The 55,652-nt window shown below is 70.7% G+C and carries 55 protein-coding genes and 3 pseudogenes (2 of these 58 running past the window's edge); 22 read left to right on the forward strand and 36 right to left on the reverse strand.

The window, feature by feature from the left end; all coding sequences use genetic code 11:
* From CNQ36_RS00860 to CNQ36_RS00910, 11 genes and pseudogenes are all read right to left on the reverse strand, one after another.
* Positions 1–738 carry the 5' portion of an acyl-CoA dehydrogenase family protein gene (locus tag CNQ36_RS00860; RefSeq protein ID WP_004936592.1) on the reverse strand. It extends 315 nt beyond the left edge of the window, so only the first 738 of its 1,053 coding nucleotides appear in the window; the start codon lies at positions 736–738; its stop codon lies off the left edge, out of view.
* Entirely contained in the window at positions 735–1,520 is a 786-nt protein-coding gene (locus CNQ36_RS00865) for an enoyl-CoA hydratase-related protein (protein WP_121544510.1), read from the reverse strand. Before CNQ36_RS00865 ends, CNQ36_RS00860 begins: the two co-directional genes overlap by 4 nt.
* Positions 1,517–2,386, reverse strand: coding sequence for a 3-hydroxyacyl-CoA dehydrogenase family protein (locus tag CNQ36_RS00870; protein WP_121544511.1), 870 nt, complete (start codon positions 2,384–2,386; stop codon positions 1,517–1,519). Before CNQ36_RS00870 ends, CNQ36_RS00865 begins: the two co-directional genes overlap by 4 nt.
* A 12-nt stretch (positions 2,387–2,398) precedes the next feature.
* Positions 2,399–3,277, reverse strand: a complete 879-nt coding sequence (locus tag CNQ36_RS00875) for a 3-hydroxyacyl-CoA dehydrogenase family protein (protein ID WP_121544512.1) — start codon at positions 3,275–3,277, stop codon at positions 2,399–2,401.
* Between the two features lie 29 nt (positions 3,278–3,306).
* A complete protein-coding gene (locus CNQ36_RS00880; RefSeq protein ID WP_121544513.1) occupies positions 3,307–4,059 on the reverse strand; it encodes an SDR family NAD(P)-dependent oxidoreductase in 753 nt (250 codons plus the stop codon).
* On the reverse strand, positions 4,056–5,279 hold the full coding sequence (locus CNQ36_RS00885) for an acyl-CoA dehydrogenase family protein (RefSeq protein ID WP_121544514.1): 1,224 nt from the start codon (positions 5,277–5,279) through the stop codon (positions 4,056–4,058). Before CNQ36_RS00885 ends, CNQ36_RS00880 begins: the two co-directional genes overlap by 4 nt.
* Positions 5,276–6,088: an enoyl-CoA hydratase/isomerase family protein gene (locus CNQ36_RS00890; protein WP_228312883.1), complete on the reverse strand. Its 813-nt coding sequence runs from the start codon at positions 6,086–6,088 to the stop codon at positions 5,276–5,278. The genes CNQ36_RS00885 and CNQ36_RS00890 overlap by 4 nt, the downstream gene beginning before the upstream one ends.
* Complete coding sequence (locus tag CNQ36_RS00895) at positions 6,085–7,314, reverse strand: CaiB/BaiF CoA transferase family protein (RefSeq protein WP_121544515.1); 1,230 nt, start codon at positions 7,312–7,314, stop codon at positions 6,085–6,087. Before CNQ36_RS00895 ends, CNQ36_RS00890 begins: the two co-directional genes overlap by 4 nt.
* A gap of 106 nt (positions 7,315–7,420) precedes the next feature.
* Positions 7,421–8,779, reverse strand: coding sequence for an MFS transporter (locus CNQ36_RS00900; RefSeq protein WP_228312884.1), 1,359 nt, complete (start codon positions 8,777–8,779; stop codon positions 7,421–7,423).
* 211 nt (positions 8,780–8,990) lie between these two features.
* Positions 8,991–9,233: pseudogene (locus CNQ36_RS35145) on the reverse strand (alpha/beta hydrolase); the annotation flags it as partial.
* A gap of 137 nt (positions 9,234–9,370) precedes the next feature.
* Positions 9,371–10,750, reverse strand: a complete 1,380-nt coding sequence (locus CNQ36_RS00910) for a serine/threonine-protein kinase (protein WP_121544517.1) — start codon at positions 10,748–10,750, stop codon at positions 9,371–9,373.
* A gap of 293 nt (positions 10,751–11,043) precedes the next feature.
* On the opposite strand from CNQ36_RS00910, the gene CNQ36_RS00915 reads away from it, so the two are divergent.
* Entirely contained in the window at positions 11,044–11,613 is a 570-nt protein-coding gene (locus CNQ36_RS00915; protein WP_121544518.1) for a DUF6328 family protein, read from the forward strand.
* A 105-nt stretch (positions 11,614–11,718) separates the two neighbouring features.
* Complete coding sequence (locus CNQ36_RS00920; protein WP_121544519.1) at positions 11,719–13,383, forward strand: RecQ family ATP-dependent DNA helicase; 1,665 nt, start codon at positions 11,719–11,721, stop codon at positions 13,381–13,383.
* A 297-nt stretch (positions 13,384–13,680) separates the two neighbouring features.
* On the opposite strand, the gene CNQ36_RS00925 is transcribed toward CNQ36_RS00920, so the two are convergent.
* The 3 genes from CNQ36_RS00925 to CNQ36_RS00935 all read right to left on the reverse strand — a co-directional run bounded on the left by CNQ36_RS00925 (position 13,681) and on the right by CNQ36_RS00935 (position 15,671).
* Positions 13,681–14,373, reverse strand: coding sequence for a S1 family peptidase (locus tag CNQ36_RS00925; protein ID WP_228312885.1), 693 nt, complete (start codon positions 14,371–14,373; stop codon positions 13,681–13,683).
* Positions 14,374–14,561: 188 nt separating this feature from the next.
* The gene (locus CNQ36_RS00930) at positions 14,562–15,218 is read right to left on the reverse strand and encodes a hypothetical protein (RefSeq protein WP_163013170.1); all 657 of its coding nucleotides are present in this window, start codon (positions 15,216–15,218) and stop codon (positions 14,562–14,564) included.
* 171 nt (positions 15,219–15,389) lie between these two features.
* The gene (locus CNQ36_RS00935; RefSeq protein ID WP_121544522.1) at positions 15,390–15,671 is read right to left on the reverse strand and encodes a hypothetical protein; all 282 of its coding nucleotides are present in this window, start codon (positions 15,669–15,671) and stop codon (positions 15,390–15,392) included.
* Positions 15,672–15,936: 265 nt separating this feature from the next.
* Here CNQ36_RS00935 and CNQ36_RS00940 point away from each other — a divergent pair, with 265 nt between their 5' ends.
* On the forward strand, positions 15,937–16,734 hold the full coding sequence (locus tag CNQ36_RS00940) for a helix-turn-helix domain-containing protein (RefSeq protein ID WP_121544523.1): 798 nt from the start codon (positions 15,937–15,939) through the stop codon (positions 16,732–16,734).
* 17 nt (positions 16,735–16,751) lie between these two features.
* On the opposite strand, the gene CNQ36_RS00945 is transcribed toward CNQ36_RS00940, so the two are convergent.
* On the reverse strand, positions 16,752–18,185 hold the full coding sequence (locus CNQ36_RS00945; protein ID WP_121544524.1) for an MFS transporter: 1,434 nt from the start codon (positions 18,183–18,185) through the stop codon (positions 16,752–16,754).
* A 102-nt stretch (positions 18,186–18,287) separates the two neighbouring features.
* Here CNQ36_RS00945 and CNQ36_RS00950 point away from each other — a divergent pair, with 102 nt between their 5' ends.
* Positions 18,288–19,145 carry a helix-turn-helix domain-containing protein gene (locus tag CNQ36_RS00950; RefSeq protein WP_121544525.1) on the forward strand — a complete coding sequence of 286 codons (858 nt, stop codon included), beginning with the start codon at positions 18,288–18,290 and terminating at the stop codon, positions 19,143–19,145.
* Positions 19,146–19,192: 47 nt separating this feature from the next.
* Here CNQ36_RS00950 and CNQ36_RS00955 read toward each other — a convergent pair whose 3' ends face one another.
* The 4 genes and pseudogenes from CNQ36_RS00955 to CNQ36_RS00970 all read right to left on the reverse strand — a co-directional run.
* Positions 19,193–19,759 (reverse strand): dihydrofolate reductase family protein, encoded by a 567-nt coding sequence (locus CNQ36_RS00955; protein WP_121544526.1) that lies wholly within the window; start codon positions 19,757–19,759, stop codon positions 19,193–19,195.
* A gap of 200 nt (positions 19,760–19,959) precedes the next feature.
* Complete coding sequence (locus tag CNQ36_RS00960) at positions 19,960–20,493, reverse strand: DinB family protein (protein ID WP_004936543.1); 534 nt, start codon at positions 20,491–20,493, stop codon at positions 19,960–19,962.
* A gap of 101 nt (positions 20,494–20,594) precedes the next feature.
* The gene (locus tag CNQ36_RS34545; protein ID WP_163013171.1) at positions 20,595–21,215 is read right to left on the reverse strand and encodes a hypothetical protein; all 621 of its coding nucleotides are present in this window, start codon (positions 21,213–21,215) and stop codon (positions 20,595–20,597) included.
* Positions 21,216–21,421: 206 nt separating this feature from the next.
* A pseudogene (locus CNQ36_RS00970) lies at positions 21,422–21,557 on the reverse strand (IS5/IS1182 family transposase); the annotation flags it as partial.
* A 306-nt stretch (positions 21,558–21,863) separates the two neighbouring features.
* On the opposite strand from CNQ36_RS00970, the gene CNQ36_RS34550 reads away from it, so the two are divergent.
* Entirely contained in the window at positions 21,864–22,565 is a 702-nt protein-coding gene (locus tag CNQ36_RS34550) for a hypothetical protein (protein ID WP_163013172.1), read from the forward strand.
* Positions 22,566–22,644: 79 nt separating this feature from the next.
* Positions 22,645–23,265, forward strand: a complete 621-nt coding sequence (locus CNQ36_RS35785; RefSeq protein ID WP_398489808.1) for a DUF6461 domain-containing protein — start codon at positions 22,645–22,647, stop codon at positions 23,263–23,265.
* A gap of 167 nt (positions 23,266–23,432) precedes the next feature.
* Here the strand turns inward: CNQ36_RS35785 and CNQ36_RS00980 are convergent, their stop codons facing one another.
* Positions 23,433–24,113, reverse strand: coding sequence for a TetR/AcrR family transcriptional regulator (locus tag CNQ36_RS00980; protein WP_030578230.1), 681 nt, complete (start codon positions 24,111–24,113; stop codon positions 23,433–23,435).
* A 108-nt stretch (positions 24,114–24,221) separates the two neighbouring features.
* Between CNQ36_RS00980 and CNQ36_RS00985 the strand changes: the two genes are divergently transcribed.
* On the forward strand, positions 24,222–25,187 hold the full coding sequence (locus tag CNQ36_RS00985; RefSeq protein WP_121544528.1) for an NAD(P)-dependent alcohol dehydrogenase: 966 nt from the start codon (positions 24,222–24,224) through the stop codon (positions 25,185–25,187).
* Positions 25,188–25,208: 21 nt separating this feature from the next.
* On the opposite strand, the gene CNQ36_RS35790 is transcribed toward CNQ36_RS00985, so the two are convergent.
* From CNQ36_RS35790 to CNQ36_RS01000, 4 genes are all read right to left on the reverse strand, one after another.
* Positions 25,209–25,499, reverse strand: coding sequence for a transposase (locus CNQ36_RS35790; RefSeq protein WP_398489806.1), 291 nt, complete (start codon positions 25,497–25,499; stop codon positions 25,209–25,211).
* Between the two features lie 157 nt (positions 25,500–25,656).
* The gene (locus CNQ36_RS35150) at positions 25,657–25,827 is read right to left on the reverse strand and encodes a hypothetical protein (protein ID WP_228313161.1); all 171 of its coding nucleotides are present in this window, start codon (positions 25,825–25,827) and stop codon (positions 25,657–25,659) included.
* 14 nt (positions 25,828–25,841) lie between these two features.
* A protein-coding gene (locus CNQ36_RS00995) for an IS5 family transposase (protein WP_206278392.1) occupies positions 25,842–26,752 on the reverse strand; the annotation gives its coding sequence in 2 pieces (ribosomal slippage) (positions 25,842–26,404 and positions 26,404–26,752; 912 coding nt in all).
* A 22-nt stretch (positions 26,753–26,774) separates the two neighbouring features.
* Positions 26,775–27,668 carry a LysR family transcriptional regulator gene (locus tag CNQ36_RS01000; protein ID WP_228312886.1) on the reverse strand — a complete coding sequence of 298 codons (894 nt, stop codon included), beginning with the start codon at positions 27,666–27,668 and terminating at the stop codon, positions 26,775–26,777.
* A gap of 251 nt (positions 27,669–27,919) precedes the next feature.
* Here CNQ36_RS01000 and CNQ36_RS01005 point away from each other — a divergent pair, with 251 nt between their 5' ends.
* Positions 27,920–29,182 carry an MFS transporter gene (locus CNQ36_RS01005; RefSeq protein ID WP_121544531.1) on the forward strand — a complete coding sequence of 421 codons (1,263 nt, stop codon included), beginning with the start codon at positions 27,920–27,922 and terminating at the stop codon, positions 29,180–29,182.
* 102 nt (positions 29,183–29,284) lie between these two features.
* Here the strand turns inward: CNQ36_RS01005 and CNQ36_RS01010 are convergent, their stop codons facing one another.
* The 3 genes from CNQ36_RS01010 to CNQ36_RS01020 all read right to left on the reverse strand — a co-directional run bounded on the left by CNQ36_RS01010 (position 29,285) and on the right by CNQ36_RS01020 (position 31,377).
* On the reverse strand, positions 29,285–30,121 hold the full coding sequence (locus CNQ36_RS01010) for a cytochrome c biogenesis CcdA family protein (protein ID WP_121544532.1): 837 nt from the start codon (positions 30,119–30,121) through the stop codon (positions 29,285–29,287).
* The gene (locus tag CNQ36_RS01015) at positions 30,118–30,894 is read right to left on the reverse strand and encodes a DsbA family protein (RefSeq protein ID WP_121544533.1); all 777 of its coding nucleotides are present in this window, start codon (positions 30,892–30,894) and stop codon (positions 30,118–30,120) included. The genes CNQ36_RS01010 and CNQ36_RS01015 overlap by 4 nt, the downstream gene beginning before the upstream one ends.
* Before the next feature lie 75 nt (positions 30,895–30,969).
* Positions 30,970–31,377: a hypothetical protein gene (locus tag CNQ36_RS01020; protein WP_121548313.1), complete on the reverse strand. Its 408-nt coding sequence runs from the start codon at positions 31,375–31,377 to the stop codon at positions 30,970–30,972.
* Positions 31,378–32,239: 862 nt separating this feature from the next.
* Between CNQ36_RS01020 and CNQ36_RS01030 the strand changes: the two genes are divergently transcribed.
* On the forward strand, positions 32,240–32,797 hold the full coding sequence (locus tag CNQ36_RS01030; RefSeq protein WP_004936531.1) for a dihydrofolate reductase family protein: 558 nt from the start codon (positions 32,240–32,242) through the stop codon (positions 32,795–32,797).
* A 504-nt stretch (positions 32,798–33,301) separates the two neighbouring features.
* Here CNQ36_RS01030 and CNQ36_RS01035 read toward each other — a convergent pair.
* A complete protein-coding gene (locus CNQ36_RS01035; protein ID WP_121544535.1) occupies positions 33,302–33,817 on the reverse strand; it encodes a hypothetical protein in 516 nt (171 codons plus the stop codon).
* A gap of 362 nt (positions 33,818–34,179) precedes the next feature.
* Between CNQ36_RS01035 and CNQ36_RS01040 the strand changes: the two genes are divergently transcribed.
* From CNQ36_RS01040 to CNQ36_RS01055, 3 genes are all read left to right on the forward strand, one after another.
* Entirely contained in the window at positions 34,180–34,665 is a 486-nt protein-coding gene (locus tag CNQ36_RS01040; protein WP_228312887.1) for a lysozyme family protein, read from the forward strand.
* A 262-nt stretch (positions 34,666–34,927) separates the two neighbouring features.
* Positions 34,928–36,106 carry a Cmx/CmrA family chloramphenicol efflux MFS transporter gene (locus tag CNQ36_RS01045; protein WP_121544537.1) on the forward strand — a complete coding sequence of 393 codons (1,179 nt, stop codon included), beginning with the start codon at positions 34,928–34,930 and terminating at the stop codon, positions 36,104–36,106.
* A gap of 444 nt (positions 36,107–36,550) precedes the next feature.
* Positions 36,551–37,423, forward strand: coding sequence for an SGNH/GDSL hydrolase family protein (locus tag CNQ36_RS01055; protein WP_121544538.1), 873 nt, complete (start codon positions 36,551–36,553; stop codon positions 37,421–37,423).
* Positions 37,424–37,511: 88 nt separating this feature from the next.
* On the opposite strand, the gene CNQ36_RS01060 is transcribed toward CNQ36_RS01055, so the two are convergent.
* The 5 genes from CNQ36_RS01060 to CNQ36_RS01080 form a co-directional block, all read right to left on the reverse strand.
* Complete coding sequence (locus tag CNQ36_RS01060; protein WP_121544539.1) at positions 37,512–38,165, reverse strand: hypothetical protein; 654 nt, start codon at positions 38,163–38,165, stop codon at positions 37,512–37,514.
* Between the two features lie 75 nt (positions 38,166–38,240).
* Positions 38,241–39,998, reverse strand: a complete 1,758-nt coding sequence (locus CNQ36_RS01065) for an immunity 49 family protein (protein ID WP_206278394.1) — start codon at positions 39,996–39,998, stop codon at positions 38,241–38,243.
* A 50-nt stretch (positions 39,999–40,048) separates the two neighbouring features.
* On the reverse strand, positions 40,049–40,708 hold the full coding sequence (locus CNQ36_RS01070; protein ID WP_121544541.1) for a hypothetical protein: 660 nt from the start codon (positions 40,706–40,708) through the stop codon (positions 40,049–40,051).
* Positions 40,709–40,754: 46 nt separating this feature from the next.
* Positions 40,755–41,642, reverse strand: a complete 888-nt coding sequence (locus CNQ36_RS01075) for a septum formation family protein (RefSeq protein ID WP_121544542.1) — start codon at positions 41,640–41,642, stop codon at positions 40,755–40,757.
* Positions 41,643–41,848: 206 nt separating this feature from the next.
* Positions 41,849–42,466, reverse strand: a complete 618-nt coding sequence (locus CNQ36_RS01080) for a dirigent protein (protein ID WP_228312888.1) — start codon at positions 42,464–42,466, stop codon at positions 41,849–41,851.
* A 514-nt stretch (positions 42,467–42,980) separates the two neighbouring features.
* Between CNQ36_RS01080 and CNQ36_RS01085 the strand changes: the two genes are divergently transcribed.
* Both CNQ36_RS01085 and infA read left to right on the forward strand, forming a co-directional pair.
* Positions 42,981–43,772, forward strand: coding sequence for a GNAT family N-acetyltransferase (locus tag CNQ36_RS01085; RefSeq protein WP_121544544.1), 792 nt, complete (start codon positions 42,981–42,983; stop codon positions 43,770–43,772).
* Positions 43,769–43,993, forward strand: a complete 225-nt coding sequence (gene infA, locus CNQ36_RS01090; protein ID WP_004936508.1) for a translation initiation factor IF-1 — start codon at positions 43,769–43,771, stop codon at positions 43,991–43,993. The genes CNQ36_RS01085 and infA overlap by 4 nt, the downstream gene beginning before the upstream one ends.
* 158 nt (positions 43,994–44,151) lie before the next feature.
* Here the strand turns inward: infA and CNQ36_RS01095 are convergent, their stop codons facing one another.
* Both CNQ36_RS01095 and CNQ36_RS01100 read right to left on the reverse strand, forming a co-directional pair.
* A complete protein-coding gene (locus tag CNQ36_RS01095) occupies positions 44,152–45,180 on the reverse strand; it encodes an MBL fold metallo-hydrolase (protein WP_121548314.1) in 1,029 nt (342 codons plus the stop codon).
* A gap of 95 nt (positions 45,181–45,275) precedes the next feature.
* Positions 45,276–46,214: a serine hydrolase gene (locus CNQ36_RS01100; protein ID WP_121544545.1), complete on the reverse strand. Its 939-nt coding sequence runs from the start codon at positions 46,212–46,214 to the stop codon at positions 45,276–45,278.
* A gap of 109 nt (positions 46,215–46,323) precedes the next feature.
* Here CNQ36_RS01100 and CNQ36_RS01105 point away from each other — a divergent pair, with 109 nt between their 5' ends.
* Positions 46,324–47,289 (forward strand): LysR family transcriptional regulator, encoded by a 966-nt coding sequence (locus CNQ36_RS01105; protein ID WP_121544546.1) that lies wholly within the window; start codon positions 46,324–46,326, stop codon positions 47,287–47,289.
* Between the two features lie 45 nt (positions 47,290–47,334).
* Here the strand turns inward: CNQ36_RS01105 and CNQ36_RS01110 are convergent, their stop codons facing one another.
* A complete protein-coding gene (locus tag CNQ36_RS01110) occupies positions 47,335–48,729 on the reverse strand; it encodes a Mucin-2 (protein WP_121544547.1) in 1,395 nt (464 codons plus the stop codon).
* A 180-nt stretch (positions 48,730–48,909) separates the two neighbouring features.
* Here CNQ36_RS01110 and nadE point away from each other — a divergent pair, with 180 nt between their 5' ends.
* From nadE to CNQ36_RS01145, 7 genes and pseudogenes are all read left to right on the forward strand, one after another.
* Entirely contained in the window at positions 48,910–49,740 is an 831-nt protein-coding gene (gene nadE, locus CNQ36_RS01115) for an ammonia-dependent NAD(+) synthetase (protein ID WP_004936495.1), read from the forward strand.
* Positions 49,741–49,977: 237 nt separating this feature from the next.
* Positions 49,978–50,516: pseudogene (locus CNQ36_RS01120) on the forward strand (AraC family transcriptional regulator N-terminal domain-containing protein); the annotation flags it as partial.
* 209 nt (positions 50,517–50,725) lie between these two features.
* The gene (locus CNQ36_RS01125) at positions 50,726–52,045 is read left to right on the forward strand and encodes a DUF5933 domain-containing protein (RefSeq protein ID WP_228312889.1); all 1,320 of its coding nucleotides are present in this window, start codon (positions 50,726–50,728) and stop codon (positions 52,043–52,045) included.
* Positions 52,046–52,127: 82 nt separating this feature from the next.
* Complete coding sequence (locus CNQ36_RS01130; protein ID WP_121544548.1) at positions 52,128–52,757, forward strand: class I SAM-dependent methyltransferase; 630 nt, start codon at positions 52,128–52,130, stop codon at positions 52,755–52,757.
* A 198-nt stretch (positions 52,758–52,955) separates the two neighbouring features.
* Positions 52,956–53,708, forward strand: coding sequence for a (5-formylfuran-3-yl)methyl phosphate synthase (locus CNQ36_RS01135; RefSeq protein WP_004936483.1), 753 nt, complete (start codon positions 52,956–52,958; stop codon positions 53,706–53,708).
* 8 nt (positions 53,709–53,716) lie between these two features.
* Positions 53,717–55,126 carry an aldehyde dehydrogenase family protein gene (locus CNQ36_RS01140; protein ID WP_121544549.1) on the forward strand — a complete coding sequence of 470 codons (1,410 nt, stop codon included), beginning with the start codon at positions 53,717–53,719 and terminating at the stop codon, positions 55,124–55,126.
* Positions 55,123–55,652, forward strand: partial view of an NAD(P)-dependent alcohol dehydrogenase gene (locus CNQ36_RS01145; RefSeq protein ID WP_121544550.1) — the beginning only. 571 nt of this gene lie beyond the right edge of the window; 530 of the gene's 1,101 nt are visible here — the first part of the coding sequence; the start codon lies at positions 55,123–55,125; its stop codon lies beyond the right edge, outside the window. Before CNQ36_RS01140 ends, CNQ36_RS01145 begins: the two co-directional genes overlap by 4 nt.

A 55,652-nucleotide genomic window follows, 5' to 3' on the forward strand; every position in this document is an offset into this window, starting at 1 on the left:
GAGGGCGGTCAGCGCGTCGCCGAACTGCTGGCGGCCGGCGGAGTAGGCGGCGGCCGTGTCGGCGGCGGCGGCTGCCGTGCCGGCGGCAACGGCGGCGGCCCCGAGCCGGAGCCGGACCTGTGCCGCCGGGACGTCGACGCCGGTCAGTTCGGTGACCTCGGCGACGCCCGCCTCGACGTCGGCGGACCGGGTGAGGGCCCCGCCGAGGCCGGTCCGGCGCAGCGGACGGTAGGTGAGCGCGGCAGGGTCGATGAGGAGCGCCCTGTCCTCGTCGGCGAGGACGAGGAGGTGCGGTGCCTCGGCGGCCGCGTCGATCCGGTCGACCGAGCCGCTCAGGGTGGTGCCTGACCGGGTGAGCCGGACGTGGGCGGAGCCGGCGTCGACGACCGCGACTGCCGCGGTCCCGGCGTGCACCCGGCCGACGAGGTCGGCGCAGCGCTCGTCGCTCGCGAGCACGTCGATGGCGGCGTGTGCCTGGGCGCAGGCCCAGCCGAGCGCCGGCCAGGTGCGGCCGAGCCGTTCGAGCGCGATCACGGTGGTGGTGCGGTCGGCGCCGCCGCCGCCGTGCTCCTCGGCGGTCCCCAGGGTCCAGACGCCGAGTTCGACGAGTTCGGCGGTCAGTCGTGCGACGGCTTCCGGCTCGTCGGTGAGGACGAGGTCGTGATCGGCGGCGAAGGCGTCCAGCATGGCCATCAGGTCACGCTGGTCGCTGTCGAGTGCGGGGCCGTGCCAGCTCATGCCCAGAAGCTTTCGGACTTGGGCTCGCGGCGCTCGCCGAACGCGGCGCCGACCTCGTGCGCCTCCCGGGTCTGCAGGTACAGCGAGAGCTGCTGGTCGTGGGCCATGCGGGCCTGTCCTGACACCCCGTTGTGGCGGGCCGAGAACGCCCCCTTCATCGCGCCGATGGCCAGCGGGCTGCGGGTGGTGATCTCCCTGGCCACCTCGACGGCGCGGGGCAGGGCCTCACCGGGGGCGACGACCTCGTTGACCAGGCCCATGTCGAGGGCCTGGGCGGCGGTGTACTTCCGGTTGAGGTACCACATCTCCTTGGCGCGCTTGCGGCCGATGGTGTCCTCCAGGTACCAGGAGCCGTAGCCGGCGTCGAAGCTGCCGACCATGGGGCCGACCTGCCGGAAGACGGCGTTCTCGGAGGCGATGGTCAGGTCGCACACGGTGTGCAGCACGTTGCCTCCGCCGACCGCGAAACCGTTGACGGCTGCGATGATCGGCTTGGGGATGGTGTCGAGCGCCTGGTAGACGTCGATGACCGGCAGCACCTGGGACTGGTCGAGGGAGGTGACCGGGTCGTGTTCGCCGCCGATGCAGAAGAACTTGTCGCCGGTGCCGGTGAGCACGGCTGCGCGCAGGTCGCGGTCCAGCCGGAACCGCTGCAGCGCGTCGACGAGTTCCAGGCAGGTCTGGTGGCGGAACTTGTTGCCGGCCTCGGGCCGGTTGATGGTGAGGGTGAGGACCGCGTCGGTGCGGTCGATGAGGATGTCGTCGTACGTCGGTGCGTTCATCGGGTGTTCTTCTCTCCGGTGCGGAATCCCTGACCGTTCTTGGCGCCGAGCCGCCCGGCGGCGACCATCCGGCGCAGCAGAGGGGGCGGGGCGTAGCGGCTGTCGAGCGTCGCGGCGTAGGCGCTCTCGGTGGCGTGGAGGTGGACGTCGAGGCCGATCATGTCGAGCATCTCGAAGGGCCCGGACTGGTAGCCGAGGCCGAGCTTGAGGGCCACGTCGATGTCCTCGGCGGTGGCCAGGCCGTCGTCGTACTCCTGGATGACGTCGTTGAGGTAGGGCAGCAGCAGCGCGTTGAGGAGGAAGCCGGGGCGGTCCTTGACGACGACCGGTTCCTTGCCGTCGAGGGAGGAGACCAGCGCCACCAGTCGCTCGACCAGCCGGGGGTCGGTCTGCAGTGCGCGGACCACCTCGACGGTGCGCATGACCGGTGCGGGGTTGAAGAAGTGGAGGCCGGCGACCCGCTCCGGGTGCGGCAGGGCCGCGGCCAGGTCGGTGACCGACAGGGCGGAGGTGTTGGTCAGGACGGGCGTCTGCTCGCCCACGACGGCGGCGGCCTCGGCCAGCAGCGCCTTCTTCACCTCGGCGTTCTCCGTCACCGACTCGACCACGACGTCGACGCCGGCCAGGTCGGCCATGCTCGTGGTGCCGGTGATGTGCGCCAGCGTGGCCTGCTTGGCGTCCTCGGTGATCTTGCCGCGGGCGATGCCGCCGTCAAGGAAATCGGCCACCGCGGCGAGGCCGGCGTCGACCCGGGACACGTCCGTCTCCAGGGCGACGACGTCTCGACCGGAGGCCGCGAACACCTGCGCGATGCCGGCGCCCATCGTGCCGAGGCCGAGCACCCCGACCCTCGGGAAGTCGTTCATCGTCTGTCTCCTTCAGGACCCGAAGAGGCGGGTGTCGTCGTAGGTGTAGAAGCCGCGGCCGGTCTTGCGGCCGAGGTCGCCCGCGGCGACCATCCGCTCGACCATCGGCGGCGGGAAGAAGCGCGGATCACGCAGCTGCTCGTAGAGGCGTGTCGCGACCTGCTGGTGAATGTCCATGCCGACGATGTCCAGCAGCCGGAAGGGGCCCATGGGATGTCCGAGTCCGCCGAGCACGGCGGCGTCGATCGACTCCTTGGTGCCGAGGCCCGCCTCGAGGGCGCGGATGCAGGAGTTCTCCCACGGGATCAGGAACCGGTTGACGATGAAACCGGGCCGGTCCTGGGTGGCGACGCCGGTCTTGCCGAGGGAATCGAGGAATGCGACGGTCGCCTTGTGCGCCCAGTCGGCGGTGTGGCGGCCGTCGGCGACCTCGACCAGCTTCATCAGCGGTGCGGGGTTGCAGTAGTGGGTGCCGACGACCCGCTCCGGCCTGCGCGATCCGGACGCGATGCCGGTGACCGACAGCGTCGAGGTGTTGGTGTGGAACAGCGTCCGTTCGGAGACGATCTCGTCCAGCCTGCCGAAGGTGTCCTTCTTCAGCTGGAGGTCCTCGAAGACCGCCTCGACCACGACGTCGCAGGGCGCGAGATCGGTGAGGGTGGTGCTGCCGGTCAGGGCGTCCTTGGCCGCCTGGGCGGTGGTCGCGTCGAGTTTGCCGAGCTTGACGCTCTTGTCGAAGAAGCCGTGCACGGTGTCGATGCCGCGCTTGAGGTTGCCCTCGTCGACGTCGTAGAGGATCGTCCGGTGCCCGGCGCGCGCCATCACGGTGGCGATGCCCGAGCCCATGGTGCCTGCGCCGAGGACGGCGACGGTCTTGCTCACCTTGCTCACTGGTTCTCCCTGAAGTGGCCGTGGCGGTCTCAGCGGACGCTCTGGCCGCCGTCGATGACGATGACCTCGCCGGTCATGAAGTCCGAGGCGCTGCCGGCGAGGAGCAGCAGCCAGGGCTCGAGCTCCTCCGGCCGGCCCATGCGGCGAGCGGGGATGGCTCGCGTGACCTTGGCCAGGGCGTCGGTGTCGGCGCGCAGCGCGCTGTTGAGCGGCGTGGCGAAGTAGCCGGGTGCGATCGCGTTGACCTGGATGCCGTGCCGCGCCCACTCGACGGCCATGGAGCGGGTGAAGGCGATGACGCCGGCTTTGGAAGCGGAGTAGGCCGCGTGGGCGGCGACGCCCTGGAGGGCGAAGTTGGAGGCGATGTTGACGACCTTGCCGGAGCCCTGCGCGACCATGTGGCGGCCGGCTGCCCGGGTGGCGAGGTAGGTGCCGCGGAGGTTGGTCGCGACCACCCGGTCCCATTCCTCGGCCGACTGGTCCAGGAGGGGGGTGGAGGCGACGATGCCGGAGTTGTTGACCAGGATGTCGACCCGGCCGTAGGTCTCGACGGTCGCCTCGACCATCCGCTCCACCGCCGCCTCGTCGGTGATGTCGGTCGGGCAGGCGAGCGCCCGGCCGCCGGCGGCCTTGGCCTCGTCGACGAACGCGTCCAGCTCCGTGCCGGTGCGGGCGGCGACGGTGACCGCGGCTCCGGCCGCGACCAGGGCCGAGGCCATCGACCGGCCGAGCCCCCGCCCGGCTCCGGTGACGATCGCGACCTTGCCGTGCAGGTCCGTCATGTCAGCTCTCCCATCGCCCGGGTGATCTCGCGGCCGATGAGCAGCCGTTGGATCTCGTTGGTGCCGTCGTAGATCTGGGTGACCTTGGCGTCGCGCAGGCAGCGCTCGACGCCGAGGGGTGCGAGGTCGCCGTAGGGGCCGAGAATGCGGGTGGCCTCCACCGCCGCGGTGAAGCCCAGGTCGGTGCAGGCCTGCTTCATCATCCCGATCTGTCCGGTCGGAATGTCGGTGGCGGTGTCGACCTGGCGGGCGACCGCGTGCAGCAGCAGCCGTCCCTGCAGGATCCGGCCGCGCAGCTCGGCGAGGGCGAAGGTGTGCTCGTCGGGCAGCCGGGCGCCGTGCAGCCGGGTCAGGGCGGCCAGGGTCCGCGCGTAGGCGGCGCGGGCCAGGCCGACGCCCTGGGCGGCGGCGCTGATCCGCGACTTGACGACGGAGTTCATCACCACGCGCCAGCCCTGGCCCTCCTCGCCCAGGAGGTGGCCGGCCGGGATGTGCACGTCGTCGAAGAACAGCTCGGCGGTGCTGGAGCCGTGCATGCCCATCTTCTCGAACGGGCGGCCGCTGCTGACGCCGTCCCAGCCGCCGTCCACGACGAACGCGCTGATGCCGCGGCGTCCGAGGCTCTTGTCGACGGTGGCGAAGCAGATGATCACTCCGGCCCGGTCGCCGGTGGTGATGAAGGTCTTCGCCCCGTTGAGCAGGTAACCGTCCCCGGTCGGCCGGGCCGTGGTCCGCAGGGAGGCGACGTCGCTGCCGGCGTTGGGCTCGGTGATGCCGAGCGAGCCGTAGACCGAGCCGTCGAGCAGACCGGGGATGTACCGCCGCGCCAGTTCGTCGCTGCCCGCGAGGAGGATCGGGTACGCGGCGTGCATCTGGGTCATGAACACGAGCGACGTCGCCGCGCAGCCGGCGGTGACCTCCTCCATCGCCACGGCGTACGCGACGTTGCTGTCGTCCGTGCCGCCGAGGTGCGTGGGGAAGACCAGACCCATCAAACCGGCCCGGGCCAGGGCCTGCACACTGTCGTGGGCGAAGGCGTGGGTGGCGTCGAGTTCGGCCGCGCGGGGAGCCACCTCTCGGGAGACGACCTCGCGGGTGAGGGCCCGGACCTCGCGTTCCCGGTCGGTCAGGGCGGCGTCGGCGGCCGGCTCGTCCAGCAGGCCGTGCAGGGCGAGGTAAGCCTTGGGGTCGGTATCGAGGGCGAGCGGTTCCACGCTCATGTCGACTCCTCGGGGGCGTTCGTCGGGGCGGCGAAGACGGCGGGGCGTCGCTCCAGGAAGGCACTGATGCCCTCCTCGGACTCCGCTCCGCCGACGGCGAGTGCGGCCAGTGCGGTCTCGTGCTGGAGCCCGGCGTCGAGGGGCGCGTCACGGCCGGCTTCGAGCGCGGTGAGGATCGAGCGCACGGCCAGCGGACCTTGCGCGGCGATCCTCTCGGCGAGCGTCGTGACGGTCTCCGCGAGGTCGTCCGGCGCGACCGGCGGCACCGGGGTGAGCCCGAGCCGGTGGGCGCGGTCCGCGTCGAGCCTGGCGCCGGTGAGCATCAGGTACGCCGCGGTCGGGGACCCCACCGCCCGGGGCAGCCGCTGAGTGCCCCCGTACCCCGGGATGAGGCCGAGGCCGGACTCGGGCAGGCCGAGCGAGGCGCGGGTGGAGAGCACGGAGAAGGTCGACGCCAGGACGAGTTCGAATCCGCCGCCGAGGGCCACGCCGTTGACGGCGGCGATGACCGGGACGGCGGCGCGCTCGATGTCGCGCAGTACCCGCTGGCCCGAGCGCATCTTCTCGTGGGCGCGGTCCGGACCCATGCCGACGAGTTCCTTGAGGTCCGCACCGGCGCAGAAAGCTTTCTGCCCGGTGCCGGTGACGACCACCGCGCGGACCGCCGGATCCGCCTCCGCCTCGAGCACGGCGGCGCGCAGCGCGGCGAGCACCTCGGTGTTGAGCGCGTTGTGGGCCTCGGGCCGGTTGATGGTCAGGGTGGTGACCGCACCGGCGCGGTCCACGAGCAGCACGTCGGAACTGCTCACGAGGCCACCGCCGGGGTGCCCACACCGATCGTGCCCGCGCTGGCGAGGTCGGTGATCTCCTGGTCGGAGTAGCCGAGTTCGCCCAGGACGTCGCGGGTGTCCGCGCCGAGTTCGGGGAACCGCTCGTTGCGCGGCACGGTCTGCGAGGCGAGCCGGAACGGACTGCGCACGCTCACCAGTTCGTCCTGGGAGCCGGGGACCGGAAGCAGGCTCCCGCGGGCGACCACCTGCGGGTCCTTCACCACCTCGGACAGCGACTGGACGAGGGAGGCCGGCACCTGGACGTCGCCGAGGACGCGGAGCCATTCGGCCGCCGGGCGGGTCGCGAGGCGCCGGGCGACGACCCCGGTGATCCGCGGGCGGTGCTCGCGGCGGTCGGCGTTGTCGGCGAGGGCCGGGTCCGCTCCGAGCTCGGGAAGGCCGACGGCGTCGCAGAACCGCTGCCACATCGCGTTGTTGCCGATGGCCACGACGATGGGGCGGTCGGCCGTCTCGAAGGGCTGGTAGACGGCGAGCACCGAGTCGGTGCCGCCGCTGGGCGCGGGTTCCGCCTCACCGGCGCAGTAGGCCGCGATCCGGGGCGCCATCAGCGCGAGGTCGGTGTCGAGGAGGGACACGTCGATGGTCTCGCCCTCACCACTGCGGCGCTGCCGTACCAGGGCGGCGTTGATCGCGATCGCCGCGGCCATGCCGGTCACCACGTCGGAGAGCGCGGTCGAGACGCGCTGGGGGCTGCGGCCCCGCTCACCGGTCACGGACATCAGACCGGACCGCGCCTGGGCCACGAGGTCGTAGCCGGGCAGGCCGCTGTCGGGCCCGTCGAGGCCGAAACCCGACATCGCGCAGTAGACCAGCCGCGGGTTGCGTGCCCGCAGGGTCTCGCTGTCTATGCCCAGGCGGGTGAGCTTGCTGGGGTTCATGTTCTGGAGGAAGACGTCCGCGGTGTCGAGCAGCCGCGACAGCACCTCACGGCCGGTGTCGGCGCGCAGGTTGACCGCCAGGGACCGCTTGTTGCGGTTGGCCGAGGAGAACCAGGCCGAGGCGCCGTCCACGAACGGCGGCCCCCAGCTTCTGGTGTCGTCACCATGACCCGGCCGCTCCACCTTGACCACGGTGGCTCCGAGGTCAGCGAGGTACATCGCAGCTGTGGGACCGGCGTACGAGGTCGTCATGTCGACCACGCGCACACCGTCCAGGGGGCCCTGGGGGGCCGGTGTCAAAGTCATAGCCTTCACCGCTTCATAATGTCGAACATTTTAAGGGTGGTCAATAGTGGACCTTTTGAGGCCGTGGGCCGCCCGAGCGCCAGCACCGGGCGACCCACGGGGTCCTTCAGAGAGCGGCGGAGATACGTTCCGGGCCGGCCGCGGACCCGTCCGTGGACCGCTCCGCCGGGTCGTCCGACCACGCGATCTCGTCGTCGCGGGATTCCCGTGAGACCGCGACGGCCACGAACGTCAGCACGCCACCGACCACGATGTAGAGCGAGAGGGGCCAGGCGGCGCCGAAGCTGTCGAAGAGCGCAGCGGAGATGAAGGGCACCGGGGCGCTGAACAGCAGCCCGCCGAGCGTGTACGCGATCCCCGAGCCGCTGTAGCGCAGCTGGGTGGGGAACAGCTCGGGAAGGAAGGCGGAGATCGGCGCGTAGGTCAGCGCGTGGCAGATGGGCAGTGCCAGCAGCATGGCGGCGATGATCGCCACCGGGTGGTGCGTGTCGACCAGCCAGAAGAACGGGAAGGCCATGACGGCCGTGGCGACGCAGCCCACCATCAGGACCGGGCGCCGCCCATAGGTGTCACAGAACCTCGCCGTCAGCGGGATCGTCGCCATCTGCACCAGCGAGGCCAGACACACCGCGGCGAGCACGACGTTCCTGCTGACGCCGTCACTGGCTCCGTAGGTCAGCGCGAAGACGGTCGCCATGTAGAAGGGGATGTTCGCGGCCGCCATGGCCAGCGCGCCGATGACCACACGACCACCGGCCTTGCGCATGACGACACCGGCCGGGAAGCGCTCCTGCTGCCCCTTCTCCTTGACCGCCTCGAATGCCGGCGAGTCCTCGATCTTGAGCCGGATGTAGAGACCGAGGGCCACCAGCACCGCGCTCACCAGGAACGGAACGCGCCAGCCCCAGGACTCGAGTTGCGCCGCGGGAAGCTGCTGCACGATCCAGAACATGCCGGTGGCGAGAACCAGGCCGAGCGGCACCCCCACCTGCGGCCAGCTGCCGTAGAACGCCCGCTTGTTCTTGGGTGCGTGCTCCACGGCCATCAGTACCGCACCACTCCACTCGCCCCCGAGCGCCAGGCCCTGGATGAAGCGGCAGACCACCAGGAGGATCGGCGCCAGGATGCCGACTTGCGCGTGCGTGGGCAGCAGGCCGACCGCGACGGTGCTCAGGCCCATCATCATGAGGCTGGTGATCAGCATCCGCTTCCGGCTCACCCGGTCACCGAAGTGACCGAAGATCAGCGCACCGAGCGGGCGTGCCACGAACGCGACACCGAAGGTCGCGAAAGCGGCCAGGGTGCCGATCAGCGGGTCGAGGTCGGGGAAGAAGAGCTCGCCGAAGACCAGCGCAGACGCGGTACCGAAGATGAAGAAGTCGAAGAACTCGATTGCCGTGCCGATGAGGCTGGCACCAGCGACCCGCACGATCGAGACCTGCGGGCTGTCGGAGGAAGAGGCCACGATGTCCTCCAGGACGGGGTGGTCCGCGCTGCTGGCGACACCGGGCGGTGTAGCGCGAGTCACAATGTGCGACACCCGGAAACTACCGACGCTAGACAGGATGCGCAAGGTCCAACATTTAACAGATCGCGTTCTGGACCGAGCCCTGTCCTCGACAACGGCGGCTTGACCGGGACCGCCTACCGGCCGCTGCCCGCCAGGGGGCGCGGACTCACTTCAGGTGCCGGTCCAGGAACCGGAAGCCGACCACGGGGTGCCGGTGTGCCCTCCCGGGCCGGCGTGCGGTGTCTTCTCCTCGCCGCCCAGGGCATCGAACAGGTCCAAGGCCCGTCGGCGCGGTTGCCTTCGTCGTCCCACTGCAGCAGGAACAGGAGTGGGATGGTGACCTGCCGCGCCTCCTCATGCTGGGCGCGGGGCACGAACCGCCGGCAAAGAAGCCCGCGGCCACGATGCGGGCCGGCCTCCGTCGGCTCTGTGACCGTCGGCAGCGAGCTGCTGGGAACGGTCGACCGCTCGATCTGCGGGGGGGGGCGTTCGCGCGTACGCACGGTGTGGCCGGCCGGGCAGGCGGTCAGGCACCGGCAGCCGGGACTACCGCTTCTTCCTGCCCTTCTCCGCTCCCTTCTGGCTCTTTTCCTGGTGCTTCCGAGCGGCTTCGGGCTTGGCTCGCTGTTGGCCCGGAGCCTTCTCCTTCGCTTCCTTTCCGGGATGGGAGGAGCCCCTGACCACGCCGCTCGGGGTACCGTCCGGGTCCTGTTGAGGCGTGGGGGCCGTGGTGTGGTGCGCGGTTGCCCCGGTGACCGGGTCCTGGCTCGGGTCGGCCGGGGCCGACCGCGGGCTTCGCACCGCGGGGGTGTCGGAGAGCGGCTCGGCCGGGGCGTCGGAGACGGAAGACGGAGTCGCGGGTGTCGCGTCATGTCGTGCCGGGGCGTCGGAGACGGCGAGGGCGGTGGTCAGGACCGCGGCGAGCGCGGCGGTTCCACTGGCGACCAGGGCACGGCGCCGTGCAGTTGCTGTCTTCTGCTCGGTCGGGCTGCCGCCGGGCGGCGGCCTGTGGTGCGTGCGCTCGGCGGCCCGCGCCGGTTCCCGATTCGGTGCGACGTTCGCGGTCCGGGTCACGGGCGGGAGGGGTGCGGGAGGTGCGGCACCGGCCAGGGAGGCCAGTATCCGGGCGCATTCATGTGCCGGAGGGCGGTTCCACGCATCGAGGGCGGTCATGCTCCGCAGCAGGGCCGCGAAATCCCCGGGCAGGGAGTCGGGCAGTTCGGGCGGGCGGTGCAGCCGGGCGATCGCGGCCTCGAGGGGGCCGCCGCCGTACTCGAGCCTGCCGGTGAGGCACTCGAGGAGGACCAGCCCGAGGGCGTAGACGTCGACGGCCTGGCTGACGGGACGGCCGAGCACCTGCTCGGGTGACAAGTACGCGGCTGTGCCGATGAGTGTGCCGGTGGCGGTCTGGGTCGTGCCATCGAGCAGCCGGGAAATCCCGAAGTCGGTCAGGTGCGGACGCCCGGAGCCGTCCAGGATGATGTTGGACGGCTTCACGTCACGGTGAACGATCTCCGCCGTGTGCGTGTGGGCCAGCGCCGCGGCGAGACCGGCGCCGAGCGCGGCCGCCTCATCGGGAGCGAGAGGCCCTTGGGCGATGCGGCCTTTCAACGTGGGGCCTTCGATCAACTGCATCACGAGGTAGGCGCGGTCGTGGTGCTGTCCGGCGTCGTAGACGGTGACCAGCCCGGGGTGCTGCAGTCCGGCCAGTAGCACCGCTTCGCTGCGGAAACGTTCTTCCATGTCGACACCGGCACCGGGCCGGAATACCTTGACGGCCACCCTGCGTCGCAGTCGCAGGTCGAGACCCCGGTGGACGTCGGCGGCACCACCCGCGCCGATGAACGCGTCCAGGCGGTACCGCCCGGCGAGCACGTCGGCGGAAAACCCGGAGGCCAGTGCCAAAGCCGACTCGCGGAGTCGCATGTCATCTCCCACTGCTTCGAAGAGGGCCCGCACAGGCCCTCGTGGCCCACGGCGTGCCCGAGACGCGTACCCGCCAGGGGCCGGCCGACGCCTGGGCGGCAGCCGGCCGAAGCCACTCGCGCCGTCGCGGGGCGAACGCCTCCCTGTTTCCGCCCACTTCGGGCGAGCAGTCTCAGTGCGACTTCGACCACACCGCCAACGGTGACCCGCCGTCAACCGCAACCCTGCTGCCTGTGACCTGCATGAAGACGGCGAAGAGGGGGCAGACGGTCGGCCTGAGACGGGAGGGTGCGATGACAATGACGGAGCAGCCGGCCACGCCGGCCAAGGAGAAGACCACTCGCTGCGCACATCACGACGGCCACGGTCCGGGGGGCGGCGCCGAGGCCCCGGAGTCCCCGCGTGAGCGGGTCAACCGCCGCTGGAACGAGGTCCTGCAGGAGACGCGGGTCACTCAGACCGGTGTGCAGATTCTCTTCGGCTTCCTGCTGAGCGTGGCCTTCACACCGCTGTTCCGAGAGCTGGGAACGGTGGACCGTGCCATCTACGTCGCCACCGTGGTGCTCGGCGCTTCGGCCACCGGAGCGCTCATCGCACCCGTCTCCATACACCGCTTCCTGTCCGGCCAGCGGATGAAGAACGAAGTGGTCGAGGCCGCCTGTCGTCTGATGACGTGCGGCATGGTCCTGCTCGCGCTGACCATCGGTTGCACGCTGCTCCTCATCCTGCGTTTCGTGGTTCCCGGCGTCCTCGCCGAAGTACTCGTCGTCGGTGTCATGCTGTGGTTCGGCCTCTGCTGGTACGTGCTGCCCCTGCGCATACGACGTCGCGCCGCTCGTCGTTCCGCCGACGACGAGGCGTAGCGCACACGCCGGTCCAGGGACCCCGCGTGGCTCTCCGTATCGGGGCCGGTCACGGGGGTACCCGGGCCGGGTCCGCAGGAGTGCCGGCCATGAGAGGGTGTCGCGATGGGCGAGAAACACCGGATCGACGAGCTGCGCCGCGTCGCCCGGGAACGGTTCGGGTGGGCCGACCTGGCCGCCGAGCAGACGGAGGCGATGGACGCGCTGCTCGACGGCCGCGACGTGCTGGTCGTCATGCCCACCGGCTCCGGCAAGTCGGCGATCTATCAGGTGCCGACCGTCATGCTCGGTGGTCCCGCCGTCGTGGTGTCACCGCTGATCGCCCTGCAGCGCGACCAGGTCACCGGCCTGCGGGAGAGCGCGGCACCGGACGCCGTGGCCGTGAACTCCGCGCAGCCGCGGTCGGCCACCGACAAGGGCTGGCGGGCGATCCGCGACGGTGACGCCGAATACCTGTTCCTCTCCCCCGAGCAGCTCGCCAAGGACCAAGTCGTGGAACGGCTGCGGGACTTGGGCCCCTCGCTGTTCGTCGTCGACGAGGCCCACTGCGTGTCCGCCTGGGGGCACGACTTCCGCCCGGACTACCTGAACCTGGGCGAGGCCGCCGAAAGGCTGGGCCGCCCGCCGGTACTCGCTCTGACGGCGACGGCCGCGGCGCCGGTCAGGGACGACATCGTCGAGCACCTGCACATGCGCGATGCCCACGTCGTGACGGCCGGAATCGACCGGCCGGCCATCCATCTGTCCGTGCGCACCTTCACCGACGACGCCGCCAAACGCGAGGCCGTCTCACGCTGGACTGCCGCAGCGCGCGCTCCCGGCATCCTGTACACCGCCACCCGCAAGGACACCGAGGCGTACGCGGAGCGGCTCCGGCAGGACGGCGTGGACGCGGAGGCGTACCACGCGGGTCTGAAGGCCGCGGACCGCCGGCGGATCCACGACGGGTTCATGGCCGGCGCTCCCGCCGTGGTGGTGGCCACCTCCGCGTTCGGGATGGGCATCGACAAGGCGGACGTACGGTTTGTCGCCCACGCGTCCTGCCCGGAGTCCCTGGACTCCTACTACCAGGAGGTCGGGCGCGCGGGGCGGGACGGAGAGGCGGCGCAAGCGGTGCTGTTCCACCGCCCCGAGGACCTGGGACTGCAGAAGTTCATCAAGGCGCGGTACCTGGACGCCGACGCGCTGCGCCTCCTCATGACCACGCTGCTGGACCAAGGCGCCCCGCAGAGCCGCAGCCGGGTGGCGGAGCTGTGCGGCCTGTCACGCCGTAAGACCAGCGATCTGCTGAACCTGCTGGAGGAGGCGGACGCGGTGGTTGCCGACGGCAGGCGGCGCGCGGTGCGGGCCCGGCCGGGTCGCACGGCGGACGAGGCCGCCGAAGCGGCGGTGCAGGTGTTCGAGCGGCGGCAACGCATCGACCGGTCACGCATCGAGATGATGCGCGGCTACGCGGAGACGCCGTCCTGCCGCCGGCAGTTCCTTCTGGGCTACTTCGGTGAGCAGCTCGACGTACCGTGCGGCCGGTGCGACGGGTGTGACCGCGAGGACGAGCCCTCCGCCACCGGGGGCGGCCGGCGGGAGGCCACTCCCCCGGCCGGGCAAGGCGAGCTCTATGAGCCGAACGACCGGGTGCGCCACGCGGAGTGGGGTGCGGGCACGGTCATGCGCACGGAGGCGGACCGCCTCGTCGTACTGTTCGAGCAGGTCGGCTACAAGACGCTGTCCTTGACAGCGCTGCGGGAGGGCGACTTGCTGACCGGGAGCTGAAGCGCACGGCGACCGCCTCCCCGGCCAGTCGTCGGCCGTACGCGGTCGACACCAGGCCGTACCTGGAGCACATCCCCACTGGCGAGTGGCTGCTCGGCCGGCCCCGGTGTCCGCCACGACGACTTCTTCGCCCCGGAGCCCGCCGACCCGACTGCTCGCGTTCGGGTGGGGAAGGAGGCCGCCGCCTTCTTCCGGCAGCACCTGGGCTGACCGGCGGCACGGCACATACGGAAGTCGGACGCGTGCGATCGCCGCTGCCACCGCGAGCGGCGGGCGTGGTCGGTCGACTCGGCTGCCTCAGTAGATGCTCAGGCCGTACGCCGACAGCCACTCGGTCACCGGCTGGTAGTAGGTGACCCCTCCCGAGCTGCAGTTTCCACTGCTGCCGACGATGATGCCGAGGGCCGTTCCGCCCGAGAAGGCCGGACCGCCGGCGTCTCCGGGCTCGGAGCAGATGGTCGACCGGAACAGCCCGTAGACGGTTCCTTCCCCGTAGTTGATGGTGAGGTTCACGGCCTGGACTGTCCCGCAGCGGTATCCGGTGGTCCGCCCGACGTGGCAGATGGACTGGCCGACGACAGGGTTCGCCGCGTTGGTGATGTCGCGTGTGCCGGCGCCGGCGCCCAGCGAGACCTCGCCCGGGTAGGCGACCGCCGTGTTGGTGTACCGGATGCTCGCGTAGTCGTTGCCCGGGAAACTCACTCCTGCGGTGACGCCGACTGCGACGGTCAGGGCCGGGTCGGCGTACCAGGTGCTGGAGCCCTGGGCGCACCGGCCCGGGACGAGCGCGTACAGCGTGGTGCCGGAGCGGGCGTTGAAGCCGACGGTGCAGCGGGCGCCGGCGCTGTAGAGGGTGTCGCCCCCGCGCACCGCGACGGCCGCCTGTCGCTCCGCTCGCTGGCCGGCATGCGCGGCCGGTCCGACGACGGCGGACCCACCCAGGAGCAACGCGAGTACGACGACCGCCCGGACGATGGTTCGGAGGGGCATTTCGGAACGCATGGGACTCACGACGACCTCCTACGGCATGTACCTGCCATTGTGGGTCCCTCCGTCTCGGATGGTCAGGCCGAAAGCCGCCAACCACGCGGCGTCCGGACGGGACCGGCGCCTGCCCTCCGGCCAACACCGGCGCTCTCCAAGGCCGTCCGCGCCCCTCCCTTTCGGTCCGTCCGCTCCTATGACCGCGGTGTGCTGTCCGAGCGCCACGTGGTGAGACGAGGGCGGCCCGGCAGTTCGGCGCGGCCGGTGGACCACAACAGGGTGAGCCAGGGATCCGCACCGCCCGGAGCCTCCGGGAACAGACGGGCGAGCACCCGCGAGCAGAGCGCGGAGGGCGGGGCCCAGGCAAGCCCGAAGCCTTCCGCCACATCGTGCATGTGCACCAGCGTTTCCTGCACCCCCAACGCCGCGAAGCCTCCGGGGTCCGACACCCCGGCGGCGTGGTGGGCGCGGACCTGGGGCGGCGTCGTACGCACCATGGCGACCAGCAGCGCGCCGCACGCCTCCAGCACCTGCAGCAGGCCGGCCGGACCCGCGTCACGGTCCGCATAGGCGAAGACCATGGGTCCGTCCGGCCGCTTCCGACGCAACGCGAAAGGCACATGGGTGTCCAGCGGCGGGCTCTGCGGCCCCAACTGCACGGCGTAGTAGAACAGGTCGTTGGCGAGGTGCTCGACGGTCTCCCAGCAGTCCCACTCCAGCGAACCGGCCTTACCACCCCACCCTTGTGCGGGTGCGTCCCGAAGGGTGCCCACGGCGAGCCGCACGGCAAGGTCGACGTCGTCCGCGGTGACGGGAGACAGCACTGGTCCTGTGTCGACTGATCGAGCCATGACAGCACCGTATCTGAGCGGACGCCACCGCCTGGTCCAGGAGACAGGCCACGAGCCGCCACTGAACACGCCCACGGCCCAGTCGCACCGGCAGCGCACAGCTTGGGCGGTCCGGGCCGTCGGCGGCCTCCTTCGGCGTGAGCGTGGGAGGCCACCGTCGGCGCTAGGTTCCTAGCGGTTGGTCCACAGGTTCCACGTCCAGGGCCACATGTTGCCCTCGGCGCACTGGTAACGGTCCCAGTGCCCGCGGTCGATGCCCTGCTGGCCGGCGGTCTGGCAGCCGCTCAGGGTCATGAACTTGCCGCGGTGGATGTCGAGGCCGTCGGCCGCCTGGACGGCGGACACCTGGGTCGCCGCGCCGGGCGCGGCGACGGCCGGCGCCGTCGCGCTCAGGCCGCCGAGTCCGACGGCGGCGAGCGCCGCGAAGGCGGTCAGTGCGGTGCGTACGCGCATGGTGAAGGTCCTTCCGGTTGGGTGTTGGCGTCGGTCCGTACGGCATCCGCCGACACGGCCGTGGGTTCCGGCACGCTCACCCCGGAGGGTGATGCGCTCAGCCGGTATGCCGAGTTTGCGCAGGAAAGGGCACCCCTACAACCAGATCCCGGTTGCTTCACCGATGTCGGGATAAATACAGTTCTGACCTGCTGGGACACGCCCGTCCCGGGACACGGGACAGCCGACGAGGACGCGGTTGCCCCTCGAGGAAAGGTCCCGATCGATGACCGGCCAACCACCGGATTCCCGGGCGGCAGCACGGAAGCTGGGCGACGCCCTGCGGAACCTGCAGCAGCGGTCGGGACGCACACTGCGCAGCCTGGAATCCCAGGTCCGTATGAGCGACTCGTCTCTCTCCCGCTACTTCCGCGGCGAAACCGTGCCTGCCTGGCCTGTGGTGCGGGAGCTGTGCCGGGCACTGGGCGCGGACCCTGCCGAGTACCGGGCCCTGTGGGAAGCAGCCGACTCGTCCCGCCGTGACGAATCAGTCGCCGACGACAGCGACGAGGCGCCCGGAGCCCCGGCCGTGCCCCGCCCGGCCCGGCAGCGCCGACGACACGGACCGTGGTCACGCCGCTGGATCATCGCCACCGCCGCTGCCCTTGTCGCGGTCGGCGGGCTGGTGACGGGCCTGCTGCTGTTCTCGGCGCGGAGCGATCGCGGCGGCGCTCCCGCGCAGGGCGCCGCGGCCGACGCGGGCAGGAGCGCCGGCGTCGTCGTCCACAACGTCGAGCGGAAATGCCAGAAGCCCCGCACCCACACCTGCGCGCTGGCTCTGGCGTACAGCCCCTACCGCCCCTACAACACCACCAACGCCGCCGACCGCGTCTGGCATCACGACCTGCTCCAGGCCCGCTGCACCGTCGCCAACGGCGTCACCGTCACCGACGAGAACCACAAACACACCAGCATCTGGATCCAGGTCACGCGCGACGGGAAACACCTCTGGCTTCCCGGGATCCGCGTACGCCCCGACCACCTCAACCAGCTCACCACCATCCTGCCCCTCTGCTCGCCCTGAGGGCGGGTCGGCTCGTGTCATGCCGTCATCGCCTTCCGGGCGCCGGGCACCGCGAGGCCGACCAGAACGGCCGCGACGACGCAGATCGCGGCGTTCGCGGCGAGCGCGGTCGTGACACCGGGCATGACCTGCCCCGTGGCGGAAGCCCCTGCCGCGGTCGCGATCGCCGACATGACCGGTGTCCCGAGGGTGATGCCGACCTGCTGGCTCATCGTCGCCAGCCCGGTGGCCAGGCCCTGCTCCCCGTCGGGCAGGCCGGAGGTGGCGGTCACCATGAAGCCGACGATCGCGACCAGATTCGCGACGCCTCCGGTGAACGTGGCGGCGAGAAGGACGATCAGCCAGACCGACGCGTCGCCGAGGAACGCCAGCGGGAGCGTGCCGGCGGCCTGGACGAGCAGCCCCGCGACGATGGCTCGTTTGCCGCCGACCCGATTGATGATCCGCGGAGCGACCAGGCCACCGATGACGGTGCCGGCGCCCAGGACGGCGAAGGTGAGACCGGTCTGGAGGGGCGTGTAGCCGCGGTCGTTCTGCAGGTGGAGGGTCAGCAGGAAGACGACGGAGGTCTCTGTCGCGAAGGCAATGATGCCGGCGAGGTTGGCCCAGCCGGTCGTTCGGCGCAGGAGCACGCCGAGCGGAACCAACGGCTCGGACACCGCACGTTCGGTGGCGAGGAAGACGAGTGCCATGGCGGCCGCGAAGAGCAGCGCGCCCCAGCTCCTGACGTCACCCCAGGAGTGTTCGCCGGCCTGCGTCAGGCCGTACACGCCGGCGACGAGGGCGAGCGTCACGGTCACCGCGCCCGGGACATCGAGTCGCGGGCGACGCTCCGCGGTGGTCTCCTTGAGCACGGCCGGGCCGACCGCCAGTACCAGGACCGCGACGATCACGTTGACGAAGAAGGCCCATCGCCAGTTGACCAGGTCGGTGAGCAGCCCGCCGAGGACGGCGCCGGTGGTGAAGCCGGCCGCCATCAGCGCTCCGTTGAGCCCGAGCGCCTTCTCCCGCAGTGGGCCCTCGGGGAACGACGTCGTCAGCAGGGACAGGGCGGCAGGGGTCACCGCAGCGGTGGCGACGCCCTGGGCGACCCGCGCGAGGAGCAGCAGCCACGGCTCGTCGGCGAGGCCGCCGGCCAGCGACGCGACACCCAGCAGCGCGATGCCGAGGAGGAATTGACGCCGCCGGCCGAACAGGTCGGCGCAGCGGCCGAAGAACAGCGTGAAGCCCGCGGCGCAGACGGCGAATGCCGTCGAGATCCACTGCAGGTCGGCCGGCCCGAATCCGACATCGCGGCCGATGCGCGGCAGGGCGACGTTCAGGATCGAGAAGTCCACGGCGAGGGTGAAGCTCGCTGTGAGGAGGACGAGGAGCGCCATGCGCTCACGGGCGCCCAGGGTGGTGCCGGGTGCGGCTCGGTCAGCAGCCGAGACCGGAGATTCCGTAGACATGCGGACAACCCTCGGGCGCCCCGTGCCGCCCAGCCAGAGTCCCCCGCCTGGTACCACTGACAGGGGCACCCACGGTCACGGCGGGTCCGTCACACTGGACCGGTGCAAGCCCACCGTCAGCAAGTCAGGCCCTCGAACGAGCTCGGCGACTACCTGCGCAGCCGTCGGAACGCCGTCACGCCCGAAGACGCGGGCATCCCCGTCTGGGGTACGCGCCGCGTACCCGGGCTGCGCCGGGAGGAGCTGGCCCACATCGCCGGCATCTCCGTGAACTACTACACCCGCCTCGAGCAGGGGCAGTCAGCCAACGCCAGTGACGCGATCATCGAAGCGCTCGCTCGGGCCCTGAACCTGGACGAAGCCGAGCGCGTCCATCTCTACGAGCTGGCCCGTCCCACCCCGGCCAAGCGGCGAAGGACCGCCCGGACCGAGACCCCGAACGCCGGGGCGCTCGCACTCCTCGCGGCCATGCCGACCGTGCCCGCACTGCTGCTCGGGAGGCGGAACGACGTGCTGGCCTGGAATCCCCTCGGGCACGCGCTGCTGGCGGGACACCTGCCTTTCGGAGCGCCCGACGAGCCGGCGAGCCGCCCGAATCAACTGCGCCTGCTCTTCCTCGACGCCCATACTCGTGAACTCCACCGGGACTGGGCCGATGAAGCAGCGCTCGCCGTCGCCTCCTTGCGGTACGTCGCCGGGCAGTACCCGGACGACCGCCTGCTCGCCGAGCTCATCGGCGACCTCTCCCTGCACAGCGCCGACTTCGCGCGGCTGTGGGCGAAGCACGACGTCCGCCTCTGCTCCAGCGGGACCAAGCGCCTGCGCCACCCACAGATCGGTGACCTCGACCTGCACTACGAGGCACTGCACCTCCCCGACAGCAACGGCCAGCGCCTGCTGACCCACACCGCCACGCCCGGCAGCGCCGCCGCCGACGCCCTGCAGTTGCTGCAGCGCTGACTGACGGAGGCACGGGCCGGGGACGGAAGCGTGTGGGACGCTGCTGCTCAGCGCCTCGTCTCGTACCTGGTGAGGACCACGCCGCCGGGGAACGTCCGTGTCTCCACCATTTCCAGGTTCACCCAGCCGTCCAGCGCGGTGAAGAACGGTGTGCCGCCGCCCACCAGGACCGGATGGGTGACGATCGCGTACTCGTCGATCAGCCCGGCGCGCATGGCCGCTCCGGCAAGCGTCGCGCCGCCGATGGTCATCGGGCCGCCGTCCTCCGCCTTGAGCCGCCTGATCTCGGCGATCGCGTCGCCGGTGACCAGGCGGGTGTTCCAGTCGACCTTGTCGATCGTCGAGGAGAACACCACCTTCGGCGTGTCCCGCCAGTTCCGCGCGAACTCGATCTCCGCCGGGGTGGCGCCCGGCTGCTCGTCGCCGGTCGGCCAGAAGGAGCTCATCGCCTCCCACAGCTTGCGCCCGTACAGCGACATGCCACTCGCCTGCTCGCGCTCGAGCCACCACTGGAACAGCTCGGGACTCGGCGGTCCGCTCCAGCCGATGTCGTCGCCCGCCGCGGCGGTGTAGCCGTCCAGGGTCAGGTTCATGGCGTAGATCAGTTTCCGCATGGCCCAGCCTTCCGTCCGTGGATGTACGGCGTATGGACCGGTGCGGCGCGGAAAACTCATCGGTGCGTGATCCGGGCTCGCCGGTGGCCCTCGTGCTCGGGGCTCAGCGTGAGGTACTCGGCCGACACGGGCAAGCACGCGCAACCGGCGATGCCGCCTGCCGCCCGAATGGACCGCGCCTGCCTCCCGTACTCCAGGGGTCAGGCGAAGGGGTTGCAGACGAGGTAGCCGTCGACGCGGCTGAGGCGGTCCGAGGCGGGGTCGGGCGGGAGTGCGTGACCGAGGTTGTCGGCACGTACCTCGCTGATCCACTGGTCGTGCTGGTACTCGTGGTTGATGAGTGCGACCAGCAGGCCCTGGGCGACGACGGTCAGCTGGGCGGGGGCGCCGACCCTGCCGGCGGCGATGTCGCCGATACGGGCGTGGACTCGCTCGGCGACGGCGTCACGGAAGGCGCTGAGCCGGTCGACGGTGGGCAGCGCGCCGCGGAACTTCTCCGGGTTGGCCGAGTCCATGAGCCCGTCCAGTTCCGGGTCGGGGCTGGGCTCTGCGGCGGTGAGGTTGCGGATCATGAAGTGGGCGACATGGGCCTGGTGGCCGAGGTGCCAGCCGATGGCACTGGAGTCCTCGTGGGGCCGCCAGGTCACCTCGTCCGGGGTGAGGTCCTTCCACAGCTCGTCGGTGTAGGCGCGGGCCCGGTCGTACTCGTGGAGAAGTTCCTGGGTCTCGTACATGTGGTGCCGCCCGGCTCAGACGGTGTCGTGGAGGACGGGAGCGTCCTCGTCGCGGACGAGGAACTCCTTGCCGGTGACGCCGGGGATGGTCTCGGGATACCTCATGGTGATGCCTCGCTCGGCTGACGGAGAGATGCGCCGCGGCGAATTCCGCGGCGCGCCTGCCACATTAGGCAGGAACGAAGGCGTTGTGTACGGCTAGTTCGCTCGCTCTCCAACGCCGTCATCAGGACGTTGCCGAAAGGGCCGCGGCCATCCGCGAAGTCCGAGCACTGCACGGCACGATCGCGGACCACACCACTCGACTGAACGGCACAGAGGCCCGTATCGAGGGTCTTGAACATCAGCTGGCCGCGACGGGCCGTTTCGGGCGGGCGGCACTCCGCAGCGACGAGCGTGCTGCGGTCGAGGCGGACCGGGAAGCACTCCTTCGGGTCCGTGAGGAGACCGTCCGAGAGCTGGAGGAGATGGACACGCGGCTCCGGGAAGTCAGCCGGCAGGCCGGACCGGTCAACGAGCACGAAGCTGTGCTGACGGAAACGGACATGCCGCAGCAGGGGAAGGCTGCGCTGCTTCGGCGGGCCAAGGCCAAGCACAACGAGGCAGCTAAGCAGCTCCGGGCCGAGGCCATCAAGGCTCGCAGCACTGCTCACGGCGCAGAGCGCCGCGTGTCCGGCCTTCAGAGGGAGACGAGCCTGCGAGCCCAGCACGGACGTCTGCATGTCGACGCCGGTGAGACCGCCGTGCCCCCAGCTCCGAAACCCGACTCCTCGTACGCCAACCGAACCGCGGTGGACCACACACAGTCTGCACCGCTAGACAGTGCTCACGACGCACCGCCCGTGTAGAAGTTCCCGTATTTAGCTGTACAGGCGTTGAGGCAGACGGTCCTCGCGCCCTGGCCCCACCATCACGGACGCCGTCGCACACCGCATCGCAGATGGCCCAGGGCGAGGAGTGCCTGACGGTCGGCGGTCAGCCGACGCCATCGGGTCCCGAGCTCCCCTTGTCGGGCAGCGAGTCGTCCCGTCAGGCACCGCAGGGGTGCGACTGGACAGATCGATCGACGACGGAAGACAAGCACGCGAGGCTCCCGGTGGCTACGGGCGATCTTGGCCGAGAACCCGACTACCAGGAGCTTCGTCGTTCCACCGTACCGATCTGTCCAACACCCGGCCAGCACCGTCAGACTGGAAAGACTCAATCGCAGGTAAACCTAAATGACATCGACAGTTAATTTTAGATAGGCGCGAGCGGCATCTGCTGTCCAAAAATGATCGTTGACGTAATGATCGTATCGTGATTTTCTGCTACCGCCCAAAGCGTGCCCTCCATGCAAAGAATCGGATTTCCGTGGGCAGTGGATGTAGATGGATTTTGGCGCTGGCGGCAACTCCGACGTCCCTGCCGTCGGAGTGGCCGAATCGTCGACCGTCAAGTACAACCTTTACATTACGCAGCCGGGAGCGATACCGACAATTCCCAACGTCAACTGGTCGAATCCCCGTGTCGTCCGCTGCGATTCCGCCCTGACCGGAGGCGGCAACACCAGCACCGGCTGCGCACTGCCCAGCATCAAACCCCAGCTGGAACTTCCGGTCAGTCAGTACGGTGCCGCGGCGGTTACGTACGGGTGGGCGCAGTGGAATCTCCCGAACAAGTGGGGGCTCTACAGTGGATCCCCGACGACTCGGGCCCTGGATGGCGATGCCAGGAGAAAGTTCACCTGCGAGGAGAAGAGTTCAGTCCCATTCGTCAAGAAAGCCGACGATGTCGTCCTGAGAGACTCGTGCGATGAATTCTCCTTCGCCTCGACTGAACAAGGTGGTAACGATGGCGGCATGTGCGCCGAGATCGTGCCCTTGTTCGAGGATGACGGAAAATGGAGAGTTTACGAGGCCGATCCTTCCAGGCCGGTCACCGGAACAGAACCCTGTGCGCGCGGTCACGTCAACCTTGACCAGAACACGCTCGCCGGCACTGCGTACAGCAACCTCATACAGAACATGCGCCTGATCGAGAAGAATCCTTTCTACCTTACCGTACCCGACTACTTCGACACAGTCGAGTAGCAGGCTTGCCGCTTCAGTTGATCCACGGAGCTCCGCCCGTGGATCAACTGGAGGGCTGAACGAGACTCATGGAGATCAGATGTCCAACCCCTGGCGGTGGGAAACTTCAGACCAATTCTGCTTGAGTTTTTCCCTGGAAAGAACTCCGGAGCAGGTTCTTGCCCTCTACGGAGCTGATCTCGATAACGCTCGCTGGCTATCCGCAGGGGAAGTTCCCGCAGCGCCGACCCTGGGCACTGCACTGCGTGCTGGGTCACTTGGGCGATGGGCCTTCTGCCTAGAATTTGACAACCCGATTGGCTGTACAGCAAAAATTATGCGTGACCTGTCAGAGGGCACCGAATCGATTACCCTTCTCCGGACAGCGAAAGCATTGAAGACGTTCCACTATGTCGTGGACGGAAAAGTTCACGAATGGTTCGAGCCTGGATATCCACCCAGTGTTCGAGGTCGGAGCCGACACGGTTTCGCGTCTAAGATTTATGCCCTCACCTCTGCCGGTGCGGATGCGATCACGGCATGCTCGCAGGTCATCTCTCAATACATCGGTCATGAACTCGGCACCGAAATTCTCCACGGACCACTGCTGTCCGCAGTGATCGCAGAGATCGACCGCCCAGGCCTGGAACACCCGGATCCTCCACTGCTATATCCGCCGTCTCCCCCAAGAAGTTCCGGTGGCCTGGGACGACGGCTGTAGTACACCGCTGCCTCTCCCCACGCCCAGGGGCCATTGCATGATCACGCTCCGACCCGAGTGCCGTGTGGGCGCATCTTGGAGGAGGCATCCCAGTTCGGGCTTAAGGGCCTGTTGCGAAAGTGGTGCGGTCACCCGAAGGGCGGCCACGCGGCAGGCACCGCTTCGTATCAGGCTCCGGAGGACCGCTGTCCCTGGGAGCCGTGGGCCGCGAGCGGAAGACTGCGCAGCGACAGTGCGCTCGGCGCTGGCAGGGCTCCGTGGGCCGCCTCGGCGCGGAACGACTGGAGCAAGTACGCCACCAGACGCCGGGACGCGGCACGGTCATCCGGCAATGCGGTGACCAGACCGCAGTGGGACAACAGGGCCACGGCAAAGTCGGAGGGGTGGAAGTCGGCCCGCAGCACGCCCGCCGCCTGAGCCCTGCGGACCAGTGTCATGAAGTCCCGCTCGGCCTGTTCCCGTACCCGCGCGTGTTCTCGCGTGCTGTCCGGAAAGGCCGCGACGAACGCGGCCGGGAAGCCCCGTTCCTCCCGTTGTAGTTCGCAGACCGTCTCGACCAGTCGCTGGAAGCCCTGCCACGGATCGGGGTCGGCCAGCGCCTCGGTGAGCGCCCGAGCGCAGGTGTCCATCTGGTGCGCGAACGCGGCCCGCACCAGTGCGTCCCGCGTCGGGAAACGCCGGTACAGCGTCGCCACGCCGACCCCCGCCCGCCGGGCCACGGTCGCCATGGGCGCGTCGATGCCGTGCTCGGCGAAGACCACGCGGGCAGCCGAAAGGATGCGCCGCCGGTTGCGCCGGGCGTCCGCCCGCAGACTGTCCTGCCCCGCGATCCGAGAGGATTCCCCCACCGCTGTCTCTCACCTCCGGTCAAATGGACGATCTCGTCCGATTGCCAGCCTACGCTCGGCGCCACGATCCCCCGCACGGCCACTGGTGGCGAAGGTGAGAACGCAACGATGGACGACCGCACGATGAAAGCCGTACTGTTCGACCGCTTCGGCGGCCCCGAGGTGCTGTATGTGGGCCGGGTGCCACGCCCCGGACCGGCACCCGGCGAGGTCCTCGTGCGCGTGCGCGCGTTCAGCGTGAACGGCGGCGAACTGGCGGCCCGTTCCGGTCGGGCCCGCCTCATCACCGGCCGGAAGTTCCCGCAGCGCATCGGGCTGGACTTCACTGGCGAGATCGCCGCACTCGGCACCGGCGCGACCGGCGTAGCGGTCGGCGACCAGGTGTGGGGCGTCCTGGGCCGCAGCTCCGGATTCGGCAGCGCCGCCGAGTACGTGACGGTACGGCCCGAGCGGCTCGGCCGGGTCCCGGACGGACTGGACCTCGTAGCCGCTGCCGCGCTGCCGGTGGCCACCACGGCCGTCACGGCCCTCCGCGACAAGGCCGCACTGCGCCCCGGCGAACGGCTGCTTGTACGGGGCGCGGCGGGCGGCGTCGGCAACGCCGCCGTCCAGCTGGGACAGGCGTACGGTGCCGAGGTCACGGCCCTGGCCCGCGCTGCCAACCTCCACTTCGTCCGTACGCTCGGTGCCCACCACGCCGTCGACCACCGGACCGTGTCCCCTGCGGAACTGGGGCTGTTCGACGTGGTCCTCGACACGGCGGGCACCGACCTGCGTACCGTACGGCGGATGCTGAAGCCGGGCGGACGCATGGTCACCATCGCCTTCGACCTGACGCGGCCCGCCGCCTCGCTGGGCTACATCGCGGCCAGCGCCGTCCACGGACGCGGCCGGGTGCGCTTCTTCAGCGGCAACCCCGAACGTGCGCTCTTCGACGACCTCGCCCGTCAGGTGACAGAGGGGAAGCTGCGGCCGGCGGTGGACACGGTCTTCCCGCTGGAAGAGACAGCGGCCGCACACCGGGCGCTGGAGGCGGGCGGTGTGCAGGGCAAGTACGTGGTCAGGGTCGACTAGGGTTTGTTGGAGAGGTGCTGGTCACAGCCACTGGTTGAAGACTGCGACCAACACGGTCGCCTCGTAGCGGACGGCGAGCTTGTCGTATCTCGTGGCCACGGCCCGGTGGCGCTTGAGGCGGTTGATCCCGCACGCGACGACATGCCGCTCGCTGTAGTCGGTTTTGTCGAACTTCGGCGGCCGACCGCCTCGGGCACCGAGTTTCTGGCGGTTGCGGACGCGGTCGGCGGGGACCGGGATGGTCGCCTTGATCCCGCTTCTGCGCAGGTAGGCCCGGTTGCGGCGGGAGTCGTACGCTTTGTCGGCCCGCACCCGGTCCGGCCGCCTGCGGGGCCTGCCCGGACCAAGGCGGGGTACCCGGATGGCTTCCAGGACCGGCTCGAATTCGGCGAGTCACCCCGCTGGCCGGCTGTGATCACGACGCTCAGCGGCTTCTGCCCCTGCTCGACGGCAAGGTGGATCTTGGTGGTCAGGCCGCCTCGGGAACGTGCGTGAGCAGGGTCGGCCGGCTCAACGGCAATGCCGCCGGGCGGTTCCTTTTGCAGATCCCCTTTTTCGAGGCTCCGGCGGCGTGCTGGTGGGCCCGGCAGACGGTGGAGTCGATGTTCACGTCCCAGGTGATCAGGCCCTTCGCGTCCACTTTCGCAACGGGCCCTAGGCACTGTCTGACAAACGATCTTGGGCGGGTTCGCGGAGCCAGAGGATGAGTGCCGCAAGGTGGAGTCCGGCCTTGTAGCGGGTGGCCAGTTTGTCGAAGCGGGTGGCGATCGCGCGGAACTGCTTGAGGCGGTTGAAGCAGCGTTCGACCACGTTGCGGGCCTTGTAAAGCTCTCGGTCGAAGGCCGGCGGCCTGCCGCCGGCCTGACCGCGCCGCACACGGTTGGCCTTCTGATCCGCCCGCTCCGGGATCACCGCCCGGATACCCCTGCGCCGCAGAGACTGGCGGATCGCCCGGGACGAGTAGGCCTTGTCCGCGATGACCGCGTCGGGCCTGCGGCGGGGCCGTCCGGCCCCGGTCCGGGGCACCTTCACGCCGTCCATGACCTCGTCAAACACGGTGGAATCGTTGACGTTGCCGGGCGTGACGACGACGGCCAGGGGCAGGCCACGGCCATCGCAGGCGAGATGGACCTTGGTGGTCAGCCCACCGCGGGACCGGCCGAGCGCCTGGCCAGCCGTCGCGCATGCCGGATCTTCCAGTTCGTCCCCTGCCGCCGCCCCTTTTTGCGGGCTCCGGCGGCGTGCTGGTGGGCTCGGTTGATCGTGGAGTCGACCGAAACCGTCCACTCCACGGTTCCGATGGAGTCGTCCCGGACCTGGACCTGCTCGAGCAGGCGGGTCCAGGTGCCGTCCGCCTCCCAGCGGGCGAACCGCTCATAGACCGTCTGCCACGGCCCATAGCGTTCCGGCAGGTCACGCCACGGCGCACCGGTCCGCAACCGCCACAACACCCCGTTGATCACCTGCCGGTGATCCCGCCACGGACGCCCTCGCCCGTCAACACCTGGCAGCAGCGGCGCTATCCGCTCCCACGCCGAATCCGTCAGCTCACCACGACCCACCACAAGATCAATTATCAGACAGGGCCTAGCGGCGGGCGGCCGCGAGACTGTCGGCGAGGTGGAGCAGATCCGCGGCGAGCGGGGAGTCCGCGCTCCACACCGCTTCGAAGGAGATCTGCACCTCCCGGCCCTCGTTCAGCAGCGGGCGGTGGGGAACATCGGGCGAGGTGAGCTTGGAGCGGGGGACCATGGCCGATCCCAGACCGAGCTTCGTCCAGTCCTCCAGGGCCTGGTAGCCGGCGGCTTCGCCCGGATAGGTGCGCAGGGGCATCTCGTGGGCCTCGAAGAGCTGCGTGGTGAACGTGGTCAGGCCGCAGGCGTCCGGCACGAGGATGAAGCACTCCTCGCCGGCGTCCTGGAGTTCGAGGGGAGCCGCTTTCGCGGTGTCGGGGCTGACGACGACCATCGGTTCGACGTCCACGACGCGATGCTCGAAGCGCGGCATCGCCGTCACGGCCGGGATCAGGATGATGTCGAGCGCGCCGGCGGTCAGGCAGTCGCGCAGCTCCCGCATGTTCGCCTCGCGCAGCACGAGGTCACGCGGGTGGGGCAGGTCGCGGACCATGCTGAAGGCACGGGCGACCAACTGGGAGCCGATCAGCGGAGAGAGCCCCATACGGATCTTCCTCTCGCCGCCGGCTTCGGTCAGCCGCCCGGCCTCCGCCGCGACGGCGTCGAGCGCCTCGAGGGCGCGCTCGATCAGCGGCAGGATCCGGGCGCCGAACGCCGTCCGGGTCACGCCGCGCGGGGACCGGTCGAACAGCTTCTCGCCCAGGCGCTCCTCCAGCCTGGCGATGCCGTTCGACAGGGCGGGCTGTGTCACACCGTAGGCGCGGGCGGCTGCGCTGAACGACTTGGTCTCCGCGACCGTCTGCGCGTATCGGAGACCTTCGAGATTCAGCCGATCAGCCATAGCCATCGCTTATCGCTCCATTCACCGCCGCCCCCTACCAGGCAGTTCGGCACATGCCTAAGGTGAGGCTCTGCCGTTTGAGCATAACCAGAATTTATGAGCATCATCTTGTTCCCCCTCCGGGGGTTCAGCACCTGACCGACCTGGAGAGCGGCAGGGTCCGTTGTGAAAGCCCTGGAGCCGGCGACCGGACCGCCGGCCTCCGTGAACCGAACCGAGGCGGACTCCGCCCCTGAGAACCCTCCCCGGAAGAGAGCATGACCGACACCGCACCCGCCGACATGACGCACCACATGTCCGACCCCGAACAGGCACAACGTCGCATCCTGCGCGTCCTGGTCGCCTCCCAGGTGCTCAGCGGAGCCGGGCTCGCCGCGGGCGTCACCGTCGGCGCCCTGCTCGCCCAGGACATGCTCGGCTCCACCAGCCTCGCGGGACTGCCCAGCGCCCTGTTCACCGCCGGCTCAGCGCTCGCCGCCGTCGCCGTCGGCCGCATCTCCCAGGCCCGCGGCCGCCGCCCCGGCCTCGCGACCGGCTACCTCACCGGCGCGATCGGCTCCGCCGGTGTCATCACCGCCGCGGTCGTGGACAACCCCGTCCTGCTCTTCATCGCCCTCTTCGTCTACGGCGCCGGCACCGCCACCAACCTTCAGGCCCGCTACGCCGGAGCCGACCTCGCCGTCCCCGGCCACCGGGCCCGGGCCGTCTCCACCGTCCTGGTCGCCACCACCCTCGGCGGCGTCACGGGTCCCAACCTCGCCGCACCCACCGGCGCCTTCGCCGAAACCCTCCACATCCCCGGCCTCGCCGGTCCCTTCATCCTGTCCGGCATCGCCTACGCACTGGCCTCACTCGTTCTCGCCCTCTGGCTGCGCCCCGACCCGCTGCTGCTGGCCCGCGCCCTCGCGCAGACCGCTCGACCCGACGCCGCCGTGCCGGCCGCCGGCAAGGCAACCGACACGGCCGAGGACCGTGGAGGCGTGGTCCTCGGTGCGCTGGTCATGGTCCTCACCCAACTCGTCATGGTCGCGGTCATGACCATGACGCCGGTCCACATGCATGACCACGGCCACGGAACCGCCGCCTCCGGCCTCGTCATCGCCATACACGTCGGCGCCATGTACCTGCCCTCGCCTCTGACCGGCCGGCTCGTCGACCGCCACGGCCGTCTGAGGGTCGCCGCCGCATCCGGCATCACCCTCCTGGCCGCCGGTGTCCTGGCCGCCACCGCGCCCGGCGACTCCGTCACCCTCCTCGCCCTGGCGCTCGCCCTGCTGGGAGTGGGCTGGAACTTCGGCCTCGTCTCCGGCACCGCGATCATCACCGACACCGTGCCTCTCGCCACCAGGGCCAAGACCCAGGGCATGGTCGACGTCGCCATCGCGATCGCCGGTGCCACCGGGGGTATGGCCTCCGGCATCATGGTCGCCGCCGCCGGCTACCCCGCACTCGCCCTCACCGGCGGCGTCCTCTCCCTCGCCCTCCTCCCCGCCATCGCCGCCACCGCCCACCGCCGGTGAATCGACGGAGCGAAGCCGGGCGCCGTCGTCCACATCACCGCCACCGACCCCGTCGCGCCCCTCGGCCCGCCCGCCCGGCGCCGGTCGTCTACGCGCTGCGACTCAGCGTCGGTCCCGGCCGCTCTCCCGGCTGTTCCTGACCAGGACGACGCCCGCCCCCACCGCCACAGCGGCCGCGAGGGCGGCCAGGACGAGGTGTCCTGGTACGGCGGAGGCGAGAGCGGAGACCCGCCGCTCCCACGCGTACTCGGTGTCCACGTCCAGCAGCGAAGGCAGGGCGGCTGATCCGTCGAAGGCGAGGAACATCGCTCCGAGGGTGATGAAGAGCAGGCCGCCGAGCACGGTGGTGCTGTGCAGGTGCAGGCGTCCGATCCGGAAACCCCGTCCTCGCAGCCAAGCCCGCCGGCCCAGTTGCCAGCGGTCCCACAAGAGGGCCAGGACGAAGAGGGGAGCGGCCATGCCCAGGGCGTACACCGCCAGGAGCAGGCCGCCCCGCAACGGGCTTCCGCCGAGGGCGGCGACCGTGAGGATGCTGCCCAGGATGGGCCCCGCGCAGAACCCCGCGAGCCCGTACACCGCGCCGAGGGCGACGGTGGAGGACGCCGGGCCGGTGGGGGCGCCGGCCCGCTGCTGCAGGCGGCGGGAGCCGAAGCCGAGTCCGAGGAGTTGCACGACGCCCAGAGCGATCATGGTCCAGCCGCCGACGAGGACAAGCGTGTCCCGGTGGCCGATGAAGAGGCGACTGGCCAAGGACCCGGCCGCTCCAAGGGGGACGAGCGTCAGGCACAGCCCGGCGTAGAAGGCGGCGGTGTGCCGCAGCAGCCGTGTCCTGTTGGTGAAGGAGTAGGCGAAGAAGGCGGGCAGGAGAAGGGCACTGCACGGGCTGAGCAGCGCGAGGAGCCCACCGAGGAAGGCAAGGAGGATACCGGCGTCGGTCATTTCGCTTCGCTCCCGCTCCTGGTGAGGGCGTCGCGGATCGCCTTGTCGAAGGCGTCGGTGGGCTGGGCTCCGAGAATGGGTGTGCCGTTGACGAGGAAAGCGGGAGTGCTGGTGACGCCGAGGGTGTACCCCTCGGCACGGTCGCGGTCCACTGCCTGACGGGCCTGGTCCGATTCCATGTCCTCGCGGAATCGCGTGAGGTCGGCGACACCGGCCGCTTTCGCGTGGGCGACGAGTTCGGTCTGCGTGAACTCGCCGGTGTTGCGCTCGCGCGGCTCGGCGTAGAGGCGGTCGTGGAACTCCCAGAAGGCGCCTTGGCGACCGGCGGCCCAGGCAGCGCGCGCGGCCCGTTCGGACTCCTCGCCGAAGATGGGGAAGTTGCGCCACTCTATGCGCAGCACTCCCTTCTCCACATGGGTGCGCAGGAGTTCCTGCTTGGTCTCGCGAGCGAAGCGTCCGCAGAACGGGCACTGGAAGTCGGAGTACTCGATCATCACCACGGGTGCGTCGACCGGCCCGACGGCCAGGGGGTCGTCGGCCTCACGGCGCGCCAGGTCGGGGCCCGCCGGTGCGGAGTCCCCGGGCACGGGCTCCGCCGTGGCCTCGGACCGGGAGTGGTCGGGACGCGAGCCGGAGTCGGAGCCACCGGTCACGACCAAGGCCGTGGCGGTGACGGCTGCCGCGACCAGAACGGTTGCGGCCCACACCGCGCGGCTGCGGCGTGCGCGCGTCCGAGGCGTGGCAGGGGTGGAAACGGAAGACTTCTCGGGCATGAGGGAAACACGCTCCTGTGAGCAGAAGATCAGGTGAGCCCGGCCGGCCCCGCAGAGCGGGCGGGCGGGATGGCGTCAGGCGCGGGGCGCGGGGCAGGTGCTCTGGGCGTTGAGGCGTCGGAGTGCCGCCTCGGCGAGCAGTGCCACTGAGGCAAGAGCGAGCAGAGGTTGGAGCGGTGCCCAGTAGCTGAGCGCGCCGCCTGTGCCGAGCAGCAGCAGAACGATCTTGTTGCAGACGGGGCAGCCCACCGCGAAGAAGGACAGCACTCCCCCGATCATGCCGATTCGGCCACCGGACGCAGCAGGCGGGCCGGGGCGCAGATATGTGCCGAGTACCAGCCCCGAGAGCAGCGCGGTCAGGGCGAGGGCCGGGTAGTTCCACCACTGGACGGGGACTTCCCGGCCGAAGAACGCGTTGGGGACGACGGCGGTCGGCACTCCGACGACGACGGCCGTGGCGGCGGCGGAGGCGGCGGCTGCCAGCCACTGCCGGGGCTCCCACAGGCGCAGCGCGCCCCAGGCGGTGCGCGGGGAGCGGCTGCGTCTGACGGCTGTGAGAACAGGTTCGAAGGAAGCGGGCGACAGGCCCATGAGGAAGTCTCCGTTACTCAGGAGGGACGCGGGCACAGGGCCGCTCCCGCGCTTCCGGTGCCCTGTCCAGGGCCCCGGAAGCGCGGGACGGCGCGGGCCGGTCTAGATCCTCAGTACGCGGACACGCGGAGGTGGTGCCTTGGCGGAGGAATCCTGGCTGTGCGCGGGCCACCGTGCGGTCCGCGGTCCCTCTGCCCCGCCGAGGGAGGGCACTTCGGCTGCGGCGGGCGCCGCGAGATGGGGACTGCTCGACTGCTCCGGCGCCTGACGTTCGGGACAGGAGCCGCCCCTGACCTTCGAGACCTCGTCGGAGTCCGCGGCCACCTCGGCGGCGGTGGACACCGAAACGTCGTCTCCTGCGTACGCCCGACCTTCAGTTGACGCGGACAGCGGATTGCCGGCCGCAGCCCCGTGGAAGGCCGCTCGGCCGGAGTTGCCCTGCAGACCGGTGTGCCCCTGAACGCACAACTGGGCGAAGAGAACGGCGACCAGCAGCAGGAGGACGGTGCACGTCGACCGGTCGGTCGTGCCTGCTCGGCGCACCTCTCCCCCTTCCCTGCCGGACGAGCCGTCCGGCACCGCGCTGGTGCTTCCGCCAACCGTACTTGCCCGGTCGGCGCGGCCGGCAACGGGGTTGCGACAGTCCGGCGGTCGGCGGAACCGGCCATGAGCCGGCCGATGAGTTCCGGGTCGGGCGGGAGTCCGACATGAAGGACCGCCGGCAGGTTGATGCACTCGCTACCGAAGGAGACCCATGGCGAAGCTCGTCTACTCGATGATCACCTCGCTCGACGGCTACGCCGAGGCGGCGGAGGGCGACCTCGGTAACGGGGCCCAGGACCGGGAGGTGCATACCTTCGTCAACGACCTCTTCCGCCCCGTCGGCACGTACCTCTACGGCCGGCGGATGTACGAGACGATGGTCTACTGGGAGACCGCGCCCGCCGAGCCCGACGCGCCGCCGCACATCCGGCAGTACGCCCGCGACTGGCGGGCGGCGGAGAAGATCGTGTACTCCACGACGCTCGAATCGGTGTCCAGCGCGAAGACCAGGATCGAGCGGACCTTCGACCCGGACGCGGTGCGCAAGCTCAAGGCCGAAGCGGATCACGATCTCACGGTCGACGGGCCGAATCTCGCGGCCCAGGCGATCGCGGCAGGTCTGGTGGACGAGTACCACCTGTTCGTCACCACGAGCGTGGTCGGCGGCGGCAAGCGGTTCTTCCCCGACGGCGTGCGCCTCGATCTCGACCTCGTCGAGCAGCGCGCCTTCGACAGCGGGCTGATCTACGCGCGCTACCGGACCCGCTGAGGAAAGGAGCAAGGCTGACAGAGGACCAGGTCAGCCGCAGTCTCACGGGCCTGGACGCCCACGGTTCCGACGGCTGGAACAGGGTCGACCCGAACGGTGGGTTCGTCCAGCACCGTCGCAGGACGTGCCCCGAGCGCGTCGCGTGCTCCGGTTGGCGGCCAGCAGACACACCCACACGACGACCAGGGCGGCCGACACCAGGATGCCGCCCGTGTCGGTGCCGTCGGCGATCCGCCACCCGAGCAGCCCCGTGGAGAGGGCCAGCATGGGCCAATACACCTTCGGCCCCCATCGGTTGCCCGGCCTGGTCCACGTCGGCGGCACTCGGGAATCAGAACGTTGCGGCTGCTTCATGCGCGCTCAACTACCCTCTTGGGCCTCAGACATGACCGCCGGGCGCTCTCGACACGGGGCCGCCCGGCGTGCGCCCGGCCGGCGGAACGGCTCTTCCGGCGGAACGACGTCGGCCGCCGGAAGAGCTTGCGGGGCTGGTGCCGGACGAGGTCAGCAGCCGCCGCAGTTGTAGTACAGGACGTCCCAGTGGTTGCCCTCGTCGGCGTAGATGTTGCCGGAGCCGGAGCGCCACTGCGGGGCGCCGTCACCGCGCACACCGATGTAGGTGAAGTTGTTCTTGATGTAGTTCCCGACGCAGGTGTACTTGCTGAAGTCGAGCTTGTAGCCGTTCCAGTGCGAGTAGGTGCCGGAGGCGTGCCCGGTCTCGGTGCCGCCGGTGATGTTCAGGGCGCAGCCGCTGGCTCGCTTGAGGGTCTGCGCGCCCTGCGCCGTGGCCAGGTTGAGCTGCTCGAAGGACGTACAGGTGGGGATGTTGCGGTTGGAGCAGTTGCCGGACGACGACCAGGTGATTCCCACGTCGCGGAACATCGAGGTCGCGGTGGCGTGACTGATCTTGGTGACGGCGAAGGCGTCGCCGGCGGTGCCGAGGACGGCGACGCCGGGGGTGACGACGAGGGTGAGAGCGGTCAGGACCGAACGGAGCTTCAGCGCCTTGACGGACTTCATGTAGGGACCTTCCTGCGGTGGGCCATGCTTCTTGGGGGGCGGCTTGCAGGCGGTGCAGACAGATGATGCCCGTGGTCTACGCGCGTCCGCCAGTGGACAAAACGGAATGCTGCCGTCAGCCGGACTCGGTCCCGCCCCGGCGCCGGAAGACCGGACTTCGCTCCAGTCGTCCGCCGCGGGCCGGGATTGGGGCAGGGCCACGGGGGCACGTGCACCCCGAGACGGTGGAGAGGTGATCGCCCGTGGGTGAACGATCGTTGGCGGCGTCAGCGGAGCAAGAGGACCGAACAGTTGAGGGTGCGGACGCCCGGACGCCGCCGCTGCGTCCCGGCGAATACGAGCCGGGCGACTACGCGGCAGTCGTGGTGCGCAGCGCCCGGGAGGCCGGGGTCTCCCCCGTGCTCGTGATGACCGTGCTCCACAACGAGGCGTACAAGCCGCACCATCCACTGCTGGAGCGGTTGTGGCAGTGGTGGAAGCCCGGGGCGTCGTTCGGCCTGGCCAACATGCACCGGGCGACGTTCGAACGGGTCCGGCGCACACATGGCCTGCCGGGGCGATGGCAGGACCTGCGTGACGACCCCGCCTTCGCCATCCGCACGGCCGCCCTGCACCTGAAGGACCTCGACCGCAGCCTCCCGGGACGGCACGTACGCCGCTACACCCGCGACGAACTCCTCGCCTTGGGCTACAACACGGGTGAACGCAACATGCGCGCCTTCGCCAGGGGCGTCCCGCCGGGCCCCATGGCACGGTCGTACCTGCGTCGCTTCCGCGCCTACCGGGAGCGCGCCACCGAGGCTCTGGCCGACGGCGGCGCATCACTTGACACGACCACCGGCCCGTGACCCGAGTCGGAGGTACGTCGGCGGCACAGGCCGGTGCGGATGAATCCGAGGTGCCTCTGCGCGCGCCGGTCCGGTAGCGTGCGGGCCATGTCGAGTCCTGAGTCAGACAGGGTGGGGGCTTTCGGTCACGCCGTCAGCCCCCTGTACCCCTGAGCCACAGCCCTGCCTGTCACGCCGCATTCCGCGGTGGGACGAGTGTGCCCTGGGGCTGATCGCGGTGACGAGATGACTTCTCGCGCTTCTCCTCACCTCGGAGTCCTCGATGCCCCTCCCGCTGTACCTTCTTGCCCTGGCGGTCTTCGCCATGGGCACCTCGGAGTTCATGCTCGTCGGCCTGCTGCCGGACATCGCCGGGGAGTTCGACGTCACCGTCGGGACGGCAGGCCTGCTCACCTCGGCCTTCGCGATCGGCATGATCGTCGGCGCCCCGCTGGTGGCCGCGCTCGCCCGCGACTGGCCCAGGCGCTCCAGCCTGCTGACGTTCGTCCTCGCTTTCGCGGCGGCCCACGCCGTGGGTGCCGTCACCTCCTCCTTCCCGGTCCTGTTCGCCACCCGGGTCGTCGCCGCGCTCGCGAACGCCGGGTTCCTTGCCGTCGCTCTGACGGCTGCCGCCACGCTGGTCCCGCCCGACAGGAAGGGACGTGCGCTGGCCGTGCTGCTGTCAGGCACGACGACAGCCACGATCGCAGGTGTCCCCGGTGGGTCGATGCTCGGCACGTTGCTCGGCTGGCGGGCCACCTTCTGGGCTGTCGCCGCTCTCTGCCTGCCCGCGGCTCTCGGCATCCTGAAGGGGATGCCCACGGGGCGCGTGAAAGACGTGGCGACTGGCGGGCCGGCCTTGCGGACGGAGCTCGCCCAGCTCACCAGGCCACGGTTGATCCTGGTGATGCTGCTCGGCGCGCTGATCAACGCTGCGACGTTCGCGAGCTTCACCTTCCTCGCCCCCGTGGTGACCGGTACCGCCGGGCTGGACGCATGGTGGATCTCTGTCGTTCTGGTGCTCTTCGGTGTCGGCTCCTTCGTCGGCGTCACCGTCGCAGGTCGGCTGTCCGACCGGCGTCCCGGTCTGGTCGTCGCAGTCGGCGGCCCGTTGCTGCTCCTCGGCTGGCCGGCCCTGGCGGTGCTCGCCGTCGAGCCGGTCGCCCTGTTCGTCCTCGTGTTCGTGCAGGGCGCGCTGTCGTTCGCGCTGGGCAGCACGCTGATCACGCGGGTCCTCTACGAGGCAGCGGGAGCCCCGACCATGGCCGGCTCGTATGCGACCGCGGCCCTCAACGTCGGCGCCGCCGCCGGCCCCCTCATCGCCGCGGCCACCCTCGACACCGCGGCCGGGAACCTCGGACCGCTGTGGACCAGCGGGCTCCTCGTCGCGGTCGGGCTGCTCATCATGTGTCCCCTCCGCACTGTGATCACGGCCGGCCGAAGCGTCGATGTGGTCGAGTGACACACTGTTTGCTCCGGGCTCGACCACCGCTCGATGTGGAGCGGCTCGGGCGGCCACGGCACGAGTCCCACATCCTCCGTCCGCGCACGCCGACAGAGGCCCGACGCACCGTCGTACCTCGCGACAGCCGCCAGCACGTCGGCCACCCAGCTGCTCCAGTGCGACGGCCACCCAGCTGCTCCAGTGCGACGTCGAGCAGCGGCTCGTCGTCGATCGTCAGGTGCATCGTCTCCAGGAACAGGAGTTCCTTGCGCTTGAGGGTCGTGGCGCTGGAGCCGGTCTGCAGCATGCGGGACAGGAAGTCCGGTCAACGATGTTGACTCCCCTGCCGGAGGGCTGCACATTACTTGACGGTAGAACCGTTCGGTAACTGCGCAGCCCGGCACTCTTCCCCGTTCGCACCACTCCGTTCCGCCGACGGCACACCCCGAAGAGAGGGATCACATGCCGAAGCACGCACTCCGGAATGTCATGGCCACATCACTCGCACTCACGGGTGCGCTCGCCCTCGGTCTCCCGGGCGGCGCCGCCCACGCCTCCTCGTCGCTCGACTACGTCGCCCTCGGCGACAGTTACAGCGCCGGGTCGGGCGTGCTGCCCGTGGACACCAGCAACCTGCTGTGCCTGCGCTCCACCGCGAACTACCCGCATGTGATCGCCGCACGGACGGGCGCCCGCCTGAAGGACGTGACCTGCGGCGCCGCCCAGACGAAGGACTTCACCTCGTCGCAGTACCCCGGGGTCGGGCCCCAGGTGAACGCGCTCAGCACGGACACTGACCTGGTGACGCTGACGATCGGCGGCAACGACAACGGCACCTTCATCAACGCCCTGACCGCCTGCGGCACCGCGGGCGCCCTCAGCGGCGGCAAGGGCAGCCCCTGCAAGGACAAGCACGGCACCTCCTTCACCGACCAGATCGAGACGAACACCTATCCCGCGCTGAAGAGCGCCCTGCGGACCGTACGCGCCAAGGCACCCAACGCCCGTGTGGCGGTCCTGGGTTACCCGTGGATCACGCCGCCCGAGGCCGACCCGTCCTGCTTCGTGAAGCTGCCGGTGGCCACCGGCGACGTGCCCTACCTGCGTGACATACAGGCACACCTGAACTCGGCGGTCCAGCGTGCCAGCGACGAGACCGGAGCCACCTACGTGGACTTCGCCCAGGTCTCCGAGGGTCACGACGCGTGCAAGGCCGAGGGCACCCGCTGGATCGAGCCCCTGCTCTTCGGCAGCAGCCTCGTCCCGGTCCATCCCAACGCCCTCGGGGAACGGCGCATGGCCGAGCACACCATGAGCGTCCTCGGCCTGAGCTGACGGCGGCGCGCCTCACCTTCGAACGATCGGTCCGCCCGGGCCCGGCGCGGAACCGGGCGGACGGACGGCTCCCTCACCGCCCGCCCGGTCAGCCGCCGAGCGCGGCGGAAGGCGCGTCCCCGTTCTGGGCCTGCCGGGCCCGTTCCGCGAGCACCGTGGCGAATTCCCGGACACCGTCCTCGTCGACGCCGCCCTTGCCCGCGGAAGCCGCCTCGGTCCACAGCAGCGTCGTGCCGACCCGGGTCTGGGTCACGGCGCCGGGCTCGCCCTGGAAGCCGGAAGTGCCGAACCGCGCGTCCCGCTCGTCACCGATCCGGCCGAGACCGAACGCCTTGGCCTTCTGTCCCGCCCGCTTGCCGTAGTAGCCGTCCCAGAGCACGTCGTAGGCCGCCCGGGCGGCCTGTTCGCTGTCGTAGGCGATGATCAGGAAGGTGACGTCGGCGGCGTTGTCGTCGTGCCGGAAGGTCGAGGCGCCGAAGAAACGGGAGTTCTCGCAGCCCGCGTTGCCCTTGATGGGGCAGGCCTGCTGACGGTACAACTTGTCCGTCTTTACGGCGGTGGGCCGGGCGGACTCCTTCCAGCCCGTCATGGCCTCACCGTCCGGCAGCACTTCCCGGACCTGTTCCTTCGTGAGCGCTGCCGCCTTGCCGTTCTCGCCGTCGCTCTCCGCTCCACCGCCACAGCCGGTCAGCAGCAGTGCTGCCGCGGTCGCCGCGCACCACCGGTAGTTCCTCATGATCATGCCACCACCCCTCGGGCGGTGATCTTACGCCGACGGGACTCCGTTCTGGCCGCGGCGCGGCGCGCTGCGGCCACCTCAGAAGGGCTCGGCGGCCTGGAGGAGGCGCCGGGGCAGATAGGGGGACTCGACCAGGAGCTCCCAGCCCCGGCGGCGGGCGTGGCAGGCCAGGGCGAGGACGTTGAGATCGATCGCGGCGTCCGGGTCGTCGGCACGGTCGGCGACCTGGTAGTGATCGCGGTGCGCTTCGAGTGCGTCGGCCAGGGCCAGGTTGAAACTCGCCTCGTCGCCTTCCACCAGCTGCGACAGCAGCACGGCCGGTCGCGGGAAGAAGCCCCAGTCCTCGGCCTTCCCGGCCTCCTGCAACGCCCGCTCCGCCGCGAGTTCGCAGTCCACGCCCGTCAGGTAGGCGTGCAGCGCCTGCCGGTACGCGGTGTAGGCGGATCCGTCCTTGCCCGCGAACTCGGGGCCGGTCAGGACCAGGGGGGCGAGGTCCTCGCGTACGCCGGTGATCAGAGCGAAGGCGGTGGCCTTCTCCCAGCCGGCGGCGCCCCCGGTCTCGCCTCGCGACGCCGGGTAACGCAGGTTCCGGCCGGCGACCCGCACCTCGGCCTCGGTGCCCGGTTCCGCCAGGGCGATGCGGAACAGGGCCGCCCCGAGCTGGGAGGCCAGCCTCAGGTTCGCCAGCTGGGCGTCGGTGACATCGGCGGAGTTGCCGACCCGCCATTTGAACAACAGCTCCTGGTCCCGCATGGCACTGCCGAGCCGGCGCGCGGCGAGGACTTCGCCGTCCTGCGGAGTGATGGCCTTCTGCGTGTACTGCTCGAACAGTGCCTCGCTCTCCGGGTTGAGGGCCCGGTCGCACGCCGGCCGATCGACCACCAGCGGGCCCGCGGTCAGCGCCGCGGCCGCGGCGGAGCTCCGGTTGCGGCCGAAGGCGCCGACCCTCGGTCCGCGGCCCTCGAAACCGGTGACCAGGGCGTGCGGAAGGTAGTGGGTGTGAACTGCCGGGGCCCAGTTGTGGATCCGGTGGGCGAGCGCGGCCAGCGCGATGGGGACGAGCGGCAGGAGACTGCGCGGTGAGGCGCCGGGCCCGTGCAGGGTGGTGTGCGCGATCAGGAGGCCGGCCAGCGCGGAGTCGAAGGCCGCCCGGTCTGCGGCGGCCAGGGCGCGCAGCGCCTTCAACGCCTCACCGTCCGGCCGGTCGAGCAGGTTCTGACCGGTCTCGTCGGCCCGCAGGCGGAGGCGGTTCAGGGCGGCGTCGAGGGCGGCGAGCTTGGCCTGCGCACTCGGCGGATACTCCTCGTCGTCGCCGGTGTCGTCGAGGACCAGTGCCATCAGCCCGGTGGCGAGTTCCCCGGCGGGTGTTCCCTGGGCCCGTTCCGCGAACTTCTGCCGGGCGAAGTGGAAGGCCTCACCGTGCCACTTGGCCTTGTCCTGGAGGACCGCCAGGCAGAGTGCGTCGATCCACTCCCCGGGGGTGACGCTCTCGGCCGGCGCGTCCTCACCGGGGTCGTATCCCATCCCGAAGTTCACGTACTCCAGGAAGACCTGGAAGCTGCAGTGCGGGTGGTAGGCCGCGTAGGCGACGGCGCCTGCCGCGGCCTCGGAGGCGTCCTTCAGGACGGCCTTGGCCTCCGGGGTGTCGAGGCCGGGCGTCTCGACGGACAGGGCGCCCAGGTAGTCGATGAACTCCTCGGCGATCGACTGCCATTCATAGGTGGACATCCGGCCGGCCTTCGACATGGACCGTATCTGCCTCCCGATCCGGTTCACGAAGTCCTCCCGCGCCGCCGACACGACGGCCCCACCCACCTGGTGACGTTCTATCCGCACTGCCCCGCTCCTTGATCAGAATCGCTGCGGACAGCCTAAGGGTGTGTCGATCACCGGCCCGATGCTCGATCTTGCTGTGAGGGGTGTTCCTGGTGGGAACCTCGGCTCGGAGGGCGGCCGTGGCGGGCGGGGGCGGCTGGACCATGGACTTCCAGGACGACGGCGGTTCCGGCGGCGGTCCGGTCCTCGTGCATGGTGATCCGCCGACCGGGCCGGACATGCGTCCAGTGGGAGGGAGTGAGGGGCACGAGTCGGACCGTGGCTTGGCCGCCGGGCTGGAGCGTGGGCGTTCCCTCGACCCAGAGCGCGGCGATGCTGACCGCACGGTCCCCGGTGGGTGAGAGGTGGCCGATGTCCCACATGGGTCGCAGAACACCGGCGCCGGAGATGGGCGTCGTGCGTCGGGCCTCGACAGCCGGACGGAGCGTCAGGTCCGCTCGGATGACACCGTTGCGGATCTCGGAGCATCGCCAATGACACCAGGCCGCGCTCCGCTCGAACCGGAGCTGCTCAGCCGCTTCGGCGAGTTGCTCCCAGAACGTCAGGGGAAGCGAGCGAGCGTCTCCCAGCTCCTCCAGCAGGCCCAGGGCGATCTCCCACTCGTCGTGGGCGAGGTAGTCCCAGATGTCCAGCACCGTGAGGTCGTTCTCGGTGGCGGTGTCCTCCGGGACCAGCAGGGAGGCCGACTCGAGCAGCCCAGCAACGTCCATGTGCTCATTGTCGCCCCCCTGCTGCCCCACCTCGGTCGACGGGGCGTCAGCCTGCCCAGACCTCGGCCTCGTCGGCGGGAACCGTGGTGGCCAGGCCCAGTTCCTTGCGGGCGGCCACCGACTTGTTCGGGGCGATGCCGGTGAACGCCGGGTCGTAGGCGATGTAGAACGCGTCCACGTCGGCGGCGTTCGCTGCCTTCTTCCAGTTGCCGGCCGCCTTCGTCAGCGTCGCGCGGAGCTTGCCGACCTCGGTGCCCTCGATGCCGCCCAGGCCTTCGACATGGGCGTCGAGGGCGGCCGCGACAGCTTTGGCCTGCGCCTTGTAGCCGGCCAGGTCGTCCTCGACGGTGTCCTTGGCGGGCTGGTTCGCCCACAGTGCCTCGTAGAGCGCGTTCGAACCCTTGAGGTATGTGGCCTGCTCGGGCTTGAGGGACTTCGCGGTGTCCAGCGAACCGCTGAGCTTGCTCTTCTGCGCGGTGTAGGTGCAGCTCACCGCGCGATCCCCCGTAGCCCAGCTCTCCCTGGTCGGGGTGTAGTAGAAGAGCGCGGCACCCTTGGGGAGCGCCCAGGTGTCCGGGGCGTACTTCTGGGCCTCGACGGGGCAGCGCTCGTCCGCGACGGCAGAGACCCCGTCGTCGCCGGGATACTCCTTGCCCTCGTCGAGCGCGAACTCGCCGACGACCTGACCCTCGTGCGCCTCGTCGCAGGGCACGATCTCGACGACGTACGCCGTCCCCTCGGCCTTGCCGTTCGGGTTGTAGCAGTCCCCGACGTCCAGCGAGAACACCGAGCGCTGACGAGCCACCTTCTTCGCGCCGTCCTTGGCGCCGTCGACGGCCTCGGAGACGTCCGAGCAACCCACCGCGCCGAGGGCGAGCAGGGCGGCGACAGCTGATATGCCGCGGAGGGAACGATAAGGGGCACGGACTGCCATGACGTGCACATCCTTTTATGTGATCTTTACATGGGACGGGCGCATCGTATGCCACTGCCGTGACCCGGTTGTGCCAAGCCTCTCTACCTCGTCTCGACGTCTCTGACCGCCGACGGGCCGAGAGGGTTGTATGCGGGCTGCGTCACTGGAGGACCATGTGAGACAGGGCCCCCTTCTCCTGGAAGGGGGCCCGCCCGTCGCCGCGACTACTTGCCGGGGAAGGATGGGGGCATGGGCATCGGGACCTCAAAAGGATCGCGAGCATCCCCCGCCTGATGGGACTGCACGTCAGAGACCTCGAAAGTGAGTCGCCAGGTCGCCGGCGTCAACACCCGCTGCGCCACCTGACCGCGCGCCTTGCGGAACTCTCCGGTGCCTCCGGTGATCGCGTTGACGACCGGGCTCGGGGCCGGAATTCCGGCCTGCTCACCCTGGATCGTGATCTGACCTCCCGCCAGCACCGCGGTCGACACGCACTGTCCCGCGTTGCGTTCGAGGTCGTCGATGACGCAGAAGCCGCCGATGCGTCCGACCGAATGGCCTTCGGTTCCCTCGGTCGACATCAGATTTCCACTGAAGACGAACTGGTCACCGACACTGCGGCCGGTTGCGCCGAGGTCGATCTCCTCGCCGACCTGCAGCTGCGCCTCCACGCGGATGGTGCGGCTCTTCGCCGGGGAACCGTCGTCGGTGTGGGGGGCCACGGTCGAGGCCGCTTTCCGGGGCGCCACGTCGGCCGACGCGGGTCCGATGAGAGCGAGCCCGGCAGAGCATCCCAGGACCGCGACGGCGAGGAATATGAACGGCCGGCCAGCGATATTCAAGGTCGCCTCCTGTCCATTCCGGTCGTGACGGGTCTCGCCTGCGTTTATGACGGACCCACCATCTGGCGGTAACGCTAATGAGATGCGTGGCGGCATGCTCCACAGAGGGCCGGAAATTGGGCCATTGGGGTGCACCGGCACTGAGACGCCGCTGTGCGCGTACGACCTGCTGCCGCGCCTTGACCACGCTGAGGCAGCCCCGTGACCGCGCGGTCGGTGGGCCGAAGTCGCAGCCAAGCGATGACCGGTGGCGCCACACCTCACTCGCCACCGACGGGATGTCGGTCTCCCTCAGGTAGGTGTCCACGGTCGGCTCCTCGGCAGCCGAAAATGATTTGAGCGGGCGGCGCACCGCTGCTACTTTCCGTCTCGGACCGTGAAGTCGTCGTATGGAGGTGAGACCCGTGAACGCAGTTACCCATGGGTGCTCCCTCAACCCGTCACGGTCCGGCGGCTGACGTTCGGTGTCGCCAGGAGCGCCTGAGTATCGAGGCACTCCTGGAAGGAGACTCCGATGGACACGAAGCCTTTCATTTCCGGCCTGAGCGAGAACGCGGTGATGATCACTCGCGTCGCGGACAGGCAATGGCACGCACTGGACGACGACCTGGTCGTCGGCCGCGGGCATGCGGAACACCGTCCCGACGGACGCCTGTTCGTCAGCATCGACGCCTGGCACGACGTCGCCTTCGACCGGCTCACCGAGGCGATGCTGGCGGAACTGCCCGCGCCGCTGTACACGGTGGCCGACGAAGCCGATGTCGAGCTGACGGCCGGCTGGCGGCGGGCGGGTTTCACGGTCCGGCGCCGCGAGTGGGAGTACATGGTGCCGACCGATCCGCAGGCAACAGGGCTCGAAGCCGTCCTGCCGCCACCCGGTGTGACGATCTTGCCCGCCGGTCAGGCGGACGAGAGGCTGCTGCGGGCGGTGGACCGCGCGATCCGTGACGAGGTCGAGGCGACCGTCGGGTGGCAGTCGATGCCCGCGGAGGTGATTCCTCGCCCCGAAGGTGACACCGTCGTCGATCCGTCGATGTACGCGGTGGCCGCGACGGCGGACCGCTACCTGGGCCTGATCCGGGTGGCGAGGGTGAAGAGGCCGCGCATCGGGCTGGTCGCGGTCCGGGCCGGCCAGCAGCGCCGCGGCATCGCGCGGGCGCTGCTCGCCCACGCGCTGGGGGCGCTGCATCGCTCCGGGTCCACTGCGGCCTGGACCGAGGTCGACGAGTCCAACCGAGCGGCCTCGGCGCTGTTCGAGACCGTCGGCGCCCGGTCGACGAGCAGCAACCTGGAGCTGGTGCGATGACGAAGAACAAGAACGTCATCGAAGTCGAGGGCAAGGTCGTCGAGTGCCTGCGCAGCGCCATGTTCACCGTGGAGCTCGAGAACGGCCACCAGGTCCTGGCGCACATCAGCGGGAAGATCCGCAAGCACTACATCAAGATCATGCTGGAGGACCGGGTGCTGGTGGAACTCCCGCCGTACGACCTGACGCGCGGCCGGATCGTGTTCCGGTACCGGAACTAGCGGCGGTCGGCGCCCCGCGCGACGGCTGATCCCGGGGCCCCGGTCACGGCGTTTCCGTGACCGGGGCCCCGGTGACGGTCCGGTCCCGGCCGCGTGCCGGGAGCTCGACCGCTCCCACGCCATGAGCCCGGGCTCCGTCGAGGGGAGGGAGGCTCCGTCTACCGGTTGGTGGGCCGCATGTCGCCGTCGTACACGGTGCGGTAGTCCGGCACGACTGTCCGGGTGCCCGGAGACGCCGTCCCGACCTGGGCGAGGAAGGCGTCGAGGTCCATCGCCGGGTCGCGGACCGGGGAACCGGTCAGCGGCAGCTCGAAGTTGTCCCAGTGGACGGGGACGACGACACCGGGGGCGTCCAGAGCGCGCAGCAGCCGGGACACATAGCCGTGGGTGGTGCTGGTGGCAGTGGGCACGGCGATCATCGCGAGGTCGGGACGCAGGCCCCGCACCTCCCGCTCGGCGAAGTCGCTGGCCCCCATGAGGAATGCCGACGGACCGTGCTCTCCTGCCGTGATCTGGAAGGCCAGGGTGTCGCCCTCGGGCAGATCCGCGATGGTGCTGGGAACTGTCGCGGGTGGGGCGTTCAGCGTGCCCGGGGCGAAGTACGAGCAGTTCTTGTTGCGGCTGTGCAGGCTGGACACGACCTCGACGGTCATCGTGCCGAGGTCCAGTACCTCGCCGCCCTTCACCACGGAGATCTGTTTCGAGTCGACTCCGAGGGCGGTGAGCAGGTGGTACGTGGTCTCGGTGCCGATGACGCGGGCACCGGTGGTCTTGGCGATGTAGGGCACGTCGGCCAGGTGGTCCCAGTGGGAATGACTCACCAGCACCACTTCGGGACGGCCGATGTGCGGGTCGACGACAGTGGGATCCGTCGTCAGCCTGGTCTCCGGGACGAGACCTCCGTCGAACAGGCCGGTGCGGAATCGGGTGAGGTAGGGATCGAAGAGCACGGTGCGGCCGCCCACGTCGATGCGCCAGCCCGCGGTGCCGAGCCAGCGGTACGACACGGAACGGGCGGCCCGGTCGCCGCCGCGGCCGGCGGACGCAGCCGTCGGGGCCGCCGTGGCTGCCGTGGCTGCGGTGGTCGGGATCAGCGGGGACGCCGCACCGAGCGCGGTGCCCCACAGCACCGCACGGCGGTTGAGCGCGCGGCCGGAGGGGGTGCCTGGTCTGTCCGAGGCGTGCATGTCCTTGGTCATGGCGTCAGCAGATCAAGGGGTGAAGTGCCGTGTCCAAGACCGCAGTGCGGCACTTCCGATACGTGAACGCATATGTGCCCTGCTCAGCGGCCGTCGCCACGGAGGTAAGCGGCGGCCATTCCGGCTGCCCTGCCTATCGCCGCGTCCACTGTGGCACGGGAGGCGGTCAGGTCGTGGGTGCGCGCGAACACGGCTATCGCGTAGCACTCACCGTCCGGGAAACGGGCGACGCCCGCCTCCATGTGCAGTCCGGGCAGGGTCCCGGTCTTGGCCGCGACCGCGACACCGTCCGGGAAACCCGACACCAGCCGGTGCCGGAAGACCTGCTTGCTCATCAGGTCGCGCACGAGCGCACAGGCTTCAGGCGGCCCCGCGGCATCGGTCCAGACGAGCCGGAGCAGCCGTGTGATCTCGCGGGGTGTGCTCGCCGTGGTGCGGCGGGGATCCAGCACCGTCAGCCTTCTCTTCCCCTCGTCCGACAGGGCCGGGTAGCGCGCCGCGAACTCCCTCTCGTCGCGTGCCCCGACCTCCTCGAGCATCGACTCCAGCAGGTCCCGCGGGCCGCCCACGACGCGCGTCCGCTCCAGGCCGAGTTCCTTCGCGAGCAGCCTCACAGTGTCCAGCCCGACTCGGTGGAGAAGCAGGTCCGCCGCCGAGTTGTCGCTGACCGACATCGCGAAGTAGGCGAGATCGCGCAACGACAGTTCGACATCGTCCAGGCAGCCGGCGGTGCCCCAGCCACCGAGCCGGTCGGCCGAGGTCACCCGCACCCGCTCCCTCGGATCGAGCTGACCGGCCACGACCTGCCGCGCGAACTCCAGCACCAGCAGCATCTTGAAGAGCGAAGCGATGACGACGGCGTCATCGGCGCCCACGGCGACTTCACGGCCGCCCCGCCCGCCGTCGACGCCGCCCGCGGCCGGCGTGCCCGCGCGGACGGGCACAGCGTGTAACTGTCCTCTCGCGCCCGCCTCGGCGAAGATCCGCCGGATCCGGTCCTCGGTCGCTGTTCGCGTGCTCATCGCTGCTCATCCTCGGGCATCGGCGTTCTCGGTCGTCGGTCGGCCGACCGCCGACCCGGACCATCCCCGTCTCCCCCGCAGGACGGCATTGCGCATAGGATCCTTGATCGTGGATCTCCTACGCCACCTGCGTCTCTTCGTCACCGTGGCCGACGAGCTGCACTTCAGCCGGGCCGCCGAGCGTCTGGGCATGGCCCAGCCACCGCTCAGCCAGGCGATCCGCCGGCTGGAGGAGGAACTCGGAGCCGAGCTGTTCGACCGCTCACAGCGCGGCGTCCGGCTCAGTGCCGCCGGAACGGCGCTGCTGGAAGAGGCCCACGATCTCCTCGCCCGGGAGAAGAGGCTGCGCGCCCTGGCCCACCGCGCCGCCGACGGCGGCCTCGGCACCCTGCGCGCGGGCGTACCGCCCGACACCACGGCCGCCGTACTGTCCGCGTTGCTCTCCGCCTGCGCGGAACACGCACCGGAGCTCTCCGTCGACCTGCAGGAGGTCACCACCGTGGAGCAACTGCGGCTGCTTGCCTCCGGTGGCCTGGACGTCGGACTCGTGCACCACCCCGTGGACGCCACCGAACTACGGCTCGGCCCCGTTGCCTCACTGGACCTGGGGGTCGTGCTCCCCCGCACCTCGCCCCTGGCCCGCCTGCCGGAAGTGACGCTCGGCGATCTCTCCGGTCACGACCTGGTGCTCTTCCCGCGCGCACACGCACCCGGCTGGCACGACCACATCCTCGACGTGTGCCGCACCGAGGGCTTCGTCCCCGGCCGCCTCCGCCACGCCTCCAACCCCGAGTTCCTGCTCGCCCTGGTGACGGCGGGACACGGAGTCGCCTTCGACCAGGGGCCGGCGGCCCGCAAGGAACCCCGTGTCGCCTGGTCCCCTCTGGCGGGCCGCCCCCTCACCGTGCGGATCAGCGGCGCCTGGCCCACCGGCCGCGGAGCCCACCCGGCTGCCCGCCGCTTCGCCGGACTCGCCGCCGACGTCCTGGCCCGCCACCACACCACCCCACGACGCGAGGGCACTGCCCGCCCACCCGACGACACCCCGCGTCCCTGGTCGGTGGTGTACGGCTGAACACCGGATCGAGCACCCCTGCAGCGTCGCTCCGGGCGCTCGTCGTCATACGGGCACCCCGGCCTCGTCCATGACCCTGCTCATCTCCACCGGGGGCAGGGCAGGGTTGGCGCCCGCGCTGAAAGCCAGCTCGGGCAGGTCGAGGGTCTCGCGGAGCCGAGGGAGCGGCAGGCGGGGGTCGCGGGTCGCCGCCTGGCGCGTCCAGACGTCCGGGTCGTGGCTGAGCCGCTCGATGAGGCCGGGGCCGGCGGCGGGGTCGCGGACCGTCAGTTGTCGGTAGATCCCGTCCGGATGGTCCGCGAAGCGGGCGGCGAGGCCCTCGCGGGGGAAGCGGGGGTGGCCGGTCGCCATCCAGGCGGAGAACGTTCCGCCGAGCCGTGCGTACACGCTCATCAGGACCTCCTCCGGGGTGTCGGGGTGATGGACGGCCAGGTGGTTGTGGACGAGGGCGTCCGTGTCCTCCGACAGGAGCCGCAGGAGATCGGGGGACAGATGAGGGCTGCGGGCCGCGGCGCGGCGCAGCAGGGGGTGGGCGGAGGTCGCGGCCCGGCGCAGCACGTCCTGGTCGGCGATGCCGGCCGCCACCCAGTCCACCTCCCCTCGTGCGTGCGGGGCCACGGTGAAGTCGATCGCGGCGCGCTGGGCCTCGGTCAGCTCGGGCCGGAGGGAAACGGCCAGCCGCACTCCGTCGTCGGGGTGGACCGCGAGACGGTCCACGAGGTCGGCCGGCAGGGACGGGTTTCCGGCGAGCTCGACCAGGTGTGTGCCCTCGGCGAGGAACCGTTCGGCGTCCGCGCGGCCGAGAAGTCCCCGGCGCAGTACCTCGGGCAGGGCGGCGGGGTCGTCGAGCAGCGCCGCCGTCAGCCGTGCGTCGCGGGGGCACGCGCGCAGCGCGGCTGATCGCCGCAGTTCGGGGTCGGGGTCGTCGAGCAGCGTGGTGCGTGCGTGCGGTGTCAGGTCGTCCCAGACGCGCAGTGCGGCACGTCGTGCGGCCGGATCGGCATGGCGGAGCAGGGAGGCGAGGAAGGTCGGTGCCAAGTGACGTGAGTGCAACAGCGCGCTGCGCACGGAGGGGTCGGGGTCTTCCAGAAGGCGTCGGCACACGGCATCGGGCAGCGGATCGACCTTCGCCCGGGGGTCGTGGGTCCACTCGGGCCCGTCCGCGACGGCGGCCCGCACCCGCGGTGACGGGTCGTGCGCGAGCCGGGCCCGCTGCTCGGCGTCCGCCTGGCCGCTCATCGCGAAGTGGACTCGGGTGCCGGGGACCGGGTGGGTGAGGACAGCCGCTACGGCCTGCTCGGGCAGCCCGGGCCGATGAAGGGCCTGGAAGGGCGGGCCGTGGCCTCCGCCGTCGAAGGCGATGAGTCGCACCAGGAGCGGTGTGGGGAGGGCTGGGTTGGCGGCGACTCCGTCCAGCGCGGACGAGTGGACGGCGGCCATGTCTCAGTTCTCCCACCCGTCGCTGTATGCGAGCATGCCGTCATCGTGTCATGCACGGGAGAACCGCGGCAGGCACATGATCACTACGGGCAGCGCCCGGTCCCCCGGCCGGATTCGAGCCAGGGGCCCTGGGTAGTCGGGCCTGGACAGCACAGCGTGAGCCGGTGACGAGGAGTGGACTTGAGCGAGTCGGCGTTCATCGCCCTGCAGCAGGAGATCGCCCGGACACTGGGCGTCACCGAAACCTTCGAGGCCGAACAGGAGATCGAGCGCCGGGTGGCCTTCCTCGCCGAGCGGCTCACCTCGACCGGGCTGCGCTCCCTCGTCCTCGGCATCAGCGGCGGCGTCGACTCCACCGTCGCGGGCCGGTTGTGCCAGCTCGCCGTGGAACGGGCGCGGGCCGGCGGACACGAGGCACGGTTCCACGCCATGCGCCTGCCCTACGGAATCCAGGCCGACGAGCACGACGCCCAGCTCGCGCTCTCCTTCATCAAGGCAGACCACGTGCTGACCGTGGACATCAAGCCCGCCGCCGACGCCGCGCTCGAGGCCACACTGACCGCCGGGGTGAGTTTCCGCGACGCCCGGCACGAAGACTTCGTGCACGGCAACGTCAAGGCACGCCAGCGCATGATCGCCCAGTACGCGGTGGCCGGCGCGCAGGACGGCCTCGTCGTCGGCACCGACCAGGCCGCCGAGGCGCTCACGGGCTTCTTCACCAAGTTCGGCGACGGGGCCGCGGACCTGGTTCCGCTGGCGGGCCTCACCAAACGCCGGGTGCGCGCCCTCGCGGACGCGCTGGGCGCACCCACCGGCCTGGTGTGGAAGGTCCCGACCGCCGACCTGGAAAGCCTCGACGAGGGCAAGGCCGACGAGGACGCGCTCGGAGTGACCTACGACGTCATCGACGACTTCCTCGAGGGCAAGCCCGTGGACAGGGAGGCCTTCGACACCATCGTCCACCGCTATCGCCTCACCGACCACAAGCGCCGGCCGCCCATCGCCCCTTGAGACCATCGGGCTCAAGGGGGTGTGCAGGGGTGTCGGTGGCGGGTCCGTGGGTGGTCCTGCTCGCTCGTCCAGCCCTCGGTGACCTGGACGAGGTCGAGGTCGGACGCGCAGAATGGTGCCCGCTGTCACTTGCACGATCTTCTTGATCGCGGGAGACGGGGTGCCGATGGATGCTGCAATGGGCGCATGCATCTGGAAGAGCTCCGCGCGCTGCCGGCCCGGCATGCCCGCCCGGGCTCCCGGGCCGACCCCGGGCGGCCGGCCCTGGGCTTCGGTCTCACCCTGGAACCTTCCGCCGGCGCCGAGCTGCTGCTGCAGGCCGGTCCCGGCGACGCCCCTCGCGCCGCCGGTGGCGGTGTGCCGTCGGGAATCGCCGTCAGCGACGCTCCGGCCGCGCTGCTCGACGCGGTGGTCCGGCTGCTCCGCCTGCTCGACGAGCCCCGCGACCGCGCGGTGCCGGCGCCGCTGGTCAAGCGCGAGATCCTGTGGCGTCTGATCACCGGCGAGCAGGGCACGGCGGTGCGCCGGCTCGGCCTCGCCGACAGCGGCCTCAGCCATGTCTCGCGGACCGTGCGCTGGATCCGCGAGCACTACGCGGAGCTCGGCTGCTGCTCGCCACGCATCCGGGCGACGTCACCGGAGTGGGCAGGCGCGTCGGCTACGACAACCCGTCGCAGTTCAGCCGCGAGTACCGCCGCCAGTTCGGCGCGCCCCCGAGCCGGGACGCGGCACACCTGCGCATCACCGTCCGCACCCCCGCCGGCGTGCGGACCTGAAGCCGGGAACCGGCGTGCCTGCCCAGCGCTCCAAGCCGTGCGGAACCCGGAGCGCGATCCTTCCGTCTTGCTCCGACGGACCGCCCTGACATGACCGACATCTAACAAAGCAGCCGAAATTGATACACATACCCTCGCAGGACTCTTCGGGAACGAACCAGAGACCCGCGGTCTCCGCGTGGCGTCGGCCGCGGACGGTCCTGTGGACCGTGGCGGGCGCCGTGACTCTCGGGTTCCTCGTCGCGCTGGAGTTCGCCGCGCGGCACTACGGTCAGTCGGGGCCGATCACCAACCAGGTACGGGAGGTGGTGTTCGCCCCCAAGTCGGGCGGCCTGCTGTACGCCGCCATGGCGTTGATGATGGTGGTGCTCACCTGGCGGGAGCGGTTCGTCGCGGTGGGCGCGGCGATCGGTATCGACCTCGCCTTCCTGGTGGTCCGGTGGGCGGCCGGCATCGAGACGACCGGCGGCCACCCCTTCGGCAACGGCGCCCTCTGGGTGATCCTGGGCACCGCGGTCGTCGCCGTCTCCCGCCGCACCGGCCGGGAGCGGGTCCTGCTGCTGAAGGGCGTCGGCCTGGCGCTGCTGCTGATGGCCGGCCGCAAGACCGGTGACACCTGGCTGCTCATCACCTCGAAGACCCGCCTGACGGTGCTCGACCAGTACGTGGCCACCGCCGATCACGCGCTGGGCAACCCCTCCTGGCTGGCGGGCCGCATCGTGACGGCCACCGGCTCCATCGGCTTCAACTTCCTCGACTTCGTCTACGGGAACCTCGCGGTGGCCGCGGTCATCGCCGCGCTGTACCAACTGCGCCACGTGGCGGTCGAGCGCCGCTTCCCGCGCCACCACCTGGTGCGGACGTTCCTGGTGATCGGTCTCGTCGGGCCGGTCTTCTACATGATCTTCCCGGTGGTCGGGCCGATCTTCGCCTACGGCACGGGCGCCGAGCACTGGGCGGAAGTCAGCCTGTGGGCGCCGGACATGCCGCCCAGCGAGCCCTGGGCCGTGGCCGACCTGTGGCCGGGGACGCTGCCGCCGGTCGCCACCCCGTACCCCATGCCGTTCGACGGGATCACCCCGCGGAACTGCATGCCCAGCCTGCACACGGCATGGGCCACCGCCATCTTCATCCACACCCGCAAGGGCCCCCGCGTGCTGCGGTTCGCGGGAACGTTCTGGCTGGTCGCCACGCTGGCCGCGACGCTGGGATTCGGCTGGCACTACGGCGTGGACCTCATCGCCGGCGTGGTGTTCACGCTCACGATCGAGGCGGCTCTGCGCGCCTACGACCAGGGGTGGGACCGGGCGTGGCTCTGGCTGGTCGCCTACGGCGCAACGGTCTTCGCCGCGCTTCTGCTGTCCTTCCGCTTCCTGCCGCTGGCGATGGCCGAGTACCCCTGGGTGTCCGGGCCGCTGCTCCTCCTGGCGATGACCTCGGTGATCCACGGCTTTGTGCGGACCACCGCGCGGTGGGAGCCGAGGACCGCACCGGCGCGGCGACCGGAACCGCGACCCGAACCGATCTGAGGCGTGTCTGCCGTGCGCCCCGCCCCGGAGCCGGCCCGGGGCGGGAACACGGCTGCGCGCGACGGGTGTTAACTTCCTTCCCGTGGTGGAGCACCAGGACGAGACCAGGGCGGCCTACGACGGGGTCGTCGAACTGTACGCGTCGCTGTTCGCCGATCGGCTGGAGACGCAGCCGTTCTCGCGGAACATGATCGGCATCTTCGCCGAACTGGTGCGCGGAACGGGGAACCTGCGCACTGCCGATGTCGGCTGCGGGCCCGGCCACCTGACCGCCATGCTGCACGACCTGGGCCTGGACGCCTTCGGACTCGACCTCTCCCCCGCCATGGTCGACCACGCGCGGCGGGCCCATCCGGCGCTGCGGTTCGACGAGGCGCGGATGGAGGCCCTGCCGGTCGAGGACGGCACGCTCGGCGGAGTGCTGGCCCACTACTCGATGATTCACACCCCTCCCGGGGAACTGCCCGGCCTGCTCGCGGAGCAGGCGCGCGTCCTGGCACAGGGGGGCCTGCTCCTGGTCTCGTTCTTCGGAACCGACGGGCCCGATCCCGTCCGCTTCGACCACAAGGTGACGCCCGCCTACAGCTGGCCGGCGGACCGGTTCGCCGACCTGCTGGCCGGGGCCGGGCTCGTCACGTTCGCCCGGCTGCTCCACGACCCGGCCTCCGAGCGGGGTTTCCTCGACTCCCACCTGCTCGCCCGCCGCCACTAGGGCGGCCGGCTTCCCCGGGTGTGCTCCCGCGTGGACGGCGCACTGAGGGGTGCGCGTGGCTGGGCGGGGCACCGGCGGGACTCCGCGCGCTCTGCCGACGGCCACGGACCGCGGTGAAGATGAGCGGACCGCAAGTGATCCCGGCGACCGCGCACCCCTGCCCCTCGATGGGCGGGCATGCGGTGGAAGGAGTCCACGTTGTTGCTTCTCATCTCCCCGGACAGTGTCGAGGAGGCCCTCGAATGCGCGAAGGCGGCGGAACACCTCGACATCGTCGACGTCAAGAAGCCCGATGAGGGCTCGCTCGGTGCGAACTTCCCGTGGGTCATCAGGGCGATCCGGGACGCGGTTCCCGCGGACAAGCCGGTGTCCGCCACCGTGGGGGACGTCCCGTACAAGCCCGGCACCGTGGCCCAGGCCGCGCTCGGTGCGGCTGTCTCCGGAGCCACCTACATCAAGGTCGGCCTCTACGGGTGCACGACGCCCGAGCAGGCCGTCGACGTCATGCGTGGCGTCGTCCGGGCGGTGAAGGACCACCGGCCGGACGCCTTCGTCGTCGCTTCGGGATACGCCGACGCCCACCGGATCGGTTGCGTCAACCCGTTGGCGCTGCCCGACATCGCCCGCCGTTCCGGTTCCGACGGGGCCATGCTCGACACCGCGGTCAAGGACGGGACACGGCTGTTCGACCACACTCCGCCGGACGTCTGCGCGGAGTTCGTGCGGCTGGCCCACGAGGCCGGTCTGCTCGCCGCCCTCGCGGGCAGCGTCAAGGCCGGCGACCTGGGCGAACTGGCGCGGATGCGCACGGACATCGTCGGGGTGCGCGGGGCGGTCTGCGAAGGGGGCGACCGCGATGCCGGCCGGATCCGACCGGAGCTGGTGGCCGCCTTCCGGGCCGAGATGAGCCGGCATGTGCGGGAGCACTCGGCCGCCGTCGCCGCGAGCTGACCGCCGGCATGGCGGCGGGATCTCCCCACGGCGGGGCCGGAGCCGGGGCAGGACACTTCGCCGTCGTCGATCCGGCGACGGGCGAAGGATTCGACACGGCTCCCGGCTGCCGTCCGGACGAGTTGGACGCCGTCGTCGACCGGGCCCACGCCGCCTGGCGCGGCTGGCGGGAGGACCCCGCCGCCCGGACGGCCGCGCTGATCGCGGCGGCCGACGCCGTGGAGGCGGCCGGGACCGACCTCGCGTCACTGCTGACCCGGGAACAGGGCAAGCCCCTGGCCGAGTCGTACGCGGAGGTCGCCCGGACGTCCGCCCGTCTGCGGTACTTCGCCGGGATGGATCACGGCCCGCAGCGGATCGCGGACGGGCGGCCGGTGCGCAGCGAGATCCGCTGGCGGCCGCTGGGCTCCGTCGCGGCGATCGTCCCGTGGAACTTCCCGCTTCAGCTGGCGTCGGCGAAGTTCGCGCCGGCGCTCGCCGCGGGCAACACGGTGGTGCTCAAGCCGTCCCCGTACACGCCGCTCGCCACACGGCTGCTGGGGTCCGTCGTCGCCGCGGCCCTCCCCGAGGGCGTGCTGACGATCGTCACCGGCCGCGAGCCCCTCGGTGCCCGCCTCGCGTCCCATCCGGGAATCCGGCACGTGACCTTCACCGGGTCGGTCCCCACCGGGCGGGCCGTCGCGGCGGGGGCGGTGGCCTCGCTCGCCCGGGTCACCCTGGAGCTGGGTGGCAACGACGCCGCGATCCTGCTCGAGGACGTGGATGTGGAGGGGATCGCGGACCGGCTGTTCTGGGCGGCGTTCCGCAACTGCGGGCAGGTGTGCATGGCGGTCAAGCGCGTCTACGCACCGGCCCGGCTCCATGCGGAGGTGGTCGAGGCGCTCGCACAGCGCGCGAGGACCGCCGTCGTCGGCCCCGGGCTCGACCCGGACTCCCGGCTGGGTCCGGTCAACAACGCCCCGCAGCTGGCCCGCGTCGAGCGCCTCACGAACCGCGCACTGGCAGACGGCGCCCGTGCCGCGGCCGGTGGTTTCCGACTGGACCGTCCCGGCTACTTCTTCGCCCCGACGATCCTGGCCGACGTGCCGGCCGGCAGCCCGGTGGTGACGGAGGAGCAGTTCGGTCCGGTACTGCCGGTACTGCCGTACCGGGACCTCGACGAAGCCGTCTGGGCGGCCAACGACACCGGGTTCGGGCTGGGCGGCTCGGTGTGGGGGGCCGATCCCGACCGTGCCGGGGCGGTGGCCGACCGGCTGGAGTGCGGGACGGCCTGGATCAACCACCACGGCGAACTGTCCCTGGCCCAGCCCTTCGCCGGAATCAAGGAGAGCGGTGTCGGCGTCGCGGGCGGCCCGTGGGCTCTCCACGGCAATCTCAGACCGTTCGTCGTGCACCGCCCGGAGGAGGCACCGGCGTGAAGTTCGGCGCGGCGGTACTGCGCTCGTACGAAAGCCCCTTCACCGTCGAGGAGGTGACCCTGGAGGCGGGGCCGGCCGTTGGCGAGGTCCTGGTGCGCGTCGCCGGCTGCGGAATGTGCCGGACGGACCTCGCGGTCCGGCGTTCGGCGGGACGTTCGCCGCTGCCGGCGGTGCTCGGCCACGAGGGCTCCGGGATCGTGGTGGAGGTCGGCGGACCGGACACGGGGCTCAGCGTCGGCGATCATGTCGTGCTGAGTTTCGACTCCTGCGGGCACTGCCGCACCTGCAAGGACGCGGCCCCCGCCTACTGCGACTCCTTCGCGTCGCTCAACCTGTACGGAGGGCGCGGGACGAACACAGCGCGGTTCGTCGACACCGCCGGGAGCGAACTGGCTCCGCGGTGGTTCGGGCAGTCCTCGTTCGCCGAGTACGCGGTGGTCCTGGCCCGCAACGCCGTCCGGGTCGACCCGTCCCTCCCCCTCGAACTGCTCGGGCCGCTCGGCTGCGGGTTCCTCACCGGAGCCGG

It is taken from the genome of Streptomyces fungicidicus, assembly GCF_003665435.1.
Lineage (GTDB): Bacteria > Actinomycetota > Actinomycetes > Streptomycetales > Streptomycetaceae > Streptomyces > Streptomyces fungicidicus.

Bases quoted from the DNA above. Each gene is read 5' to 3' on its own strand.
- CNQ36_RS00960 (WP_004936543.1), bottom strand. From the start codon at position 20,493: ATGTACGAGACCCAGGAACTTCTCCACGAGTACGACCGGGCCCGCGCC.
- CNQ36_RS00945 (WP_121544524.1), bottom strand. From the start codon at position 18,185: ATGTCTACGGAATCTCCGGTCTCGGCTGCTGACCGAGCCGCACCCGGC.
- CNQ36_RS00865 (WP_121544510.1), bottom strand. From the start codon at position 1,520: ATGAACGCACCGACGTACGACGACATCCTCATCGACCGCACCGACGCG.
- CNQ36_RS00925 (WP_228312885.1), bottom strand. From the start codon at position 14,373: ATGCCCCTCCGAACCATCGTCCGGGCGGTCGTCGTACTCGCGTTGCTC.
- CNQ36_RS01060 (WP_121544539.1), bottom strand. From the start codon at position 38,165: ATGATCATGAGGAACTACCGGTGGTGCGCGGCGACCGCGGCAGCACTG.
- CNQ36_RS01070 (WP_121544541.1), bottom strand. From the start codon at position 40,708: ATGGACGTTGCTGGGCTGCTCGAGTCGGCCTCCCTGCTGGTCCCGGAG.
- CNQ36_RS01045 (WP_121544537.1), top strand. From the start codon at position 34,928: ATGCCCCTCCCGCTGTACCTTCTTGCCCTGGCGGTCTTCGCCATGGGC.
- CNQ36_RS00915 (WP_121544518.1), top strand. From the start codon at position 11,044: ATGACAATGACGGAGCAGCCGGCCACGCCGGCCAAGGAGAAGACCACT.
- CNQ36_RS01140 (WP_121544549.1), top strand. From the start codon at position 53,717: ATGGCGGCGGGATCTCCCCACGGCGGGGCCGGAGCCGGGGCAGGACAC.
- CNQ36_RS35785 (WP_398489808.1), top strand. From the start codon at position 22,645: ATGTCCAACCCCTGGCGGTGGGAAACTTCAGACCAATTCTGCTTGAGT.
- CNQ36_RS01015 (WP_121544533.1), bottom strand. From the start codon at position 30,894: ATGCCCGAGAAGTCTTCCGTTTCCACCCCTGCCACGCCTCGGACGCGC.
- CNQ36_RS00985 (WP_121544528.1), top strand. From the start codon at position 24,222: ATGGACGACCGCACGATGAAAGCCGTACTGTTCGACCGCTTCGGCGGC.
- CNQ36_RS00940 (WP_121544523.1), top strand. From the start codon at position 15,937: ATGACCGGCCAACCACCGGATTCCCGGGCGGCAGCACGGAAGCTGGGC.
- CNQ36_RS01095 (WP_121548314.1), bottom strand. From the start codon at position 45,180: ATGCACGCCTCGGACAGACCAGGCACCCCCTCCGGCCGCGCGCTCAAC.
- infA (WP_004936508.1), top strand. From the start codon at position 43,769: ATGACGAAGAACAAGAACGTCATCGAAGTCGAGGGCAAGGTCGTCGAG.
- CNQ36_RS00895 (WP_121544515.1), bottom strand. From the start codon at position 7,314: ATGACTTTGACACCGGCCCCCCAGGGCCCCCTGGACGGTGTGCGCGTG.
- CNQ36_RS00920 (WP_121544519.1), top strand. From the start codon at position 11,719: ATGGGCGAGAAACACCGGATCGACGAGCTGCGCCGCGTCGCCCGGGAA.
- CNQ36_RS00935 (WP_121544522.1), bottom strand. From the start codon at position 15,671: ATGCGCGTACGCACCGCACTGACCGCCTTCGCGGCGCTCGCCGCCGTC.
- CNQ36_RS01075 (WP_121544542.1), bottom strand. From the start codon at position 41,642: ATGGCAGTCCGTGCCCCTTATCGTTCCCTCCGCGGCATATCAGCTGTC.
- CNQ36_RS00880 (WP_121544513.1), bottom strand. From the start codon at position 4,059: ATGACGGACCTGCACGGCAAGGTCGCGATCGTCACCGGAGCCGGGCGG.
- CNQ36_RS01010 (WP_121544532.1), bottom strand. From the start codon at position 30,121: ATGACCGACGCCGGTATCCTCCTTGCCTTCCTCGGTGGGCTCCTCGCG.
- CNQ36_RS34550 (WP_163013172.1), top strand. From the start codon at position 21,864: ATGGATTTTGGCGCTGGCGGCAACTCCGACGTCCCTGCCGTCGGAGTG.
- CNQ36_RS00870 (WP_121544511.1), bottom strand. From the start codon at position 2,386: ATGAACGACTTCCCGAGGGTCGGGGTGCTCGGCCTCGGCACGATGGGC.
- CNQ36_RS01055 (WP_121544538.1), top strand. From the start codon at position 36,551: ATGCCGAAGCACGCACTCCGGAATGTCATGGCCACATCACTCGCACTC.
- CNQ36_RS01085 (WP_121544544.1), top strand. From the start codon at position 42,981: ATGGACACGAAGCCTTTCATTTCCGGCCTGAGCGAGAACGCGGTGATG.
- CNQ36_RS00955 (WP_121544526.1), bottom strand. From the start codon at position 19,759: ATGCGGAAACTGATCTACGCCATGAACCTGACCCTGGACGGCTACACC.
- CNQ36_RS01000 (WP_228312886.1), bottom strand. From the start codon at position 27,668: ATGGCTATGGCTGATCGGCTGAATCTCGAAGGTCTCCGATACGCGCAG.
- CNQ36_RS01100 (WP_121544545.1), bottom strand. From the start codon at position 46,214: ATGAGCACGCGAACAGCGACCGAGGACCGGATCCGGCGGATCTTCGCC.
- CNQ36_RS01035 (WP_121544535.1), bottom strand. From the start codon at position 33,817: ATGAAGTCCGTCAAGGCGCTGAAGCTCCGTTCGGTCCTGACCGCTCTC.
- CNQ36_RS34545 (WP_163013171.1), bottom strand. From the start codon at position 21,215: ATGCAGACGTCCGTGCTGGGCTCGCAGGCTCGTCTCCCTCTGAAGGCC.
- CNQ36_RS01005 (WP_121544531.1), top strand. From the start codon at position 27,920: ATGACCGACACCGCACCCGCCGACATGACGCACCACATGTCCGACCCC.
- CNQ36_RS01030 (WP_004936531.1), top strand. From the start codon at position 32,240: ATGGCGAAGCTCGTCTACTCGATGATCACCTCGCTCGACGGCTACGCC.
- CNQ36_RS00910 (WP_121544517.1), bottom strand. From the start codon at position 10,750: ATGCGACTCCGCGAGTCGGCTTTGGCACTGGCCTCCGGGTTTTCCGCC.
- CNQ36_RS01110 (WP_121544547.1), bottom strand. From the start codon at position 48,729: ATGGCCGCCGTCCACTCGTCCGCGCTGGACGGAGTCGCCGCCAACCCA.
- CNQ36_RS00930 (WP_163013170.1), bottom strand. From the start codon at position 15,218: ATGGCTCGATCAGTCGACACAGGACCAGTGCTGTCTCCCGTCACCGCG.
- CNQ36_RS00885 (WP_121544514.1), bottom strand. From the start codon at position 5,279: ATGAGCGTGGAACCGCTCGCCCTCGATACCGACCCCAAGGCTTACCTC.